At 30.6% G+C, this 57,671-nt stretch carries 51 protein-coding genes, 2 tRNA genes, 1 other RNA gene and 1 riboswitch (1 of these 55 running past the window's edge); of the genes, 8 read left to right on the top strand and 46 right to left on the bottom strand.

Annotation, left to right across the window (positions count from 1 at the left end; translation table 11 throughout):
• From B5D41_RS03415 to B5D41_RS03475, 13 genes are all read right to left on the bottom strand, one after another.
• The coding region (locus tag B5D41_RS03415) for an ATP-binding cassette domain-containing protein (RefSeq protein WP_143555653.1) at positions 1–277 on the bottom strand (277 nt) is incomplete at its 3' end.
• 14 nt (positions 278–291) lie between these two features.
• Complete coding sequence (gene nikC, locus B5D41_RS03420; RefSeq protein WP_200806410.1) at positions 292–1,197, bottom strand: nickel transporter permease; 906 nt, start codon at positions 1,195–1,197, stop codon at positions 292–294.
• Between the two features lie 29 nt (positions 1,198–1,226).
• Positions 1,227–2,156: an ABC transporter permease gene (locus B5D41_RS03425; protein WP_078809209.1), complete on the bottom strand. Its 930-nt coding sequence runs from the start codon at positions 2,154–2,156 to the stop codon at positions 1,227–1,229.
• Positions 2,157–2,465: 309 nt separating this feature from the next.
• Entirely contained in the window at positions 2,466–3,047 is a 582-nt protein-coding gene (locus B5D41_RS03430) for a lytic transglycosylase domain-containing protein (protein WP_234983883.1), read from the bottom strand.
• A gap of 3 nt (positions 3,048–3,050) precedes the next feature.
• Positions 3,051–3,437, bottom strand: a complete 387-nt coding sequence (gene mgsA / locus B5D41_RS03435; protein WP_078809211.1) for a methylglyoxal synthase — start codon at positions 3,435–3,437, stop codon at positions 3,051–3,053.
• Positions 3,406–4,020, bottom strand: coding sequence for a dephospho-CoA kinase (gene coaE / locus B5D41_RS03440; RefSeq protein ID WP_078809213.1), 615 nt, complete (start codon positions 4,018–4,020; stop codon positions 3,406–3,408). Before coaE ends, mgsA begins: the two co-directional genes overlap by 32 nt.
• 31 nt (positions 4,021–4,051) lie before the next feature.
• Positions 4,052–4,720 carry a sporulation membrane protein YtaF gene (ytaF, locus tag B5D41_RS03445; RefSeq protein ID WP_078809214.1) on the bottom strand — a complete coding sequence of 223 codons (669 nt, stop codon included), beginning with the start codon at positions 4,718–4,720 and terminating at the stop codon, positions 4,052–4,054.
• 90 nt (positions 4,721–4,810) lie between these two features.
• On the bottom strand, positions 4,811–5,638 hold the full coding sequence (gene mutM, locus B5D41_RS03450) for a bifunctional DNA-formamidopyrimidine glycosylase/DNA-(apurinic or apyrimidinic site) lyase (protein ID WP_078809215.1): 828 nt from the start codon (positions 5,636–5,638) through the stop codon (positions 4,811–4,813).
• Between the two features lie 79 nt (positions 5,639–5,717).
• The gene (locus B5D41_RS03455) at positions 5,718–6,614 is read right to left on the bottom strand and encodes a cation diffusion facilitator family transporter (protein ID WP_078809216.1); all 897 of its coding nucleotides are present in this window, start codon (positions 6,612–6,614) and stop codon (positions 5,718–5,720) included.
• Between the two features lie 217 nt (positions 6,615–6,831).
• Complete coding sequence (locus B5D41_RS03460) at positions 6,832–8,184, bottom strand: TldD/PmbA family protein (RefSeq protein ID WP_078809217.1); 1,353 nt, start codon at positions 8,182–8,184, stop codon at positions 6,832–6,834.
• Positions 8,185–8,186: 2 nt separating this feature from the next.
• A complete protein-coding gene (locus tag B5D41_RS03465; RefSeq protein WP_234983884.1) occupies positions 8,187–9,584 on the bottom strand; it encodes a TldD/PmbA family protein in 1,398 nt (465 codons plus the stop codon).
• A 25-nt stretch (positions 9,585–9,609) separates the two neighbouring features.
• Positions 9,610–12,231, bottom strand: a complete 2,622-nt coding sequence (gene polA / locus B5D41_RS03470; protein ID WP_078809219.1) for a DNA polymerase I — start codon at positions 12,229–12,231, stop codon at positions 9,610–9,612.
• Between the two features lie 47 nt (positions 12,232–12,278).
• Positions 12,279–12,731, bottom strand: coding sequence for a hypothetical protein (locus B5D41_RS03475; protein ID WP_078809220.1), 453 nt, complete (start codon positions 12,729–12,731; stop codon positions 12,279–12,281).
• A gap of 267 nt (positions 12,732–12,998) precedes the next feature.
• Here B5D41_RS03475 and B5D41_RS03480 point away from each other — a divergent pair, with 267 nt between their 5' ends.
• Entirely contained in the window at positions 12,999–14,291 is a 1,293-nt protein-coding gene (locus B5D41_RS03480) for an S-layer homology domain-containing protein (protein WP_078809221.1), read from the top strand.
• 71 nt (positions 14,292–14,362) lie between these two features.
• Here B5D41_RS03480 and B5D41_RS03485 read toward each other — a convergent pair whose 3' ends face one another.
• On the bottom strand, positions 14,363–14,716 hold the full coding sequence (locus B5D41_RS03485; protein ID WP_078809222.1) for a helix-turn-helix domain-containing protein: 354 nt from the start codon (positions 14,714–14,716) through the stop codon (positions 14,363–14,365).
• 261 nt (positions 14,717–14,977) lie between these two features.
• Between B5D41_RS03485 and B5D41_RS03490 the strand changes: the two genes are divergently transcribed.
• Together B5D41_RS03490 and B5D41_RS03495 are read left to right on the top strand one after the other, a co-directional pair.
• Entirely contained in the window at positions 14,978–15,145 is a 168-nt protein-coding gene (locus tag B5D41_RS03490) for a DUF362 domain-containing protein (protein ID WP_078809223.1), read from the top strand.
• Positions 15,146–15,287: 142 nt separating this feature from the next.
• Positions 15,288–15,375: transfer RNA gene (locus tag B5D41_RS03495), tRNA-Leu, on the top strand.
• A 531-nt stretch (positions 15,376–15,906) separates the two neighbouring features.
• On the opposite strand, the gene topA is transcribed toward B5D41_RS03495, so the two are convergent.
• From topA to B5D41_RS03510, 4 genes are all read right to left on the bottom strand, one after another.
• Entirely contained in the window at positions 15,907–17,958 is a 2,052-nt protein-coding gene (gene topA, locus B5D41_RS03500; protein WP_078809224.1) for a type I DNA topoisomerase, read from the bottom strand.
• 175 nt (positions 17,959–18,133) lie between these two features.
• Positions 18,134–18,259: a hypothetical protein gene (locus B5D41_RS14460; RefSeq protein WP_268794129.1), complete on the bottom strand. Its 126-nt coding sequence runs from the start codon at positions 18,257–18,259 to the stop codon at positions 18,134–18,136.
• 129 nt (positions 18,260–18,388) lie between these two features.
• Positions 18,389–19,378 (bottom strand): diaminopimelate dehydrogenase, encoded by a 990-nt coding sequence (locus B5D41_RS03505; protein ID WP_078809225.1) that lies wholly within the window; start codon positions 19,376–19,378, stop codon positions 18,389–18,391.
• Positions 19,379–19,547: 169 nt separating this feature from the next.
• Positions 19,548–20,138, bottom strand: a complete 591-nt coding sequence (locus B5D41_RS03510) for a DUF3793 family protein (RefSeq protein ID WP_078809226.1) — start codon at positions 20,136–20,138, stop codon at positions 19,548–19,550.
• A gap of 468 nt (positions 20,139–20,606) precedes the next feature.
• On the opposite strand from B5D41_RS03510, the gene B5D41_RS14535 reads away from it, so the two are divergent.
• On the top strand, positions 20,607–21,188 hold the full coding sequence (locus tag B5D41_RS14535; RefSeq protein ID WP_078809227.1) for a class I SAM-dependent methyltransferase: 582 nt from the start codon (positions 20,607–20,609) through the stop codon (positions 21,186–21,188).
• 100 nt (positions 21,189–21,288) lie between these two features.
• Here B5D41_RS14535 and B5D41_RS03520 read toward each other — a convergent pair whose 3' ends face one another.
• The 4 genes from B5D41_RS03520 to gnd all read right to left on the bottom strand — a co-directional run bounded on the left by B5D41_RS03520 (position 21,289) and on the right by gnd (position 24,955).
• Positions 21,289–21,765 (bottom strand): hypothetical protein, encoded by a 477-nt coding sequence (locus tag B5D41_RS03520; protein WP_078809228.1) that lies wholly within the window; start codon positions 21,763–21,765, stop codon positions 21,289–21,291.
• A gap of 168 nt (positions 21,766–21,933) precedes the next feature.
• Positions 21,934–22,569: a cyclase family protein gene (locus tag B5D41_RS03525; protein WP_078809229.1), complete on the bottom strand. Its 636-nt coding sequence runs from the start codon at positions 22,567–22,569 to the stop codon at positions 21,934–21,936.
• Positions 22,570–22,581: 12 nt separating this feature from the next.
• Positions 22,582–24,072 carry a glucose-6-phosphate dehydrogenase gene (gene zwf / locus B5D41_RS03530; RefSeq protein ID WP_078809230.1) on the bottom strand — a complete coding sequence of 497 codons (1,491 nt, stop codon included), beginning with the start codon at positions 24,070–24,072 and terminating at the stop codon, positions 22,582–22,584.
• Positions 24,059–24,955 (bottom strand): phosphogluconate dehydrogenase (NAD(+)-dependent, decarboxylating), encoded by an 897-nt coding sequence (gene gnd / locus B5D41_RS03535; RefSeq protein ID WP_078809231.1) that lies wholly within the window; start codon positions 24,953–24,955, stop codon positions 24,059–24,061. The genes zwf and gnd overlap by 14 nt, the downstream gene beginning before the upstream one ends.
• Before the next feature lie 230 nt (positions 24,956–25,185).
• On the opposite strand from gnd, the gene B5D41_RS03540 reads away from it, so the two are divergent.
• Complete coding sequence (locus B5D41_RS03540; RefSeq protein WP_078809232.1) at positions 25,186–25,866, top strand: HD-GYP domain-containing protein; 681 nt, start codon at positions 25,186–25,188, stop codon at positions 25,864–25,866.
• A 128-nt stretch (positions 25,867–25,994) separates the two neighbouring features.
• Here B5D41_RS03540 and uppS read toward each other — a convergent pair whose 3' ends face one another.
• Positions 25,995–26,648: a polyprenyl diphosphate synthase gene (uppS, locus tag B5D41_RS03545; RefSeq protein ID WP_078809233.1), complete on the bottom strand. Its 654-nt coding sequence runs from the start codon at positions 26,646–26,648 to the stop codon at positions 25,995–25,997.
• Between the two features lie 319 nt (positions 26,649–26,967).
• On the opposite strand from uppS, the gene B5D41_RS03550 reads away from it, so the two are divergent.
• Positions 26,968–29,826, top strand: a complete 2,859-nt coding sequence (locus B5D41_RS03550; RefSeq protein WP_078809234.1) for a cation-translocating P-type ATPase — start codon at positions 26,968–26,970, stop codon at positions 29,824–29,826.
• A gap of 50 nt (positions 29,827–29,876) precedes the next feature.
• Here B5D41_RS03550 and B5D41_RS03555 read toward each other — a convergent pair whose 3' ends face one another.
• From B5D41_RS03555 to B5D41_RS03565, 3 genes are all read right to left on the bottom strand, one after another.
• On the bottom strand, positions 29,877–30,680 hold the full coding sequence (locus B5D41_RS03555) for a hypothetical protein (protein WP_078809235.1): 804 nt from the start codon (positions 30,678–30,680) through the stop codon (positions 29,877–29,879).
• 181 nt (positions 30,681–30,861) lie between these two features.
• Positions 30,862–32,445, bottom strand: coding sequence for a DEAD/DEAH box helicase (locus B5D41_RS03560; protein ID WP_078809236.1), 1,584 nt, complete (start codon positions 32,443–32,445; stop codon positions 30,862–30,864).
• Positions 32,446–32,769: 324 nt separating this feature from the next.
• Positions 32,770–34,059: an RNA-guided endonuclease InsQ/TnpB family protein gene (locus B5D41_RS03565; RefSeq protein ID WP_078809237.1), complete on the bottom strand. Its 1,290-nt coding sequence runs from the start codon at positions 34,057–34,059 to the stop codon at positions 32,770–32,772.
• A gap of 80 nt (positions 34,060–34,139) precedes the next feature.
• Between B5D41_RS03565 and tnpA the strand changes: the two genes are divergently transcribed.
• Positions 34,140–34,547, top strand: a complete 408-nt coding sequence (gene tnpA, locus B5D41_RS03570) for an IS200/IS605 family transposase (RefSeq protein WP_078809238.1) — start codon at positions 34,140–34,142, stop codon at positions 34,545–34,547.
• Positions 34,548–34,689: 142 nt separating this feature from the next.
• On the opposite strand, the gene B5D41_RS03575 is transcribed toward tnpA, so the two are convergent.
• The 16 genes from B5D41_RS03575 to B5D41_RS03650 form a co-directional block, all read right to left on the bottom strand.
• Entirely contained in the window at positions 34,690–35,265 is a 576-nt protein-coding gene (locus B5D41_RS03575) for a DUF2680 domain-containing protein (protein WP_078809239.1), read from the bottom strand.
• A 331-nt stretch (positions 35,266–35,596) separates the two neighbouring features.
• Complete coding sequence (locus B5D41_RS03580; RefSeq protein ID WP_078809240.1) at positions 35,597–38,212, bottom strand: SpoIIE family protein phosphatase; 2,616 nt, start codon at positions 38,210–38,212, stop codon at positions 35,597–35,599.
• Positions 38,213–38,268: 56 nt separating this feature from the next.
• Positions 38,269–38,694, bottom strand: a complete 426-nt coding sequence (locus B5D41_RS03585; RefSeq protein WP_078809241.1) for an ATP-binding protein — start codon at positions 38,692–38,694, stop codon at positions 38,269–38,271.
• Positions 38,695–38,735: 41 nt separating this feature from the next.
• Complete coding sequence (locus B5D41_RS03590; protein WP_078809242.1) at positions 38,736–40,526, bottom strand: diguanylate cyclase domain-containing protein; 1,791 nt, start codon at positions 40,524–40,526, stop codon at positions 38,736–38,738.
• Positions 40,527–40,609: 83 nt separating this feature from the next.
• The gene (locus B5D41_RS03595; RefSeq protein WP_078809243.1) at positions 40,610–42,589 is read right to left on the bottom strand and encodes a methyl-accepting chemotaxis protein; all 1,980 of its coding nucleotides are present in this window, start codon (positions 42,587–42,589) and stop codon (positions 40,610–40,612) included.
• Positions 42,590–42,627: 38 nt separating this feature from the next.
• Positions 42,628–43,128, bottom strand: a complete 501-nt coding sequence (locus B5D41_RS03600) for a chemotaxis protein CheD (RefSeq protein ID WP_234983885.1) — start codon at positions 43,126–43,128, stop codon at positions 42,628–42,630.
• Between the two features lie 13 nt (positions 43,129–43,141).
• On the bottom strand, positions 43,142–43,975 hold the full coding sequence (locus B5D41_RS03605; RefSeq protein WP_078809245.1) for a CheR family methyltransferase: 834 nt from the start codon (positions 43,973–43,975) through the stop codon (positions 43,142–43,144).
• A 15-nt stretch (positions 43,976–43,990) separates the two neighbouring features.
• Positions 43,991–44,599, bottom strand: a complete 609-nt coding sequence (locus B5D41_RS03610; protein ID WP_078809246.1) for a chemotaxis protein CheW — start codon at positions 44,597–44,599, stop codon at positions 43,991–43,993.
• Between the two features lie 11 nt (positions 44,600–44,610).
• The gene (locus tag B5D41_RS03615; protein ID WP_078809247.1) at positions 44,611–46,701 is read right to left on the bottom strand and encodes a chemotaxis protein CheA; all 2,091 of its coding nucleotides are present in this window, start codon (positions 46,699–46,701) and stop codon (positions 44,611–44,613) included.
• Positions 46,702–46,728: 27 nt separating this feature from the next.
• Positions 46,729–47,109, bottom strand: coding sequence for a response regulator (locus tag B5D41_RS03620; protein ID WP_078809248.1), 381 nt, complete (start codon positions 47,107–47,109; stop codon positions 46,729–46,731).
• Positions 47,084–47,407 carry an STAS domain-containing protein gene (locus B5D41_RS03625; RefSeq protein ID WP_078809249.1) on the bottom strand — a complete coding sequence of 108 codons (324 nt, stop codon included), beginning with the start codon at positions 47,405–47,407 and terminating at the stop codon, positions 47,084–47,086. The genes B5D41_RS03620 and B5D41_RS03625 overlap by 26 nt, the downstream gene beginning before the upstream one ends.
• 1 nt (position 47,408) lies before the next feature.
• Positions 47,409–47,717 carry an STAS domain-containing protein gene (locus tag B5D41_RS03630; protein WP_078809250.1) on the bottom strand — a complete coding sequence of 103 codons (309 nt, stop codon included), beginning with the start codon at positions 47,715–47,717 and terminating at the stop codon, positions 47,409–47,411.
• A 17-nt stretch (positions 47,718–47,734) separates the two neighbouring features.
• Positions 47,735–49,597, bottom strand: coding sequence for a methyl-accepting chemotaxis protein (locus tag B5D41_RS03635; RefSeq protein WP_078809251.1), 1,863 nt, complete (start codon positions 49,595–49,597; stop codon positions 47,735–47,737).
• Between the two features lie 106 nt (positions 49,598–49,703).
• Positions 49,704–49,797, bottom strand: a riboswitch (cyclic di-GMP riboswitch).
• Positions 49,798–49,982: 185 nt separating this feature from the next.
• Positions 49,983–50,162, bottom strand: a complete 180-nt coding sequence (locus B5D41_RS03640; RefSeq protein ID WP_078809252.1) for a hypothetical protein — start codon at positions 50,160–50,162, stop codon at positions 49,983–49,985.
• Between the two features lie 226 nt (positions 50,163–50,388).
• Positions 50,389–53,580: an AfsR/SARP family transcriptional regulator gene (locus B5D41_RS03645; protein WP_078809253.1), complete on the bottom strand. Its 3,192-nt coding sequence runs from the start codon at positions 53,578–53,580 to the stop codon at positions 50,389–50,391.
• Positions 53,581–53,944: 364 nt separating this feature from the next.
• Positions 53,945–54,124, bottom strand: coding sequence for a hypothetical protein (locus B5D41_RS03650; RefSeq protein ID WP_078809254.1), 180 nt, complete (start codon positions 54,122–54,124; stop codon positions 53,945–53,947).
• A 618-nt stretch (positions 54,125–54,742) separates the two neighbouring features.
• Between B5D41_RS03650 and B5D41_RS03655 the strand changes: the two genes are divergently transcribed.
• Positions 54,743–56,302: a bacteriohemerythrin gene (locus tag B5D41_RS03655; protein WP_078809255.1), complete on the top strand. Its 1,560-nt coding sequence runs from the start codon at positions 54,743–54,745 to the stop codon at positions 56,300–56,302.
• Between the two features lie 52 nt (positions 56,303–56,354).
• Here B5D41_RS03655 and B5D41_RS03660 read toward each other — a convergent pair whose 3' ends face one another.
• The 4 genes from B5D41_RS03660 to smpB form a co-directional block, all read right to left on the bottom strand.
• Entirely contained in the window at positions 56,355–56,642 is a 288-nt protein-coding gene (locus B5D41_RS03660) for an MTH865 family protein (protein WP_078809256.1), read from the bottom strand.
• 274 nt (positions 56,643–56,916) lie between these two features.
• Positions 56,917–56,992, bottom strand: a tRNA-Trp gene (locus B5D41_RS03665).
• A 100-nt stretch (positions 56,993–57,092) separates the two neighbouring features.
• Positions 57,093–57,449, bottom strand: a transfer-messenger RNA (tmRNA) gene (gene ssrA / locus B5D41_RS03670).
• A 30-nt stretch (positions 57,450–57,479) separates the two neighbouring features.
• A protein-coding gene (gene smpB / locus B5D41_RS03675; protein ID WP_078809257.1) for an SsrA-binding protein SmpB crosses the window boundary here: on the bottom strand, positions 57,480–57,671 show its final stretch. 279 nt of this gene lie beyond the right edge of the window; only the last 192 of its 471 coding nucleotides appear in the window; its start codon lies off the right edge, out of view; its stop codon occupies positions 57,480–57,482.

Below are 57,671 nucleotides of genomic sequence, written 5' to 3' on the forward strand. Positions count from 1 at the left end.
TTCCTCTAATATTTCTCATTTCCGATTTGCTTTTATTTAATAGATTCTCACCTTTAAATTTGATTTCACCACCAACAATCTTTCCTGGTGGCTGAGGAATTAAGCGCATAATTGAAGTAGAAGTTACACTCTTCCCAGAACCAGACTCACCAACGATTCCTAAAGTTTCACCTTTCTCTATTTGAAAACTAACACCATCTACGGCTTTAACTACTCCTTTTTCTACAAAGAAATGAGTCTGTAAATCATTAACATCTAGAATTACATCCTTACTCATTTTTTCACCTCGCTTTAATTATCCTTCATTTTTGGATCTAAGGCATCACGTAAACCATCACCAAATAGATTCAATCCTAAAATAGTAACCATAATTGCTAAACCAGGATATACCATCATCCCAGGATTTGTTCTAATAAATGAACGTCCACTACTTAACATTAATCCCCAACTTGGTGTCGGCGGTTGAGCTCCTAATCCTAAAAAACTTAAACCTGCTTCAGCCAAAATAGAACTGGCCACTCCTAAAGTAACAGTTACAATAATCGGTGCCATACAATTAGGAATTAAATGTTTAAGGATAATTTTAAAATCATTTGCCCCTAGAGCCTTAGCAGCTTCTACATATTCTTCTGATTTAAGACTCATCACCTGTCCTCTAACAATTCGTGCTAAACCAGGCCAACTTACTATCGCCAATGCTAAGAAAACATTATTAATTCCTGGACCTAAAGTAGCCATAATTGCTATAGCAAATAATAAGAATGGAAACGCTAAGAAAACATTGATTAAATATGAAATAACTTCATCAACCCAACCACCATAATAACCGGCTAAAGCTCCTAAAGTTACTCCGATAATTAAAGCAATACTTTGAGTGATCAATCCTACTCGTAATGAAATCCTAGCTCCATGAACAATTCGACTAAATATTCCTCTTCCTAGTCTATCAGTACCTAATGGATACTCTGAACTAGGAGGTTGCAAAGACTTCATTAAGTCGACTTTCAATGGATCATGCAGTGCAATATACGGTGCAAGAATAGCAACTATCACCAATAATACAGTAATACCCAAACCTACCATTGCCATTTTATTCTTTTTTAACTTTCGCCAAGCTTCTCGCCAGGGACTATATATCTCTACTTCTTCTTTCTGTTGCATAGACTCTTTTTGTACCGATTTATTCTGTAAGGCCATATCATTACCTCCTTGTCCAATTTAATGATTTAATCATATCTAATACGTGGGTCTAAAAATCCATACCCTAAATCTACTAATAAGTTTACTACAATAAAGATAACAGCTAAGAAAAGTACAGTCCCTTGAATTAGAGGGAAATCTCTAGCTTGAACAGCATCAACAGCTAGCCTTCCAATTCCTGGCCAGGAAAACGTAGTTTCAGTTAACACAGTTCCACCTAGTAAATATCCTAACTGAGTTCCTATTACCGTAATTACTGGAACCAATGCATTTCTTAAAGCATGTTTAATTACTACTATTTTTTCACTTAACCCTTTAGCACGAGCAGTTCTAATATAATCCTTACCAATTACCTCTAACATACTGGATCTAGTCATTCTAGCAATCCGACCAGCTTGCATAGTACCTAAAGTAATTGCTGGTAAAATCAAATACTGAATTTGACCATCTCCATAACCACCAACAGGCAAGAGATTTAGTTTAATAGCAAATACTACAATTAACATTAATCCTAACCAAAAGACCGGCATAGAAACTCCTAATAAAGCGCCTCCCATAAAGAAATAATCCCAAAACGAATATGGTTTAATAGCAGAAATCACTCCGGCGGTTATTCCCATAATTATAGCTACTAACATAGCACTAAATGCTAATTTAGCTGTAGCCGGTAATCTGCTCAAAATCATCTCACTTACGAGTCGATTAGTTTTATAGGAACGACCAAAATCTCCTTTTGCTAATCTCCCTAACATTTTAAAATACTGAACATACAAAGGTTGATCTAACCCTAATTCTTTCCTAATCATTTGAATTGTCTCTTCATCTGCTGACTGTCCCATCATAATCCGAACTGGGTCACCAGGTACAAAAACAAAATTCAATAAAAAAGTAATTGTTATAATTCCTATTAAAATAGGAACAGCCATTAACAACTTTCTCATTGCATATGTGAACATAGATTACCACCTTCCTATATAATGTCCTTACATATATTCTCAATGTTTAACTATCTACTCCCTAATTTTAAATCTACTAATAAAATACTATTAAATAACTGACTGAATCTTTTAATAATTAAAACCACAGGAGTAGGCATACTGACATAAGTCATTCAATTGCCTAACAGTTATTAATCTCACCTCCTCAAGTAATCGGGAAAACTGCTAGTATTATAACAAATTATTAAATACCTATATAATTAGATTAACATATATATTATATAATTCATGTCGATAATTGTCAAATGAAAAAGATTTACCAATCACTTATTCTGATTGATAAATCTTCCTATATCGCTGATATGTTTTTGTCACTTTCTTAACATAAGCCCTTGTTTCTGGAAAAGGAATTTGATCTGAATCACGATGTCTACCGCTCCACTGTTTTAACTCTAACCAGCGGTTTACATTCCCCTGCCCTCCATTATAAGCAGCAATTACTAAAGTTAAATCATTAGAAAATATTTTTTTTAAATGGGCCAAATACCAACTACCAAGGTTAATATTTAATTTAGGACCATATAATAAATCAGGATTAAAATCTTCAATACCTAACTCCCCTGCTATCCACTCACCTGTTGAGGGCATTATTTGCATTAAACCTCTGGCTCCACGTTCCGAAATAGCATCCTCATTAAATTTACTCTCAACCTTGATTATAGCTGCTACTAAATATGGGTCTAAGTTATACTCATCAGCATATGTAAAGATAGCTTTTTTATAATGAAGCGGATAAAATATTTTAAGAATACTATTATAATTAATAATTAACATAGCAATAACAATTATACAACAGATAATCATCATTACCAACTTTAATTTCTGTAATCTGATAACCAAACTTAACACTCCTTAATCAATATCAACCTTTACATTTATACATTTTAATACCATCGTAGCCGTTGCTTGATTAGTAGCTAAAGGAACATTATGTACATCACAAACCCTAAGTAAAGCACTTACGTCAGGTTCATGTGGTTGAGCAGTTAAAGGATCTCTAAAGAAAAGAACCGCATCTAATTCATCTCTCGCTACTTCTGCTCCAATCTGTTGATCTCCACCCAATGGACCTGAAGCCATTCTCATTACTTTTAAACCAGTATCTCTATTTAATAACTTACCAGTCGTTCCAGTGGCAATTAAATCAAAATCTTTTAAAATGTCGTGATTAAGCTTAGCAAATCTAATTAAATCATCTTTTTTCTCATCATGAGCAATTAGAGCTATTTTTTTCTGCATTGATCTCCCTCCATATAGATAATATTTTATCTTTTAATTCATCTTTAGTACCTTCATTAATTATCAAGCGATCTGCATATCCCTTTTTTTTGTCTAAAGACATCTGAGATTCAATCTTAGCTATAGCTGTTTCACGGTCTATTTGATCTCTAGTCATTAATCTTTTTATTTGTGTTTCTCGTCTCACATAGACAACCCAAACTTCATCAAATATCTCCATCATATTAATCTCAATTAATAAAGGGACATCTGCTACAACAGTACCTTCCCCTGCTTCCTTCAATTTTTCTGCTCTTTTCTTTATTTCAGAAATGATCTTAGGATGAGTAATTTGATTTAATTTTTCCCTAGCCGTCTCATCATTAAATATAATCTCTCCTAATTTATCACGATTTAAATTTTGATTAGATAACAGTATATCTCTTCCAAAGTAATCAACAATCTTTTGCCATGCTGGTTTATTAGGTTTTACTATTTCTCTAGAAATCTGATCTGCATCAATAACTGGAATACCTAAATCTTTAAGCAATTTACTAACAGTACTTTTTCCACTAGCTATTCCACCAGTTAATCCAATAAACAATTTGGTATGCTCCTTTGTTAATTTAATATTCTTAGAAAAATTTAAGGACACCTAATATAATTAATAAAATCCCTGGTAAAAGAGTAGTCTTATAATTAATCTTATTTACATCAAACTTGGCCCCTATATAAAGACCTAAAGATAGACAAATAAACTTAGATATTCCTACAGAAATAGTAGTTAAAAGTGGTGCATAACCTGTCATAGCTGCGCCAAAACCAACTCCAAAAGCATCTAAGGCTAATGCAAAACCTAAAAAAACAGCTTCTACTTTACTAATTACACCTGAATAATCTAAATCTGCTTTCACTGGTTCACTTAATATTTTAATTACAATACCTAAAGATTTAATTTTAAATTTAAATAGTGGTCTATCATCATTAATTGAATTATCTTTAATAAGAACATCAGAATCTAAAGTCTGGTCAATTAAGATAGTTCTGACAGATTGATATAAAATCCAAAGACCAATTATAACTAATAATAATCCACCTAAGTTTTCTGCTAGTTTAACAGATAAAAAAGTAGATATTACCTTCCCTAAAACCATTGAAACTAAGACAGAAATAGCTGAAGTTAAACTAATAATACATAATGATAATATAGGTATCTCTATTTTCCTTAGACCGTAAGTAACTCCTACTACCATTCCATCTAAACTAATAGCTAATGCTAAAATTAAGATCGATATAAATTCCAAAGGAATTCTCCTCCCTCCATATATCAATACACTAACTAATATATGAAGGGGATAGATATACTGTGCCTGTCCGAACTTAATTGTAGTTAATTATTTATCAGGAGATTGGCATTGCGGGCAGAAATAGGAGCTCCTACCTCCTACCTTAATCCTATTCAATGGCGTATCACAAGTATAACACACTTCTCCTTCTCTGTCATACGCCTTTAAATGATTTTGGTATTCACCTGCATTACCGCTACTATCCACATAATCCCATTTAGTAGTTCCTCTATATTTAATTCCTTCTCTTAATATCTTTCTAATATTCTTATATAAATTCTTTAATTCTTTTTCAGTTAATCTGTTAGCTTTACGTTCAGGATGAACATGAGATAAATGAAGAGATTCATCTACATAAATATTACCTAAACCGGCTAAAAATTTTTGATTAAGTAATAACGGCTTAATCATACCAGTTCTATTATCAAACAATGCTTTAAATTTATCAAATGTAAAATCATCCTCTAACGGTTCTGGACCTAATTTAGTTAGACTACCAGCATCGGCTAAGTCAGAAACTAAGTACATCCTACCAAATTTACGTTTATTTATAAATCGCAATTGATGTTGATTATCAAATTGGATAATTATATATGTATATTTAGCCTCTTCAGAATTATCAGAAGAATATATCAATTGTCCAGTCATCCGTAAATGAGTTACCAAATAATGCCCATCAGCCAATTCTATAATAATGTATTTACCTCTCCGCCTTACAGTTTTAACCTGATTATTAATTAATACTTCTTTAAAACCAGATATATCTGGAAAAGCAATCATCTTTTTTTCTTTAATTTCTACATCTATTACTCTTAAATCCTTTATCTTTGGACGCAAAGAGTCTACCACTGTCTGTACTTCTGGTAATTCTGGCATATTTAGTACCTCCACTTTATTTTACAGTTATTATATCACATGTAAAATATAATTATCAAAATTTCCAATATATCCAGAATTAATATCCTAGCTCACTATGTTGGACCCCTTTAGGGTCTACATGAACTAATACTTCCTGGGCATGATTACTTTGATCTTTAATTCTTTGCTTAACTTTTACGGCTACTTCATGTCCTTCTACTACACTTAAGTGATTATCTACTACTACTCTAACATCTATACAGTAATTAGGACCATGAGGTCTAATCTTTAAGTTGCTTACCTCAAGTACTTCATCTATAGTACCTAAAATTTTTAAAACCTCATTAAACTTTTCTGGAGCAGGTGCTGCATCCATTAATTCATTTGCTGCATCCTTAAAGACTTCGATTCCCATCTTTAAAATTAATAACGCTACTATTAAGCCGGCTATAGGGTCTAAAATCGGATAACCTAATCTAGCTCCAGCAGCTCCTATTAAAGCTGCAATTGAAGAAAAGGCATCTGTCCGATGATGAATAGCATCAGCAATCAATGCTTTATTATTAACCTTCTTTCCTACTTGATATGTATATCGATACATTATTTCTTTGAATAATACCGAAACTATTGCAGCCCATAAAACAATCCTACCGGGGATTGTAATATGTTTATATAATATAGTATATATAGTCTCTTTTAGAATAATAAGACCACCTATAATTAATATAATTCCTAATACCTTAGTAGCAATAGATTCAGCTTTTCCATGACCATAAGGATGCTCCTCATCCGGGGGAGCTTTAGAAATTTTATTCCCAACCATCACGGTTATTGTAGAGACTGCATCAGAAGCTGAATGGATACCATCAGCTACTAAAGCTTGACTATGAAAGACAGTTCCGATAAATATTTTAGCTCCAGCAAAAATCACATTAGCTATTAAAGTAATAATACTTATCTTTTGACTAACTTTATATCTATATTCTGCCTCCATAACCTCCCTCCTTTCATATTAAATTTTAAAATAATATAACCTGTGGAACCAAATGGTTAATTGGTGGTCCCACAGGTTATTAAAACCCGCTGCTAAAAAGCCCAGCACCATCAACCTCCCTAGAAAATCTAAGTTCGCTGATCGCCTGACCGAATTATTTATTCACATTAGTAGTATATTAAATTTATCATAAATCGTGAAAAATAATTTCTAATAATTATGAACCACTAATGGCTAGCTTCTTTACTCTAAAGGTCGGTGTTGCATAAGCTCCAATCATTGGATTAAACTTTAAATCATCTCCAATTAAATCAATATCTTTTAAGAAATCAATTAAGTTACCAGCTATAGTAACTTCTCGAACTGGCTTTGATAATTCGCCATTTTCGATCCACCTTCCAGTAGCTCCAACAGAGAAGTCACCGGAAATAGGATTAGCACCTCCAGTTACTAATCCTGATACCTTCATTACATAAAACCCATCTTCTACTGATTCTAATACTTCATCAGCAGTCTTATCTCCTGCAACCAAATAAAAATTACTAGGAGAAACACTTGGAACCCCTTGATAGGAACCTCGACTAGCATTACCAGTCGATTCTTTTCCTGCTTTATTAGCAGTATAAGTATCATATAAAAAAGTTTGCAACTTACCATTTTTGATTATTTCAGTTTCACTACACTTTACTCCTTCAGCATCAAAAGGAGCAGTAGCTAACCCCTCAGATAGGAGACCATTATCTACAATATTCACTTCTTTAGCAGCAACTTCTTCTCCTAATCGTTGGGCAAAGACTGACCTACCTTTTTGGACTGCTTCAGCTGTCAAGGCCTGTGCTAAAACATACATAAACATAGTTCCTACTTCAGGTGGAAATACTACAGGCGCTTCTTGTGATTTAACCGGTTTTCCTCCTAGAAGATCAACTGCATTCTTAGCTGCTTCTACTCCTGTCTTTTGTGGAGTTAACTCTGATAATGAGTCACCATAGGTAATGGCCATTCCAGTTTCAGCTTCATCATTTTCCCGGGCAATAACGTATAAATAAGCATAACATTGATTCTGTCGATAACTTTCATCAAACCCTTTAGAATTAATAATTCTGATATCTACTTCACTATCTCCATAACCTACAGTATCTACAGTGTCAATCCGCTCATCATATTCTAATGCTGCAGTTTCTAAATCTAAAGACACTTGAATCTTATCTTCTATATCACTATCAGCTAATTCTGGATTATAAAGATTTAAATCTTTAATTTCATCAGTAACCTCTGGTAAAGTACGATATTCATCTGGACTAACGACTTTAGCATTAGCAATTGCTTCTTTTAGAGTCTTCTTTATTTCTTCAGATTCAAAGTTAGAAGTATAAGCAAATCCCATCTGTTGATTAATAAAAACTCTAATACCTAATCCCTTAGCGTGAGCTGATTTTAAAGATTCTACTTCTCCTTCATAGACCTTTAAATTATTCTCAGTCGATTCTTCATAAAATAATTCTATATCATCTACACCTAATTCTTGACCTTGAGAGATTATTGCTTCTAAATTAAGCTTTTCAGTCATCTCTATTCTCCCTCCATTTCTGTACCGCCTACAGTCACTTCTTCAATTAATAATGTAGGTTGCCCTACTGCTGTTGGTACACTCTGGCCTTCTTTACCACACATTCCTGGAGCTTGTTTTAAGTCATTGCCTACCATAGTGATTCGATGTAAACTATCTGGACCATTCCCTACTAAAGTAGCACCCCGGACCGGTTCTGTTATTTTACCATTTTCAATCAAATAACCTTCAGCAACTGTAAAGGTGTAATCTCCGGTTGCTGGTTCTACTTGCCCACCGCTTAAACTTTTAGCATATAATCCTTTATCTACACTCCCAATTATCTCTTCTGGCGTTGAATCACCAGGAGCAATAAAAGTATTAGTCATTCTTGGAATTGGTTGATGACGATAAGATTGACGACGACCATTTCCAGTAGATTTTCTATCAGCTTTCTTAGCTGCTTTGAAATCATACATGTAATCGGTTAACTTACCATCTTTAATTAGAACTGTCTCTTCAGCAGGATTTCCTTCATCATCTACTACAAAAGAACCCCATTCATTAGTAATTGTAGCATCATCAATAGCTGTTACTTTTTCATTTGCTACTTTTTCTCCAACTCTTCCGGCATAGACAGACGAACCTTTCTGAATAGCATCTGCTTCTAAACCATGACCACAGGCTTCATGAAAAAGAACTCCACCGAAACCATGATTAACTACTACTGGCATCCGAGCAGAAGGTGCTGGTCTAGCTTCTAGCATAGTAATTGCTTTGTTAGCTGCACTTTTCCCCATCTCTTCTGGAGGATATTCATCGAATAATTCAAAACCTGCATGCTTTCCTGGAGTTTCTCTTCCAGTCTGAATTCCTTTCCCATCGGAGGCTACAGCATTAACCATTAAACGGGTTCTAACTCTTTCATCTTCGACAAATAACCCTTGAGAGTTAGCAATTTGAACCTGTTGTGCATAATCTACATAACTGGCCATAATCTGTTGAATCCGTTCATCAACACCTCTAGCTGCTTTATCTACAGTTTCTAAAATAGCTTTCTTCTTTAATTTATCGACTTCTTCGGGTCTAATCTTAATCTGGTGTGGAGAATCATACTTATTTAATTTTAGATTATTAATAGTTACATTCTCATGATATTTACTAGCAGCGCCAGCTACTTTAGCAGTCTCTAATAAAGCATTTAATGCAACATCATCAGTATAGGCATAAGAGACTTGGTCACCATTAATAACTCGAATCCCAACTCCTAAGTCATAACCAGTCTTAACTCTCTCTAATTTACTGCTTTCCATACTAAATTGATTAATAATCTTCTTCTCAAAGAATAATTCTGCAAATTCACCGCCTTTATTTAAAGCAGCCTTTAACACTTTATTAATAGTCTCTGTATTTAACACCATCAATTTCCCCCTTCATTTATGAAGTCTACTCTACCTCTTCCATATCACGCCAATTCTTACCTACATTTAAATCTACTATCAATGGCACGTCTAATTCAATTACACTTTCCATTTTTTCTTTCATAATCTGTTGGACTTCTTCTAATTCTTCAGTTGGTACTTCAAAAACTAATTCATCATGAACCTGCAGCAGGATCTCACTTTCTAATCCTCTTTCTTTTAAAGTAGTTGAAGCAGCTAGCATAGCTAATTTCATAATATCTGCAGCACTACCTTGAATCGGAGTATTAATTGCCATTCTTTCTGCAAAACTACGACGATGATAATTACTACTATTAATTTCTGGTAAGTAACGTCGACGATTTAGAATTGTCTTAACATATCCTTGATCCTTCGCATCCTGAATCTTTTCATCCATATACTCTTTTACCTTTGGATAGCGATTAAAATACTGGTCAATATAATCTTCGGCTTCTTTATTACTTACATCAATATCTTTTGCTAATCCCCATGGACTTATACCATAAGCTATTCCAAAGTTAATAGCTTTAGCTCTTCTTCTTTGTTCATAAGTCACATTCTCAGCCTCAACACCAAAGACTTCTGCTGCTGTCTTAGTATGAATATCTTCATTATTAATATAAGCTTCGATTAAGTTCTCATCTTGAGAAATATGTGCTAAAACTCTTAATTCTACTTGAGAATAGTCAACGGCTAATAATTTTTTTCCTTCTTCAGCTACAAATACTTTTCTAATTTCTCTTCCTTCTTCAGTTCTAATTGGTATATTCTGTAGATTAGGTTCAGTACTACTTAATCTACCGGTGGCAGTTACCATTTGATTAAAGGAAGTATGTATCCTATCGGTTTGATGATTAATTAAGTCCGCTAATGGGTCAACATATGTTGACTTTAACTTTTGGTACTGTCTATATTCTAATACTAAAGGAATAATTTCATGTTTACCTTCTAATTCTTCTAAAACAGAAGCACTAGTAGAATAACCTGTCTTAGTACGCTTAATAACTGGTAAACCTAGCTTTTCAAAAAGAATTTCTCCTAGCTGCTTTGGAGAATTCAGATTAAATTCTTCTCCGGATAATTCATAGACTTTAGTACAAATAGAATCTAATTTCTCTTGTAGTTTACTAGATAATCGTTCTAATTCATCTTCATCAACTGCAATTCCATTTAATTCTAATTCAACTAAAACTGGGATTAATGGCAACTCTACATCAACAAAAAGTTCTAGTAAACCTTTATCTTTTAAATCTTTGATTAATTTCTCTTTTAATTTAAATAGACTTCTTACTAATTGTGTTTCTTGCTCAACTTCATCATCAACCTCTGATAATTCCACTTTTAAATACTCTGTTAATAAATCTTCTAAATCTTGCTTTTTATTTGACGGACGCAAGAGATATCCTGCTAATAGAGGATCAAAATCTAATCCTTCTACTTCTACTCCTAGCTCTTTAAGATAAAGTAAATTCTGTTTACTATCTAAACTTAACTTCTTAACCTCTTCATCTTCAAAGTAATCTTTTAATGCTTTAACTACTTCTTTAGCCTCTAATTCTTTCATATCTATGTAATATGCTTCTTGATCATTATAGACTATAGTTAATCCATTTGCTTTTTGCTGATATAACTTAGTTTCTGCAAAATTAAACTTAAAACCAATCTGCTTTTCTTCTTTTAAGTTATTAATTAACTTATCTAATTGGGAATAATCAGTAATTAGTTCAAAATCCTCACTAAAAGAAAGAGTATCATAACCACCAAATTCCTTTAAAAGAGTATTAAATTCTAATTTACTAAAAACTTCAACCAATTTATCTTGATCTGGTTCAACTAAAGTAAATTCTTCTAAATCATAATCTATAGGAACATCTAATTTAATAGTAGCTAACTTCTTACTCATTCTAGCTCTATCACCTTGTTCTCTTAATCTTTCCTTCCTCTTCTTTCCAGAAACTTGGTCAATATTATCTAATACTTCTTCTAAACTATCGAATTGATGCAACAACTTAGTAGATGTCTTCTCACCAATTCCGTCAACTCCTGGAATATTATCTGATTTATCGCCCATTAAACCTTTCATATCTATTAATTTCTTTGGTTCTAACTCATAATCTTCCCTTACTTTATCTAAATCATATTTTACAATATTAGTGATACCACGTTTAGTATACATAATCTCTATATCCTCAGTTACTAACTGTAATGCATCTCTATCTCCAGTAGTAATGGTGACTTGATATCCTTCCTGGGCACCAGCTTGGGCTAAAGTCCCAATAATATCATCTCCTTCATAACCCTCTAATTGTAAAACTGGAATCTTAAAAGCAGTTAATACTTCTTTGATCAAATCAAATTGAGGGCTTAATTCATCTGGAGTCTTTTTTCGTTGGGCTTTGTATTCTTCATATTCCTTATGTCGAAAAGTAGGAGCTGCTAAATCAAATGCAACTGCTAAAGCATCTGGATCTTCTTCTTCTATCAATCTTAATAACATCTTAGTGAATCCAAAGACTGCATTAGTATATTCACCTTCTGATGTCTGTAAAGTTTTAGGCAATGCATAAAATGCCCTATGTAATAAACTATTTCCATCTAATAAAAATAAACGATCATTCTTTTCCATAATTATCCTCCTTATGTATTACCTCTTATTTATCATCTGTTCTTTTGTTATCTATTATATACTGTTATTGCTCTAGCTTTACCTTTGGTATTAACAATAATACCGACTATATCACCAATTTTTAGACTTCGAAAAGTAACCTCTTCCTCTTTAATTTTAAAGATAGCATTAGGTGCAATCTTGATCGGATTTTCAATTTGTGAATGATTATCATCCATATGTAATCTAAGCTTTACTGCCCTAGGGGTGCTATAAATCTTTTTTATCTCTCCTTCTAGATGAGTTTCCCCTACATCTGATCGTGCCATATTTTCATCGAATGCTTCTATACCTACCATTCTCTTAACCTTTAATATTAACTGGTTAATATCAGACTTAATAGCTACTTGATTTAAACCATTATTTTCACTTACTAACTCTAAATTTGGCAACAACCCAAAAAATTTAACTGTGAACAATAATAAACCTATTAAAAGAATAATACCTATTAACTTTTTCATAATTTAATCACCTACCACTTAATTTATTAAACTCTTATTTATATTTCATTAAAAGATACTAAATACCTGTTAAATTCTAAGATTTAAGCCAGCTGATCAATCATTTTTTCTTATTTTAATATTTAATAATGATAAGTATTCATTACTTAATCGAAACATAATTTATATTTTTTGACATCTTACACATAAATTACATCTGTCATAATCTAGATATTTTTTATATATTATGGTACCATTGAGTTAGAATAATGAAAGGAGCAATTTTAGATGCAGAAAAAGATTATTAGTACAATATTAGTTATGATACTTATTACAGTATTAAGTCTACCAGTATTAGCCGCTGGTCAAGTAAATGATATTAAAGGACATTGGGCTGAAACAGAGATTAATGAATTATTATCAAAGAATATCTTATCTACCTATAATAATGGGAATTTCAAACCAAATCAACCAATCACTAGAGCAGAATTTGCTTCTGGATTGGCTAGAGCTTTAAATCTACCACCAATAGGTGTAACTACTCTTACAGATATTCAATCTCATAAGTCTAAAGGCTATATTGCGGCTTTAGTTCGAGATGAGATTATTACTGGATATCCTGATAATACTTTCAAACCAGAAAAGGAGATTACTAGAGCTGAATTAGTAACTATGTTGATGAGAGCTTTAGAATTAAATAAGATGGAGACTGAAATTAAACTAAATAAAAGTTATTATCCAGATATGACAGTAAAACATTGGGCTAACAATGCCGTTAATCTGTCGTCTTATTTAGATATAATTTCTGGTTATCCAGATGGAACATTTAAACCAAATGACTTTGTGACTCGAGCAGAAACTGCTAAAATGTTAGATAGTTTCCTTAACTTAAAAGTAATTAAAGGGCGATTAGTAGAAAAGTATCCTTTATCTAAGAAGATTCAAGTAACAAAGCTTGATGATTCAAAGGTTACCCTTAGCTTAGCTAATCAACCATTAATGGGTAGAAATAAACGTTTAATTAATTTAGAAGGCTTAAGAAGACATGATAATCTACATGTAATTGTAAACAAAGCTAACGAAATTAAGTATTTAAAAGCCTATGGTATAGTTACTGAAGACGACTTAGCTCTAGAAGTGAGTGAAATGACTAATGGTACCTTTGACCCTAATGAGATTAAAAAATTATCCAAAGGTGACACAAAAGTTATTGAGTCTAAAATCCAGACTGAAGTAAGTGATATGACTCAAGGTGTTTTAAGTCCTAGTGAAGTACAAGCTGTAGCTGAAGGAGATTTAGATACTGTTAAACCTAAAGTTCGTCAGGGAATTAAAAATGAATTAGTAAAACAAGGTATAACACCTATCGAAGCACAAGGTCTTTTAGATACAGATTGGAATTTACTACAGACTGCTGGAAAATTAAGATTAACTGAAGCTGTTTCTATGGAAACAGGATTACCAGTAAATATGACTAGAGCACTCTTTGACCAGAATTGGACAGAAGTTAAGAAATTAGCAGAGTTAGAATTAATGCAGAGAATGGCAGCTGAAATTATGAATAGTGAATTAACGTCTTAAATATATAAAAACCCTGTTGAAAATTTTCTCAACAGGGTTTTTTACTACATAATTATTAAATTTAATATAAACTATAAGGCCTGAAATCCTAAATCAGCTACTTCTTGACAATCTGATGAGCAGAAAGGGTGAGATTCTTTATTAATTATGCCTAGTTCCCCACAATTACCACATTCATCTAAGGTCCAGTCTATAGCAACCTCTTGTGGTTGGTGTTGCTTAAATTCTTTCTCCTTTTCTTGATCAGCCATTAATCCAGTTATAAACTCTTTTAAATCCTCGACTTCTATTCTCCACTCTTCACCTGTTTTAATTCCAGGCAATTCTCCTGCATATAAATAACCTTCAATAACCTCTGACTTAACAACTAATAATTCTGCTACCTTTTCAACTGTTAAGTAATCTAAGCCTACTCCATAGCTCATTTTGCCACCTCCTATTTCTTCTCTACTTCTATCTACTCTTAGGAGCAAGTAACTTTACACTAATTAATATTAGTATATCTATTATATTATATGATAATAGATTGTATATATTGTACCATTCACTTGATTTTATGTCAAATATTTTACATTTAAATCCAGTAAATGACTGACTCACATAATTGACTTATTTAGAGTAAAATGTTATTATAATTAAGTAAATTACTATAAACTAATTAATGTAGAAAGGAGATGAGACATATAATGGCTTATACTATTACTGATGAATGTATATCTTGTGGGGTATGTGAAGATGAATGTCCAGTTGAAGCAATTAGCGAAGGTGATGATAAGTTCGATATTGACGCTGATGAATGTATTGACTGTGGGGTTTGTGCTGACGCTTGTCCTGTAGAAGCAATCGAAGAATAATCAACAATCACCCCGGTTAAAAGTATTAGCCGGGGTTTCTTTAGATTCCAGATATTTATATATTTTTTCACTTGCAAAATTATAATTAGTATGTTATTATATTAGTTGTCGATAGGAAATTAAATATTTGATAAAAACATGTGCCGAAGTGGCGGAATTGGCAGACGCGTTGGATTCAAAATCCAATGGGCCTTGTGCTCGTGTGGGTTCGAGTCCCACCTTCGGCACCATTTTTATATTTAGTGTACATAGTAAACCCTGTAACCCTCTGATATCATTGGGATTACAGGATTTTTATATTTGTATTAACTTTTATCAGCCTGTTTTAGAGTTTTGAGCACTTGGTGCCAAGTTGAACTTTTAAAGTAAATTTCAAGATAATTAAATTTTATTCTTATACTATAAACCATATCCCAGTTACATTATATTTGAAAGTCTTATTAGGGTTGATTTTTGCCTTGTTTTTGGCTGAAATCAACCCTAATATCCTAGTATTATAATACTTAAACTCAATTAAATTATAGTAGAAAAAATATATGACGTAAAGATTGACGACATTCTGGTTACATGATGTAGTCATTTTTATTGCATTGAAAACAACTAAATAAATATCTAATTTAATAACCCCCCCAATAATTATCTTGACTTAGCATTTGACAAATAGAGAAATAAACATTAATCCCGCTATGTTTAAAATTTGCATTAAAATAACCGACAAGAAAACTGCAAAAACACTACGAGTATAAAATGTCATATATTAATCAACTCGCATTATAGCTTTTAGTATTTTTGCAATCTGGGTAGCCTGTACAGCCTAAAAACTTGCCGTTCTTACCATTAATCAATCTAAACGGCTTACCGCACTTTGAGCAAACACCATATTTTTTCTTTAATTTTTCTTCCTTAGATGCAAAGAATTCTTCTAGCTTATCCTTTAGCTTAATTTTATCCTTTTCTAAATAATCTTTAGGTATTTTTATTTCATCTGGAATATTAACTGTGGTTTTACAATCGGGATAATTAGAACATCCCAAATAAAAGCCGTACTTGCCTTTTTTCAAATTCATTACCTCATTACACTTCTTACAACTCTTATCAGTTTTAACTCCTACGTATTTCTTTCTGTTTTTGCTATATGTAGATCCTGCCTTCTTATTTAATGCTCCTATCTTAGGTTTTAAATCACTATAATATTCACTTAAATAATCTTTCCAATGAATCTTTCCTTCTTGAATCTGATCTAAAGCTTTTTCCATCCTAGCCGTAAACTTAACATCCATTAAATTAGAGAAATGTTCTTCTAAAAATACAACAACCTTTTTACCCAATTTAGTTGTATAGAACTTTTTATTCTTTACCTTAATGTATTTCTTGCTTTTTAATTTACTGATTATTGCAGCATATGTAGATGGTCGTCCAATTCCTTTCTTCTCTAATTTATCTACCAATGATGATTCTTTAAACCTTTTAGGTGGTTTAGTCTTCTTCTTTTTGATTTTTAATTTATTTAGCTCTAAGGTACTGCCTTTTTTAATATTTGGAAGAGACTTAAACATTTTTTTCTTGCGTCTTACCTTTTCTAAGCTCTTTTCAAACCCGTCAAAAGTCTGCTTATTAATTAATCCTTTAAAAATATATCTATCATGTTCAAGCAATAATCTCAACTGTTCATATCTCATGGGAGCAAATTGAGAGCTAAGAAAGGTATTCCAAATTAATTTATATAGCTTATATTGCTTTGAATTAAGATTGCTTTTAATCTTGTTAGGAACTAAAAGAACATTAGTCGGTCGAATAGCTTCGTGAGCGTCCTGAGCGCCTGCCTTTCTAGTTTGATAGTCACCTACATATTCTGGTCCATACTCCTCTTTGATATATTCTTGGGCCATCTCTTTAGCTTCTGGGGCTACCCTTGTAGAGTCAGTTCTCATGTATGTTATCAGCCCTTGTTGTTCTCCATCTACCTTTATTCCTTCATACAGTCTTTGAGCTATTTTCATTGTCTTTGATGAATTAAATCCTAACTTTTTAGCAGCCAACTTTTGCATTGTACTAGTCTTTAAGGGAGGGTATGGATTCTTTTTCTTTTTACTTACTTTAGATTTAACTACTTTAAAATCTTGGCCTGCCTTACAAATATTTTTAATTCTCTTTAACTCTTTTTTATCAGTAACTTTTTTAACCTTCTTGCCATTAATTTTATTCAACTTTAACTTTAGATTGCTTTCAAAGAGTGCAGCTACACTCCAATAATCAACCGGTACAAATTTTTCTATTTTATCATCTAGATCTTTAACTAATTTTAAAGCAACAGATTGAACTCTCCCAGCCGAAGTCCCTTTAGCAACTAAATTCTGCATAGGTGGAGAAATCTTATAACCTATGATCCTATCTAATAAACGTCTGGCTTGCTGAGCATTAACTTTATCCATATCCATTTCACCTGGATTCTTTAAGGCTTTTCTTACAGCTGATTTAGTAATTGCATTAAAAGTTATCCTTTTAACCTTATCATTGCTAACTTTTAAGCTATTTTTAACATGCCAGCCAATAGCTTCACCTTCCCGGTCCGGGTCAGAAGCTATAAAGATAAAATCTGATTTTTTAGCTAGCTTACTTAAACTCTTTAATACCTTCCCTTTACCTCGAATAGTCACATACTTTGGTATAAAACCTTTCTTTATATCAATACCCAAATCACTTTTAGGTAAGTCTTTAACATGACCTTTGGAAGCTTTAATTACATAATCATTACCTAACATATTTCCAATTGTTTCCGCTTTATGCGGAGATTCAACAACTATTAAGTTCATCTTCTATTCCTCCTTGATTCTTAAAATTATATTATTTACTTATTATTAATTAACTGCCAACTCCATTTCTACCTCTACATTCTTTTCAATAATAAAATTATTCTCTTTAGAATCTAAATAAAGTGCTGTTTGATCTCCTTTGATACAGTTTCCGTTTTCCTCCTGGATATGAACATCACTTTCTAATTCTAAAGTCTATTTTTTTATCTTTATATTTAGCTTTCTTAGCTTTAATCTCTTTTTGATCATAATCTATTACTACTCCTTGATCAGTCTGAAAATATTTTTCATCTCCATACATCTCTAAATATTTAGTAGATTAACCCCTGACCATTCAATGTTGATAATCCAACTTACAACTACTATCAACATAAACTACAGAGCATACAAAAAAAGGCCAACTCTTTTTAGAGTTGGCCTTTTATCTACTTTATAGTAATTCTTTTCTTAATTCAGCTGAAGATTTATGAGTTAAATAAGATAACGGCACATCAAATACTGTCTTAGCTCCAGTTTGGCCTTCTTGATTTAATTGATGAATTGCTCGAGCATAAGCTACTAAGACACTGGCTGTAAATTCAGGATTGCTATCTAGATTTAAAGAAAATTCAATAATTTGATTACTATCTTTATTTTCTCCTGTTTGACCACTTCTCATTACAAATCCACCATGAGGCATAGCGGAATGTTCAGTATCTAACTCTTCTTGGGTTACAAAGTTAACTGTCGTTTCATAATCAGCAAAGTAACTAGGCATTGTCTTAATTTCTTCTTTAATCTGTTCTTTATCTGCTCCCTCTTCAGCAACTACATAACATTCTCTAGTATGCTTTTTCTTTGTTGCTAATTCAGGATTTTCTCCTTGCCTAACTCTTTCAATTGCATCTTCTTTAGGTACAGTATATTGTACTGCATCCTTCACACCATCTATTCGTCTTATTGCATCAGAATGTCCTTGGCTAACTCCATGACCCCAGAAAGTATAAGCGTTTCCTTCTGGTAGAACAGCTTCAGCTAGCATTCGATTCATAGAAAATAGACCTGGATCCCACCCAATACTAATTGCACTAGTATTTCCATTTTCTTCAGCAACTTCATTCATTTCACTATAATACTCTGGAATCTCATCATGATTATCATAGCTATCTACAGTATTAAACATTGCTGCAAACTTTGGTCCCTGTACAGGGAGATCAGTAGCCGAACCACCACATAATAACATAACATCTATCTTATCAATATAATCCTCAGTATCATCTACATTTACAACTTCAACACCTTCTTCGTTAACATTTACAGTATCCACAGGTCGTCTAGTAAAGACACCTACTAATTCAATATCAGGATTCTGTTTAACTGCGGCTTGTACTCCCTTACCTAAATTACCATAACCAACAATTCCTACTTTAGTTTTTTTCATAATATGTATTTCAAGCCCCTTCCCTAGAGAATGATAATCTCTCTAATATTTTTACAATTTAGTAATCTTTATATAAAGATTACTATTGTTAATAATAATATATTAGTCTAATTTTGTCAAAGGGTAAATTTATTCTAATATTTGGAGCTGAAAATGTTTCAAATTTAAGCTATATCACTTTATAAAATTGATCAATGTTTTTAACCTGCTCCAACTTTCTATTAAATTGCCTTCGAGCCAAATTGAATTTCTTCTTTTGTAATAAAGAGCTATTTTTTTCACCATATACCTTCCATTCCTGTCTATAAGTACATTCTAAATCACTATACCCCATAAAACCCAATACATCTTTAAGTGGATAACCGAAAAAAATACCAATTTCATGAGGGAAATCTCTTTTTCCTAAATCATGCTTTCTTAATCTGGTAACTAAAAAATCAAGATACGATTTTAAGTCATATTCTTTAGGATAACCTAACTTCATTAAAAAATTACGTATTTTTGAATTACTTAATTGTCTATCTAAAGCAGATTTATGATAGAAGAAAACTTTTTTACGATTAGCTCTTTTATTTAATTCTATAACCTCTACCTCTTCATTAAGTAAAATTACATTTTTACATCTATTCCAGACATTATAACTACCATCATATACTTTTATAGTTCTTAATTCAGCAGGCTTGACTCCAATTAATGTCGCTCCAATATTTTTTAAAACACAGATAATGCATTCTTCTAGATTCTTACTTAAATTATCCATACTCTTCTCCTCCAATTATAGAAAATTAACCTGATAGATTGTTGACCCAAGTTTCAATTTCATCTTCAGCTTCAATGGTTTCCTTAATCATATATAATGATAATGATTTTCATTATCTATAAATAGTATAACATCTTTCATCTACTACTGTCAATAATTTCTGCTAATTTACTAAAATAAAATGGACTAATACTGCCTACAGTAAAGATTCCTCCGATAACTGGTCCATTTAATTGGCCATCAATTAAATTAAAATGATATATAATATTATAAAGCCATCTAATAACCTACCTGAGTGTTTTAATAGATTAGCATAACCATTAAAATTTTGGTTATTATAAAGATAACCTATTATAAGCATAGAAATAAAGATAAGTGATAAGTAAAATAAATCCTGCTACTACTCTTAGGATATTACCTAAAACAATTGCAATTATAGTTAAGAAAGGATGGTGAAATAATAGATTCATGAAATTATCTCCTAAATTATATCACTGGTTTGTTCGACCAACTTGGTTATCCAATTTATACATTAATAATGTTATTAAACGTAATTTTAATATTCAAAATAAATCAGTATTAGACTTTGGCTGCGGAATTGGCTCTAGTTGTTCAATGTTCTCACCTAATAATTACCTAGGAGTAGACCTCGATCAAAATAGAATAAAGTATGCTAGGCATTTATACCCTCAATATAATTTTCATGTTTTAAAGGAAAAAGATTTAAATATTCTAAGTGATGTATTTGACTATATTCTCATAGTAGCAGTCCTACATCATATCCCATCAAAAAAGTTATCAGATGTTTTACAAGAATTCAGTCGAATATTGAAATCAAACGGAAGTATTATTGTGATTGAACCATGTTTCTTTATAAACTCGCATTTTAACAACTACTTCATGAATTTTTTTGATAATGGTAAGCATATTAAAACTATGGAAGGATACTTTGAAATATTCAGGCATCATAATTACCAAATCAATAAAATAAAAAAATATAAAAAATTATTATTTTATAATGAGATCTTATTTTCAGCAACTCTACATTAAGAACTATTTTTTAAATTTATGATATTTATAAAATAAATAATATAATTATATAATAAATTGCTAATGTATTAGTTAAAAATAAATTATCCCCGTAATAAATTTAAAATCTATCAATTACCTTATTAAAATTATCACTACAACATTCTCCTGTAGGATTTAATTTACTACATTTGCAGATTATCTTCTCATTATAATGCAAAACAATTTCTTTCCAGCTTCTCAAATCATACTGATTAACTGCCTTCTTGACTTGTTCATAAGTAATATCATTACAATAGCATGCAATCTTAGGTTTTGAACCTTCTTTAAACCATATAGGCTTTTGAATACCATTTATTGAAAACAGATAATCTCCATTTTTATTATAATAAGCTGTCTTACATTTAGAATTTAAACAAATATAAAATTCTCCATTTGTTATATCTCTCCGCAAATCTTTGTTGATGAAGGTTTTAATTACATCAAAAGGAACCCCTTTGCCTTCTTCTCCACACGTAGGACATTCTAACAAGTTAGACTCTTGCTCTTTACTTTGGACATCATTACAACCACAGTCACATCCACAATCACTCATCATATTATTACCTCCCTGTAAATAATACATAATAAGTTTTATTTGTCTTAAAATCACCATTCACTTAATACTATTACTATATAAAGTTAATAGAATCCTATGTAAAGTATAAAACAAATATGAATTTTCTTCAATAAAAAAATCTAGTCCCCTATAAAATTTTACAATAGACTAGAAATAATCGGTAATTAAGACAGCTCGAGCCGGAGCAGACTCAGCCTCACTAATCTTTAATGGTGCCAATAATAAAGTATAATTTCCTTCTTTAATCCCTTTTAAATTTAATCCTTCTACAATAGTAACCCCATGTGATAACAACACTTTATGAGTTGGATGTCCAAGTTGATTACGCTCTATTCCTAAAGAGTCAATTCCTACTCCTTTAATCCCTTTATCTGCTAAAAATTCAGCTCCATCTTCAGCTAAATAAATAAACTCTTCAGGAAAATCTTTTAAATAAGATTCATTAGAATTTTTAGTCTTTAAAAGCAAAAATTGCTCTGATTTTATATCATAATCATTAAAATCAGCAGCAGATACTTGGTCTGTAACATAGGTTAAATCTAATACTCGACATGGACGTAAAATATCTTTTATATCAAAATTATCTGTTGTTTCCCCATCTTTAAAAACATGTAAAGGAGCATCAATATGAGTCCCTGTATGTAAGTTCATCTTAATTTCTGTTTCATAAACAGAACCCGTATCAAAATCACTTATTACTGACAACTCAGGTCTTTTTTCGTCTCTTTCTTTATAGACATTCATTTTAGAATGAACAGACATAGAAATATCGTATATCTTCATCTTCTACCTCCTCTAAACACCCCACCATTTTAGTTCATCCTTGGCTAGTAAATCATGTGCTGCTTGTGGTCCATCACTCCCTGCTTGATAGTTTGGAAAATTGACATCTTTTTTAGTCCAGGCCTCAGATATTTGATCAACGAACTTCCAAGAATATTCAACCTCATCCCAGCGAGTAAATAAAGTCTGATCACCAATCATTACACTATGCATTAATCGTTCATAAGCTTCTGGGGAATTAATCTCTATTCCACAGTTTTGACAAAAATTCATCTTTACAGGCACAATATTCTCTTTACTATCTAACTCTTTAGCATTAAATTGAAAATAAACTCCTTCATCAGGTTGAATCTTAATCGCTAACAGATTAGGTTTCAAATCAATAAACCGCTTTGAATAAGATGGATGGAAAGAGGATTTAAATTCAATAATTACTTCTGTAAATTTTTCATTCAACCTCTTACCTGTCTTAATATAGAAAGGCACACCAGACCAACGCATATTATTAATGAGTAACTTTAAAGCAACAAAGGTCTCAGTCTTTGAATCAGCAGCAACGTCATCTTCATCACGATAAGCAATTACCTCTTCATTATCTACCGTTCCTGTATCATACTGCCCTCTTACTACATAATCTGCTATCATCTTTGAATCAAAATTAGCTAATGACTTAAAGACCTTTATCTTTTCATCGCGAACCGACTCTGTTTTCATATCGGTTGGTGGTTCCATAGCCGTCAAAGCTAAAATTTGTAACATATGATTCTGTACCATATCTCGTAAAGCACCTGACTTTTCATAATACCTACCACGTTTGCCAACTCCAACAGTTTCATTTGAGATGATTTGAATATTATCTATATATTTATTATTCCAGACAGGTTCAAAGACTAAGTTAGCAAACCGAATCATCATCATACTTTGTAACATTTCTTTACCTAAATAATGATCAATACGATAAATATTCTCTTCTGGAAATACTTTAGTTATCTGTTTATTTAATCTCTTAGCAGATTCAAGATCATACCCAAATGGTTTTTCTATAACTACTCTAGGCCAAGAAGGCTCCAAAGGGTTAAGCAAGCTAGCTTCTTCTAAATTATCTACAATAATTCCAAAGTAACGAGGAGGTACGGCTAAGTAAAATATCCTCTTATTATGAGTTTGGTATTCATTATCCAATCTTTCTAATTCCTCTTTTAAATTTTGATATCTTTTCTTATCTTCAAAGTCAAAATTCTCATAATAAATCTTTTCTTTTAAAGAATTCCAGAATTCATCCTGCAATTTATCATTAACAAACTTTTGGAGTGATTGATATATATCATCTAAGTAATCCTGTCTATCCTTATTACCTTTTCCAATGCTAATAATTGAAAAATTATTAGGTAATGAACCTTTAGCTAACAGATTATAAAATGCTGGCATCAATTTACGGTGAGTTAGATCTCCTGTCCCACCAAAGATTACTATTTGACAGGATTCTAAATTATTTCTTTTCAACCTTATGACCTCCAAACTCATTTCTTAGTGCTGCTATTACTTTACCAGTAAAATTTTCTTCCTTTTGGGAACGATATCTAACAAATAGTGAATTAGCAATTACAGGTACTGGTACTTTAAGTTTGAGGGCCTCTTCTACCGTCCATAACCCTTCACCTGAAGAATTTACAACTCCTTTTATATCATCTAAATATGGGTCCCTGCTAAAGGCATTCTTCGTTAATTCCATTAACCAACTCCTAATCACCGAACCATGATTCCAAACTCTAGCTATTTCTTTATAATCAAGATCAAAGTCACTAGCATGAAGAATTTCAAATCCTTCTCCAATTGCTTGTAAAATGCCATATTCAACTCCATTATGAACCATCTTAACAAAATGTCCAGTACCTGTCGGCCCTGTATGTAAGTATCCATTTTCCACATTTACATCTCTAAAGACTTCTTCTAAATAATCAAATACATCATCTTCTGCTCCTATCATCATACAAGCACCATTTCTAGCGCCTTCAACCCCACCACTTGTACCAGCATCTACCAAATGAAGTCCTAATTCTTTAAGAAATTCATTCCGTCGTAGAGTATTATTAAAATTAGAGTTTCCTCCATCTATAATGATATCATCCTTATCTAATATTGAAGATAACCTTTCAAGTGTATCATCTACTGGAGCACCAGCAGGAATCATCATCCAAATTACCCTTCTAGGAGATAACTTATTAACTAATTCTTCTAAACTATATGCACCTTTAACCCCTTCTTTCTCTGCTCCTTTAACTGTATCCGAGTTTCTATCATATCCAACTACTTGATGCCCATTATCTATTAAATTTAATGCTAAATTCTTTCCCATCTTACCTAATCCAAGTATTCCTATTTCCATTATTATCCCCCCCATTATTTAATTCTTTTCTATATTTATTTTGGCTAATTAAAGAAATTTTATAAGCTATTTAGAATCTTTATCGCAGGGTGATTTCCATAAATTCCTTGACAGACTAAAATAATCATGTTATTATATTGTAAATGATTTTCATTATCATTTAGATTGGTGCTAATCTTTATATTCATTCTTACTTTAATTTATTTATAATAAAAAGGGGATTACATATAATGTGGAATAAGATAGATATTCATGAATTAATTGATATCCTAATAACTACTTTAAATGTTCGAAATCAGAATACATTTGGACATTCCTGGAGAGTAGCAAAGATATCTACAATGATTGCGGAAAGCCTAGAATTAAATAGCGAAGAGATTGAAGAGATCCATATTGCTGCTCATTTGCATGATATTGGTAAAATTGGTATTCCAGATAATATATTAAATAAACCAGGAAAATTAACGGCTAAAGAGGTAGAACAAATTCAGGACCATCCTAAAATTGGCTATGATATTCTTACTAAAGTATCAATACTTGAAAATATATCTTCACTAGTACTATATCATCATGAACGCTTTGATGGTTTAGGATATCCTGAAGGATTGAAAGGAAAAGATATACCTCTAGCATCTCGAATTATTACAGTGGCAGATGCTTTTGATGCCATGACATCTGATAGACCTTATCGACAGGCTTTAGATTATGAATATGCTTTTGAAGAAATAAATAATCATATTTCCGAGCAATTTTGCCCTACAGTCGTACAAGCTTTTAATCAAATTAAAAATGATATTTGTGTTATGCTAGAAAACATGAAAGATGATCAAGAATTTATCTTTAAAGAATTTAATCCAATTGAGCATGAAAGGTTAATTCATTCAAAAAAGATTGTTCACTTAAATGAGTAATCTTAATAAAATTAAATATATTCTAAAAAATTATAGTATCACAGGTTAAGCAACTAACCTTCCATATTTCTAGTCTTATACTGCTTTCATATTCTCTTTAGCTCTCTTATAGATATAATCTTATAAACCTACCCTCCATAAGTTATATCTTGTTTATCATACCATTGTAAAGCTGCATAAAAATCTTCAGATTTAAAATCAGGCCAATAACTATCTACTACATAAATATCAGAATAAATCGACTGCACTGGTAAAAAACCACTTAACCTTCTTCTTTCTCCCCAGCGAATTATTAAATCAATTTGAGATATATCATTTGAATTTAAAGAATCAATAATATTACTTTTTCTCTTACCTTCTCTTTGACTTTTAATTAAATTATATAAGTCCCAATGCCAACCATAGTTAACCAGAAAGTTAACCTTTATTCCCTCATCTCCAAGATCTTGCCTCTTTTCAGTGTAAGGTAGTAGTTCTTCTGGAAACATGGGAGTGTCAGTATTCCCTACTACAAGTAATGAAACATCTTCTTTAGCGATCATTTTTACCGCATCAATACATGCCTGAGTAAAAGCTTCAGTCTGGATTGAAGGTCTTTTAGTATTATCCATTGTAAAACCATAGTAAGTTAACTCTTTGACTCCTACTTCTTTACATAATCTCAAAAGTTTTAATCCTGGTTCTAATCCTTTTTGATAACCATCTTTTTTAGAAAAACCATTATTTACAGCCCATCTTCTATTCCCATCTGGAATAATACCTATATGATCTGGAATCCTCATTACCTTCCCCACCTTCCATAATATAAAATCGTATCAAAAGACCATTCTTATAAAAAGTATAACCATCTTTTATTATAACTAAACCTAATCTATAAAGAATCAGAATAAAAATTAACTTTAAGTTTTAAATATTTAACGATTTTACCAGTAATCATACAAATCTAATAATAATTATCATAAATTTTCAATTTTAACAGTATAACGTTAGTAAAAAAAAGTATAAATAATGATAAAACAGAAAAAATAAAATTAATAATTATTATTGCCAATTAATTATTAATTAAAAATATTTAAGCTTTGTACAAAGGAGGTATAAAAAATTAACTTTTACCAACAAAAAGTTGAAGATGTCTTTAAAGAACTCAGTACTAGTCAGAAAGGTATTTCTAAAAATGAAGCACAAAAAAGACTAAAAGAACATGGAACAAATGAATTACAAACTTCACAAGGTACACCACGGTGGCTTTTATTCTTATTACAATTTAAGGATGTATTGACGATAATGTTAGTAGTAGCTTCTGGTATGTCCTTACTAATCCAAAATTATCGTGATGCTATTGTAATGTTAGCCATTGTTATAATTAATGTAGTAATAGGTTTCTTTCAAGAATTTAAAGCAGAAAAAATAATGTCTTCTTTAAAAAAATTAATCCAGTCCCCTGCTAAAGTTTATAGAGATGAAGGAATTAAAGAGCTGGCACAGAAGAATTTAGTTCCTGGTGATATAATTAGCTTAGAGGAAGGAGACAAGATTCCTGCAGATATAAGAATAATAGAATCGAATAATCTTAGAGTAAATGAAGTATCCTTAACAGGAGAATCTGTACCTCAGGAGAAACAGGTTAATCAAATTAATGAAGAAACTGCTCTTGCAGACCGAATCAATATGGCATACATGGGCACTAATGTTGCCGCTGGATCAGCTAAAGGGGTAGTAGTTTCTACAGGAACAGATACTGAAATGGGTAAGATTGCCTCTCTAACTCAAGAAGAAGAAAAATCAGAATCACCTCTGCAACAAGAGTTACGAATAATCGCTAATCAATTAGCAATCTTTGCTATCGTAATCGGTATTCTGTTATTGGGTGTGAGTATATATCGCGGACTTAATCTATATTATGCCTTAGTTTATGGTTTAGGCATTACTATTGCCATTGTTCCTCAAGCATTACCTATGCAGGTTACTGTCTCGCTCTCTCAAGGAGTAGCCAGAATGTCTGAACAGAATGCAGTAGTTAAAAAACTCTCTTCTGTTGAAACTCTTGGTTCTACAAATGTAATCGCCACAGATAAAACCGGTACTCTTACTAAAAATGAAATGACTGTTAAGACCGTCTGGTTTGATGGGCAAGAATACAAAATAACTGGTCTTGGTTATGAGCCGGAAGGAGATATCTTAAATCAAGATGATAAACCTTTAAGTCAGGAAAAGAAAGATGAGTTAGAAATAATATTTGATGCTGCAACAATGTCTTCAAATGCCGAAATTCACCCTCCTGATGATGATCATTCTGGATGGTATTCTATAGGAGATCCTACTGAAGCAGCTTTAATTACTTTATCGACTAAACTAGATATGCGTTCTTCTAAAGAAGATGAAGAGAATCCTGAAATTCATGAATTTAGCTTTGATTCAGAACGTAAACGAATGAGCTCAATAAGGGAGTTTGAAGATGGTAAGCTTTTAACTCTAAAGGGAGCATTAAATAGCGTTCTTTCAATATCAAATTATATTTATAAAAATGGTGAGAAAGTAAAAATTACTGAAGAAGATAAGAAAATGCTAAATGAATTAAATGAAAATTATTCGAATCAAGCCCTACGAGTTTTAGCTGTTGCTCATCGTAAACTTGATTCTAATGAAACTGAATATGAAATAGATAAGATTGAAAGAGATGTAGTCTTTTTAGGATTAGTAGCAATGATTGACCCACCTAAGGAAGGGGTCAAAGAAGCAATTGCAGATGCCCATCAAGCTCATATCAACACCTATATAATGACTGGTGATCATGCCATAACAGCTAAAGCAATCGCAGATGAAATTAATCTAGGTGGTGATAAAGAAGCACCAGCAATTACTAACCAAGAATTAGAAGAAATCTCTGATGAAAAATTAAAACGTAAAATGGATGAAAATGAATCTCTAATTTTTTCTCGAGTTTCACCAGAAAACAAATTAAGGATCGTGCAAAATCTAAAAGAACAAAATAAAATTGTTGCAGTTACAGGGGATGGTGTCAATGATGCTCCAGCACTTAAAAGTGCACATATCGGTGTCGCTATGGGACAGATGGGAACTGATGTATCAAAAGAAACTGCTGAAATGATACTGTTAGATGATAGTTACCCAACACTAGTCTATGCTATTAAAGAAGGCCGAACAATCTATAATAACCTTAAGAAAACAGTGCTTGGTACCTTAACCAGTAATGCAGCTGAATTATTAATTGTTTTATTAGGTTTAATTGGAGCTGTCTTCTTCGGATGGCCAATACCAATATTAGCTATTCAGATTCTTGCTATTGATCTACTTGCAGAAATTGTCCCTCTAACTGCATTAACATTTGATCCTGGTTCTGAAGAATTAATGACTACCCCTCCACGTGATCGAGATGAGCATATTATTAATAAAAGAAGTACTATTGAAGTAGTATTCTTAGGTATTATGATGGGAGGATTAGCCTTTATTAACTACGGTCTCTTTGTTAATAATATCAAAGGAGGATTCACAAATAATCATGCCCTATATCCTCGGGCTACCACTATAACCTATTTAACTATTGTTATTTGTCAGTTATTGAATATACTTTCACGACGTTATAAATTTACCAGCCTCTTTAATGAAAACTTCTTTAGCAATAAAAAGATGCTTTATTCAATCATTATTTCTTTTGTTTTAGTATTATCCGTTGTTTACGTACCAGGTCTTAATTCCTATCTTGATTTTGCGCCGTTACCAGTAGTAGACTGGTTAAGAATACTAACAGCAGGTGGAATCTTCTTACTATCCTTTGAGGTAATAAAGTGGTATAAACGAAAGAACGCTTTTAGTGAAGAAAGATCAACTAATAGAAATGAATTGAAAGATTTAAAACCACAATTTGATTTAGAAACAAGTGAAGAATTAGCCCCAAAGAAGGACGATATAAAAGAAGAAGCTCCTAAAGATGAATCTTAATTTAAGAATAAGATCTCCTTCAATCTTTAGCTAAATAAATAATAAAAGTTCTATTTTAATCCTTCTAGCCCTTTCAATCTAGCCTCTGAAATTAAACTACAAAAGATAATCAATGGTACTAAAATATTTTCTTTACTAAAACTCTTTTGTAACTGTTTAAATTCGTTTTCAGAATAATTATGAACATCCACTAAAAGATGTCTAATCAAACCATTCTCTTTTAAGTTACCCTTTGTCAATTGAGTTAATTCTTCTCTTTGAGAGTCAAATAATTTTTGACTTCTTACCTTTTCAACCTTCACTAATGAGGCCTGTCTTTTAAAGACTGGCTCTTCTTGATGTTTATTTATCATTTTAGTTAATTCTTGATGTCCTCCTGTAATATAATCATAAAGAAGCAATCCTAAATATCTATACATAGCTTCATAAAAAGGATTCAATGATGATTCAGACTCCTTTGTGCCCAACTTAGCAGCTACATCTCCTAAAGAATATAATACTAATATATCAGGTGTTGAACTCTCTTTTACATGTGCTCCAGCCCAGCTTACCATTTTATCATATTCTTCTTTATTAAAATCATCACTATCATCGTTCTCACTTCCTTTAGAAGCTATTTCATAATAATACATAGCTAAACAAGCATAACTATAAGGATCTGAGTTATCTTGCTTATCAATTCCTGCCTTAAAAAATTCTAAAGCTTCATCAAAGTTACCAGCTAACCAATTACTTTTCCCCTTAAAATATAATTCTTCTATAGTTAATCCATCATATTTTGAATTATTCTTATTTGCGTTATTCTGACTACCCTTTTTCTTCTTTAAACCTTTTAAAAAGCTTAGAATCCCCATAAAAATCCCCCTCCTAAATTCAAGCTTAATAATTATTAAGCTTTACAAATTTATCTCTATTTTTTATACCACTCATAATAATAATTACATATTAATAATAAAACCCCTTCACTATATACCTTAAAACAAAAAATATCTACTAAAAAAGGTAGTCCAATATTGGACTACCTTAAAAAATCTATTATTTAGGGTTCGCTGGTTCAATAGTAATATTCCTACCTTTTACTCTATTATCTTTCATAACCATTAATACTTCTTTGGCATTTTCTCTAGGAACTTCTACAAATGTATATCTATCATAAATATCGATTAAACCAACTAAGTTACCAGAAATACTAGTTTCCCCAGCTATAGCTCCCACAACATCTCCTGGAGTTACATTCTGTTTCCTTCCTATGTTCATAAAAAGTCTAACCATTCCAGCTTCTGCTCCTGTATTCCCAAAATCTTCTGTAGAATCTTTCTCTTCTTTGTTATCTTCTTCAACTACTAATTTTAATAAAGCTGCTGCTATATCAATAGAAGTATAATCTTCTTCAACTAATCCTTCAATTACTTTAACCTCTTTTGATAAGTTATCCCCTTCTAACATTTCAATTACATCTTCTAAAAGAAGACTCATCTTAATCTCTTCTATATCACTAGCAGAAGGTACTTGCTTCCTTTTAATTTTAGTCTTTGTATACTTCTGAATTCCTTTTAATTTATAAATTTCCTTGCCAGATACAAAAGTAAAAGCCCGACCTTTTCTACCAGCTCGTCCAGTTCTACCAATTCTATGTACATAATACTCTTCATCTTGAGGAACATCATAATTAAATACAATCTCTATATCCTCAATATCGATTCCTCTTGCAGCTACATCAGTTGCCACTAAGACTTCCACAGTACCATTCTTAAACTTATTCATAACTCTATCTCTTTGCGATTGCTTCATGCCACCATGTAAACTATCCGCAAAATAACCTCGAGCTTGAAGTTGAATGGAAAGTTCATCTACTTGCTTTCTAGTATTACAGAATACTAATGCCAACTTGGGATTATACATATCAATTAATCTAGATAAACTCTCTAATTTATTTCTCCTATTAACTTCAAAATAAGCTTGTTCAATATTAGGTACTGTTAATTCCTTGCGAACCACCTTGATTATTTCAGGATTCTTCTGATACTTCTTCCTTAAAGCTAAGATAGACTTAGGCATAGTAGCAGAGAAGAAAATAGTCTGCCTTTTTCCTTTTATCCCTTTTAGAATAGTTTCTATGTCATCTCTAAAACCCATATTTAACATTTCATCTGCTTCGTCTAGAATCATCATATCTAAATTATTTAACTTTAAAGTACCCCTTCTCATATGATCCATTGTACGACCTGGTGTTCCAATTACAATCTGCACTCCCTTTTTAAGTGCTCTAATTTGACGCTTAATAGATTGACCACCGTAGACTGGTAAAGTTTTAATATTCTTTTTATATTTTGCCAATCTTCTAATTTCTTCTGACACCTGAATAGCTAATTCTCTCGTTGGACATAAAATTAATACCTGAACATTTTTATTGTCTTTATCTATTTTTTCTAAAATTGGAATTCCAAAAGCTGCTGTCTTCCCTGTCCCAGTCTGTGCTTGTCCTATTACATCTCTTCCCTCTAATATGTACGGAATTGCCTGTGTCTGGATTGGAGTTGCCTCCTCAAAACCCATATCTCCAACTGCTTTATTAATTTCTGTAGATAAGCCTAAATTTTCAAATTTCTTTTTTTCCATATATAATTTCACTTCCTTTTTAATTAATAACCTTCTTTACTATAACATAGTTTACATTAAATTACCAATAATTAATAGTAATATAGATAATAAATTTCAGATTTAACTTATTATCTTAACTACATGACTTAGTATAATTCGCTTATATTTATAATATGTATAATTGCTTCTAAATCTAATCAAATTTAATTCCGTGAACCTCTCCACCTAAATCAAAAACAAGATTTAAATGGAGCTTCTCAATACTTCACACATACTAAGTAAGCCATGTGCTAATAGTTGAGTTTAAACGAAGTTTGATATTTAAGTTTCCACCTAATTTAATTAGGCAATCCTTATTCGTTCTGGATTGTCCACAAATCCATTATCTCTCGCCTGTTTAATAGGTCTGAGAATACATTTATCTTTTAAGTATCTACGAAGAATATTAAGACTTCCATTTTGGTCTGAATTAATTAATATATCTTCATTAGTTTTAAATAGTCCTCTTTTAATTCTTCTAGACTTATCATAGTTAGACTTATTTAGTTTTTCTAAATCAATTGCACTACAACCAGAAGTATACGATTCATTGATTTTAACAACTTTAATATCTTCTAGTTTAGCTTTATATTCAATCAACTCTACCAGTCTTTGAATAGGTATTTGAACAAAAGATTTAAGATTGTTGCCTTGCTTAATATTTTTTATATCTCCAATCACAATAGTAGATGCTTTATGTTGAATGGCTAATTCAATTATCTTTCTACTAGCTTTATGAAGATAGTCCTTAACATAGTTTCTTCTTTTGAGTCTAAGGTTTCTAATTTGATTAGTATCTTTAATCTTGCTAATGCCTAACTGCTTCATTCTAATACTAACCAATCTAGCAATCTCTTTATTAAAATAAGCATTTTTAGATTTAATAGTTTTACCATTGATAATATAACTTTCAGTATTACTTTTAAATGTCAAGGTAGCTAGATTGTCTAGCCCTAAATCTATTGCCATTATATTAGGATTAGTATTTTCTTTGACTTTCTCAACTTTGTAGATAATTAATAGATACCACTCTTTAGAGAGTTTATCTTGCTTAATCCTTATCTGTTGGAGGATGTTTCCCACGGAATGTCCATTGGAAATGGAGGAAGTTTCTAAATCTACGATGCTTTGAACTGCTAAAGGCAATTCAAAATTAAGACTTTTCACATCATATTTAGATTTTATCGCTTTGGATAAGGATAATAGCAATTTATTATCTCTAACTCTAGTGGCTAAGTTAGTAAAAATTATTTGACAAGGGTCTTTGTCCATATTTTTAAATTTAGGTGGTCCTGGTTTACCTTTATATTTGCTAGGGTTCTTTTTATAGTCTTTGATAGAATTAAAGAAACTTTTCCAATCTTGAGCCAACTGCTTTAATGCCTGTTGTCTATTATGACTGTGTAAATAATCGTTATGCCAATTAGATTTAAACTGTTTTTCCAACTGAGTATATACAGGTTTTACATCTTCATTATTTTTGATTTGATAGTTAACTGTATTATATAATTTTGAACAATGCCAACTTAACTCTTTAATTATCTCTAATTGATTATGACTTAACTTAGGTTTGAATTTAAATGATAGTCTCATTGATTTTTCACCTCCATTATATTATAATTATATCATTAATAGATTTAGTTGTAAATTAAAAATATGGAGGTTTAATCTTTATGAGTAGAGAACTTAATAGTAATCGTCACTCTGTTTATAGTCTAAAATATCATTTAGTTGTAATTACAAAATATAGACACAAATGTATCACTCCTGAAATGCTTGAAGAACTAGAAAAGATATTTACTAGACTACTTAATGACAAAGATTGTAATGTTTTAGAATTTGGAGGAGAGGAAGACCATGTACATATTCTCTTTGAAACTCCACCACAAATACAATTATCTAAGTTAGTTAATACGTTAAAAACTGTATCTTCAAGACTTATTAAAAAGCGATATGAGCAACATTTGAAAAAATATTATTGGAAGTCTGCTTTTTGGTCTAGAAGTTACTGTATTATATCTACTGGTGGTGCTACTATCGAGACAATTAAAGAGTATATTGAAAATCAAGGTAAAGATTAATTTAAAATTAAATATTTAATTAAATTTTAAATAGCCAATTCACCTCCACCCAATGCATAGCTTGGATGGAGTTTTCTTGGCTGTTTTAGATAAAAAAAGCCTCCTATATTTCTATAGAAGGCTCTTAGAATTTATATTAAATTTACCATCTACCTCTTGAACCAAAACCTCTACCTCTCATCATTCCTGGTCCCATCATTCCTGGACCATAACCTCTCATCATACCCGGTCCCATCATTCCTGGACCGTGCATCATTGGACCAAAACCATATCCACCCATCATACCTGGTCCCATCATCCCTGGACCAAAACCTGATCTTCCACAAGGCATTCTATATCCATATCCACCATTACCATTCTGCTTATAATACTCTTGTCTTGCTTCTAGTCTCTCTAGCATATAATCTGCTTGTTTTTCAGTAATTAATCCTTGTTTTAATTGTTGATTAATGTAATTTTTCTGGAATTCATATCTTTTATCAGAATCATAATTAGACCCATACTCTTCATAATAATTCTTCATCGAATCTAACCTATCTAACATATAATCTGCTTGCTCTTCAGTAATTAATCCTTGTTTTAATTGTTGATTAATGTAATCCTTTCTTAATTCATAATTCTTTTTAAATGAATCATCATTATTCTCAGCTGCCATAACCACCATACCTAAAGATAATACTAACGCCAAAACTGTCACACCTATTACTACTTTCTTCATTCAAAACCACTCCTTTTGTAAGTTTTTAATTATGTTTCTGAACTTCTCTTTCTTCGTTAAGTTCATTATATAAGCAAAATATGAAAATATCATGAAGAAAGTATGAAAAGAATATGAAATTGAAATATAATATTTTTTTCACTTCGTCATACTTTTATAATATATTCATCATAATTTCGTAACAAAGATAATATATACTTATAAATGTAAGGTAAATAAAGATAACTAAGAACTTACCCCTCTTAGTAATTAGGATTTACCCCTTATTTTTCCCTTTTTTAATATCCCTTTTAAAAAAATGCCATCTGTTATTAATAACAGATGGCATTTTTTATTTGAATTTTAATAATATACAAGTTATATCATCATTATAAATCTTTTCATTAACATAGAAATTAAAATTTTCTTTAACTCTCTCCATTAACTTATCTTCTTGTAAATCATGATGATTACATAAATTATTTATTAATCGTTCTTTGCCATATATCTGTTGAGTACCATTAGTCTCTTCTATAACCCCATCTGTATACATAAACAGATTATCACCAGATTTTAAATTAACCTCTTTTTCAACTAAGTCTAATTCCTTAATATATGTATTAATAACCTTTCCTGGACAGACTAATTCTTCCCAACCATTCTTATTAAATCTAATTGGAAAATTAACAAATCCAGTCGCTGAATAAACTAATCTACCTATCTTATAATTTAATACTCCATAAAAAATAGTAATAAAATTATCCGCAGGAAAATTTTCATTTTGATATTTGTAATTCAAATCTGCAATAACCTCTTTAGGTGATTTAATCTTCTTTTCACCATTAACTATGATATAAGGTTCAATATTACTCTTAATAAACATAGTCATCAAGGCAGCATCAATTCCATGTCCTGAAACATCAGCTAAATAAAATCCTAGATATTCATCATCAATCCTAAAAATATCATAAAAGTCACCACCCATATGTTTTGCAAAAGTATGCCAGGTTGCTAACCCTATTCCAGGCACTTCCGGTAAAACATTTGGGAAAAGTGATTCTTGAATCTTGCGAGCCTTAGTTATATTCTCTAATAAATTCTGATGCTTATCTTGTAATTGTAATTGTAATTTCTTCGTATTAAAAAAGTTTGCAACTTCCTCACTAAATCCAGATAACAATTCTAAATTAGATTTAATTAAAAAATTGTTATTAGAAGTAATTAATTGCAAAACTCCTATCAATTCCTTATTATATATTAAAGGTAGAGCAATAATTCTATAACTCTTATCTCCATCAATGTTCTCATAACCACAATTATTACATCCTTTACACTCTTTACATGTAACATACATATTTAATGAATTTACTTCACATTCTACGCCCATCCTTTTTAAACATTGACACGAAATATTAATCTCCCTAAATATAAATTCTCGTTTCATTGCAGCTTCTTTAGTTATCGTATATAGGCAATTATTCACATTTTTTAACTTAATCTTAGAAATAATATTATTTTGAATTCCTGAATGACTACTCAAATCTAACATATCATTATAATCTTTAAAATAAATCGCAACTCCAATAATATCTAATACTTTTTTAAGCTCTACAGTAAATGCCTCACTTATTTGTTTAATATCATTATCTGAATCACCCATTTTAAATAATGTATATTCAACTTCCTTTAATTTTGTCTTCAATATTTGATCAGTTATGTCACGAATAATAAATATATACTCTTTTGAATTAATATTTCTTTTGAAATCACTAAACTTTTCTAAAGATGTTACTGTCCCTTTCAAAAATTTATCTTGTTGACCATCCATTTCTAACTTACATCTAAAATTAATAGGATCTGTTCTTTGAGAATTTGAACTTTCTAATATATCAATTAATTTTTTTAGCTTATTTCCTTTAGGAATCTCTACTTCATCATTATCTAAGTCAATATATCTCCCTCTTAAATAATCCGTACCAATTAACTGATCTCTAGATTCATTCAAAACTTGACTAACCTGTTGATTTACAAAGGTAATTTTCCCTTCTGAATCTGTAATTAGTATTCCATCATAAATTTTCTCAAATAAAGTCCTATATCTACTCTCAGAAAGTTTAATTCTCTCTTCATAAATCTTATTTTTAATTAATTTAGAAACATTACTTAAATATAATTGCAGCAAATCAAATTCTTCATTAGTTAATGACATGGATGCTTCATAGCTCAATACCCCATGATATTCATCATCAATTTTAATAGAGAATAAAGAAATCTTTCGTTCTGAAAAATATTTTTTAATAGTCTCTAAACTATTTTGATTCGAATCTAACAGCGTAATATAATCTGCAAAATTTTCAATATGGTTTAGACCATCTTTTAAATCAATATTAAAATAAATACTTTCTTTTAAGGAATCAGGATATCCATAACTAGCTTTTAAGTAATAACCGTCTTCCCTCTTACACCAAAATATTAATTTTTTAAGTTTAGGAATAGTCTGTTTTAAATAAAATAATATATTATTCAATAACATATCAAGATTATTATGTGACATCATCTGTTGCAACCTACTTGAACTATTAATGATTTCCTTTGTGATCCCTTGCATCTTACTCATTGCTAACCTTGTCTTAATTCGTGCAAGCAATTCTTCCTTTGAAAATGGTTTTTGTAGATAATCATCAATTCCTAATTTAAAAGCCTTTTTTAAATCATTTCTAGTAGTTAGAATAATAATTGGAATTTCTTGTAACTCATTCCTTTTCTTCATTCTACGGCATAATTCTAAACCATCAATATCAGGTAAAGTTAAATCTAATAATATTAAATCAGGACCATCAATTAATGCAGCTTCCATACCTTCTTTCCCATTTTGTTTGACTATTACTTGATAATCGGTTAAACATTTTTCTAAATATTTAATTTGAGTCTTACTATCTTCTATAATTAAAATCTTATCCTTATACATGCTAATCCTCCATTTATTATCATCTAACTATGTGATCACATTTTACTTTAATTTTATTATCTAAATTTAATTAAAGAAGCTTGATTTCCTTGGTTATTATATTCAATCAAATCATATACTCTCTTAGCTATAATAATACCACGTCCTCTTTCATTAAAATTATCCTTATCTAAGCTTTTGGATAAGTGTCTTTCCCAATTAAATCCTTTCCCTTGATCACTAATTAATATTCTAATGTGTTTTTCTGTTATAATTACTTCTATTTCTATTTCTTTTTGGCCATTTAAGTTATTACCATGTTCTATAGCATTGACTAAAATTTCATGAAACCCTAACCTTAAATTAATTATATCATCAGTATAAATAGCTAAAAAATCTTCAACCTCTTCTTCTAGATTATATACTTCATCAAACTTACTAACTATCGTTCTTTCTAAGGATTGAATCTCTTTACTTACTGTTGTTATCCTATCACTTCCCACTTTATCCCCTTCCCTTTTGCTAAGTACTTATATTTTTAAAATCATAATGCTTTTAACTTACTTTGATTATCAAATAATTCTATGAATACTTTTACTAATTCAGGATCAAATTGAGACTCTGCACATTCTTTTAATTCTGTTATTGCTGTTTGATGAGACATAGCTGTCTTATATGGCCGCTCATTAGTCATAACATCATAAGCATCACAAATAGCAATTATTCTTGCTAATAATGGAATATTTTCTCCTTTAAGCCTTTGAGGATAACCGGTCCCATCCCAGCGCTCATGATGAGATAAAATAATATTTGCAATCGGAGTTAATTCTGCTAATGAATTTGCAATCCTACATCCAATCTCTGGATGCATTTTAATCCGTTCCCATTCTTCCTCAGTCAATTTTGCTGGTTTCATGAGAATTTCATCAGAAATTGCTACCTTCCCAATATCATGTAATCTAGCTAACAAATCTAAATTATCTAGTTGATTATTTGATAATCCAAGATATTTTCCCATTTTCATAGAAATCTTTTCCAAACGATCTGCATGTTCTTTAGTCTCATAATTTTTTTCTAATAAAGTGGTTTCTAAGGATGAAATAATGGAACTCTTAGTACTCTTAGAGCCTCTTAATTTATTTCTATACATCCTATCTTCAGCTTTAGCCATAATCTTATCTATATTCCTAATAGGGCTTTCTTTAGTGACATATCCTAGCGCAATACTAATCTCTGTAAAAGGCCCTTCAACCTCTTCATACTTAGGAATATTCTCTTTAATCCTTTTGACTACTAATTCCACTTGATTTTTGGTGGTATTTGGTAATAAGATAATAAATTCATCCCCGCCCCACCTAACGACTATATCATTCTCTCGACATGATTCTTTTAATATCTTGGCTACTATCTTTAATAATTCATCACCTTTTCCATGACCAAAAACATCATTAACTAATTTAAGATTATTAACATCTGCAACAATTAAGCTTAATGGAATATGCTGCTGGCTATTTGCTAACTCTAATTCTCTCTCAAAATATACTCTATTATAAAGACCTGTCAATTCATCATGAAAGCTTAAATACTTAATCTGCCTTTCATCTTTTTTACGTTCAGTAATATCTTTATAAATTATACATATTCTTGACTTTCGATCATTAAATTCAATAGGTGTTCCAATAATAGAAACCTCTATCTCACTACCATCTTTTCGTTTTCGAACAGTTTCTTCATTAACCATTTTATTTTTTAAAATTTTATTAAATAATTGTTGACTTTTCTCTACTTCATCTTTTGGAACTATTAGCTCTCTAAGAAAATTATCCTTAGCTTCTGATTCTTTATATTTAAATGTATTTTGGAAGTTTTTATTTACTTTGATAATTTTTCCTTCTTCGTTTAAAATGGCCATTACCAGGGGTGATTCATCAAAAAGAGTTTCAAAATAAGATCTTTGTAACTGAAGTTCTTCTTCTGCTTGCTTCCATCTAGTAATATCACGCACTACTCCTTCAACTGCAATCAAATTATCTTCTTCATCATAAATAGGTGTAACTTTTTGTTCCACCCATACAAGACTACCATTCTTATGTACCCAAGGCAAGACAAGTGAGTTATTCTTAGTTGCAGGTGCTTCCACTAAATCTTCTAATAAGAATCTAACTTTAGAATGAACTAGTCTATACTCTATACATGGATCTGCATAAAACTCTTCAGGAGTATAACCAGTAATTGCTTTTGCTGCTGAATTAACATATTCAAATCCCTGCTTAGGTTGAAAACTATAACGAAACATTAAATCTTGTGCATTTTCAACTAAAGATTTAAAATCCATTTTAAAATCCCTTCCTTAATCTTTAAAATGATAATCAGGCTGTCGACGTTAGTCAACAGCCTATTAAATGAGGAACATTTTAATTAAAACTTCTCAAAATCATCTTCATTAAAATCTATATCTTCTTCATCATTGCCAAATAAAGCATCTCTTTCTTCTTTAAGTTCGGTATTTCCCTGATGCTGTTTTTGCATATTCTTTATATCATCTTTCTTATTTCCTAAATTAAACTGCTTAACCTCTGCTAACATATCTCTAGCTTCATCTTTCAATGCTTCACTTGAACTAGCTATCTCTTCTACCATTGCTGCATTCTGTTGAGTTACTTGATCTAACTCTTCTACAGCTCCTTGAATCTGATCCGCTGAAGTTGCTTGCTCCTGCATAGCAGCAGAAATCTCATTAACAGCTGTAGAAGACTGTTCACTATTCTCTACAATTTCTGTTAAAGAGTCTCCTGTCTGTTCAACTAATTCATTACCATTTTCAATCTGTTTAATAACTTTAGTAATTAAATCTTCTATATCTTCTGCTGATTCTGCCGTTCTACTTGCTAGATTTCTTACCTCAGCTGCTACTACAGCAAAACCTTTACCATGTTCTCCAGCTCTAGCTGCCTCTACTGCTGCATTAAGTGCTAATAGATTAGTTTGGAAAGCAATATCATTGACAACAGTAATGATATCAGCTATTTCTTTACTACTAGATGTAATCTCTGCCATTGAACGCATTGTATCCTGTACCACATTTGAACCTTTTCTTACAACTTCCATATTCTGATCGGCCAATTCGTCAGTACTTTCAGCATTAGCAGCTACTTCTTCTACAGCCGCTGTCATCTGCTGTATAGTTGCTGAAACCTCTTCTAAAGATGAAGCCTGCTCTTGAGTTCGTTGTGATAAATCTTGATTACCTTCTGCAATTTCATTAGAAGCATTCCCAACAGTCATTGAAGAATCCTGTACTGAATGCAAAGTTTCTCGTAATTCCCCAATAGTCCTATTAAGATAATTTGCCATCTTTCCTAACTCATCATTACTATCTACTCTAGCCTTTTTAGTAAAGTCACCTTTAGCTACTTTTCCTAAGACTTCTTGGATACTTTCGATAGTACTAGTAATTGAACTAGAAACAAAGAATACAATTAAAGCAATAATTACAAATAAGATTATATAACCAATTACAGATTGTTTTGTAATTTTATTAGCTGCTACTGTTAATTCACTTACAGGAACATTTAACGCTAAAGACCAATTAACTCCTTGAATTGGGTAATAAAAAGCATATTTATCTTCACCATCAAAACTATATTTATTAACTCCTTTCTCTCCAGCTACCATTTTCTTAGTAATATTTGCAAGTTGTTGATTAACCCCTTCATTATTTGGATTCAACACATTAAGCTTCATAGCTTTAGAAGGATGTGCAATCAGCATTCCATCTTCTTTAACTACATAACCATAACCCGTCCTACCCATTTTAAAATCATTTACAATTTCTTGGAATGGCTCTAATAAAACACTTCCAGCTATAATAGCAACTGTCTTTCCATTTTCATCTTTCACTGAATTTGCTATTACAAAAACGTCTTCACCACTTAATTTCGATTTGATAGGTTTACCAATTACTAATTCATTATTTTGTTTAACTTTTTTAAAGTATTCTCTGTCTTCTAAATTATATAAAGACTTATTTTTAGTAGTCCAAGCTTGTCCTTTTAAATCAATCAACATCAAATTAGCAAAAGTACCTTTAATAGCCTCTTCTTCTAATTTATTAATTATAGTCCAAACATCTTCTTGTTGATTCCAATTTTCTTTTAATTCTAAAGTCCGACTTAATACTTTTACTTCGTTTCCCTTAGCTTCTAACCAATTATTAATTACCTTAGCATTTCCTCTGACTTGCTGAAGGCCATTAGTTCTTACAGTATCAGTAACTTCATCTACTGCTAAATTATAATTTTGGTAAGCTAATCCACCTAAGACTAAGATTAAAGGAATCAAAATTAATACTAATAATTTATTACGCACTGTAATTCTTCTTTTAATAAAATCTAACACAGTAATTCCCCCTTTATAATTATCCTAATTAATATAGTTTAAGCTAACTCTTGATGAGTAGATTTTATCTTTCGAGAATAAATTCCTTCTTTAGGGTAAAAGTAAATCTGACGCCCATAAGTACCCCCAACATCTTGAGCAATTATCGGAATCTGTTGCTGTTCTAAATACATTTTAGCAAAGTCAACATTAGCCTTTGCAACATTACTATAACTTGATTTAACAACTCTTCCTCCACCAAAAAGTTTAGCTTCTAAATACTTTAAATTAGCACCTTGTTTAAGCATTGCTGAAATCAAAATCTCCATAGCATCTAACCCATACTTGCCAAGTTTATCCTTATCTTTTCTTTTTAGCTCCATTGGTAACATAAAATGATTCATCCCATAAACTGAATTGACATTATCTATTAAACAAGTGGCAACACAAGAACCTAATAAAGTAGAGATAATCTCTTCCCTATCTCTAGTGGTATAAAAATCTCCAGCAAAAATCTTCTTGACCTTTGTCCTCATTTTGAATTTTAACCTGCTTTTCACTATTAAACATCCTTCACTTCATTTTTTGATAAGTCGTCTGCTGAATTAATTTCCACTTCTCAGCTAAACCACTTGAACCATTAATAGACTCTGAATGTCCTAAAAATAAATACCCATTATCCTTGATATAATTATAGAACCTATGTAAAACTTGCTCTCTAGTCTTTTTTTTAAAGTAAATAAATACATTTCTGCAAAAAACAAAATCTAATTCTGATTTAATAGGATACTCTGTACTTTGATTTAAATTTAACCTTTTAAATACAACCAATTCATTTAAATGTTGCTTTACCTTAAATAAACCTTTATTCTTACCTTCTCCTAACTTAAAATACTTTGTTAATAATTTATAAGGAATCGGTTTTATTTGTCTTTGATGATAAATCCCTTTTTTAGCTAATCTCAAAACTTCAGTATTAATATCTGTAGCTAAAATCTTAATATCCCAATCATCATCAAAAAATTCTCTTAGAATAATAGCTAAACTATAAACCTCTTCTCCACTAGAACAACCTGCACTCCAAATTCTAATCTTCTTATTACATTTATCTGCTTTAATTTGAGGCAATACTCGATCTTGTAAAAATTGAAAATGATACTTTTCTCTAAAAAACTTAGTTACATTAGTAGTTAATAAATTGCAAAGGTGAACTAATTCACTTTCACTCTCATTTAGTAATTGATAATATTCATCAAAACTATCTAAATTTAATTCTCTTAAGCGTTTAGATAAACGTGAATGAACCATAGCTTTCTTCTTAGTTGATAGATTTAAACCAATTGTTCGCTGCATTAATTCACTGATTTGATTAAATGCCTTATCACTAATCTTTACTTTAAAATCCATAATAAATCAACTCTCTTATCCATCGTCCTCTATTAATTCATCATCAGATTCGTCTTTTACTATATCCTCCTTTTTATCTGTTACTTGTCCTTCTTCACTCATTTCTCCCTCATCTAGTCGATTAAGTGCTCTAAATTCTTTAAAAGATAAAAGCTTTTCTAATTCCAACAATATTATCAATCGCTCATCAAGCTTAGCCATACCTTTGATAAATTCTGTTTTAATATCCGAACTAAATTCTAAAGCTGTTTGGATATCTTCTTTAGAAAAACTCAAAATATCCGACACATGATCGACTATTATTCCTACAATCTTATCCTTAACCTCCAAAATAATAATTACAGTAAAGCTGTCATATTCTCTTAATTCAAGATTAAACTTTTTCCTTAAATCAACAATTGGAATGACTTCCCCTCTAAAGTTAATAACACCTTTAATTACTTCCGGAGCATTTGGTACTTTAGTCGGTTGATGATATCTAATAATCTCCTGTACTTTTAATACATCTACTCCATACTCCTCATCGTCAACTCTAAAGGTTACAAACTGATTTTCAGCAGAAATATTCGTCAACTGTTGATTTAAAATATTCATGGTATTATCATTGTGCTCTTCTGTTTGCATGAATTCCCCTCCTATCTGACTGCCATTCTTAGTATTGTAGCTACATCTAAAATCATAGCTACATTTCCATCTCCTAAAATAGTAGCTCCAGCCATACCCTCTACATAAGTATAATTATCCTCTAAACTCTTGACTACTGCCTGCTGTTGTCCCAATATTTCATCCACTAATAAACATGTCTTTTTTCCATTCTCTTGAACAATAACTAAGATTCCTTTTGTTGGATTAATCTCTTTAGCCTCTATGTCAAGTACTTTATGTAGTCTAGTAAGAGTAACATATTCATTTCTAATTTTGATTACTTCACCTTTTCCTTTGACAGTCTTTACATGCTGCTCTAAAGGCTGAGTAAATTCCACAATCGAATTTAACGGAATAATAAAATGATCCAAACCTATTTTAACTACCATGCCATCAATAATAGCCAAAGTTAACGGAATTTTTAATTTAAAAGTAGTTCCTTGACCTAGCTCACTAGAAATATTAATAGTACCTCGCAGGTTTTCAATATTACTCTTAACTACGTCCATGCCAACCCCACGCCCAGAAGTCTCCGTTACTTTTTGAGCCGTCGAAAAACCTGGCTCACAGATTAATTGATAAACCTCATCGTCTGTCAAATTCTGTTCTGCTTCAATTACACCTTGATTAACAGCCTTATTTAAGATTTTATCTCTATCTAGTCCTTGACCATCATCTGAAACATCTATTATTATATTCCCTTCTTGGTGATAAGCATTTAACGTAATAGTCCCTTTTCTAGGTTTTCCATTCTCTTCTCTTACCTCAGGTAACTCAATCCCATGATCAATGGAATTTCTAATCATATGCTTTAATGGATCCCCAATCTTCTCAATAACAGTTTTATCCAACTCGGTTTCTTTACCTTTAATCTCTAAATCAACTTCTTTTCCTTGCTCTTTAGATAAGTCTCTTACCAATCTTCTAAAACGCAAAAATGTATTTCCGATTGGAACCATCCTTGCTTTCATAATCTCTTCTTGTAAATTATGAATTCGTTTATCCATCTCATCTAAAGAGGTTACTAATTTCATATTAGAATTTACATTATTCTTTAATGCTAACTCTCTTACTTTAGCTTGAGAAATGATCAATTCTGCCATAGAATTCATTAATGCTTCTAATTTATCAGTATCAACCTTAACTGTACTCTTAGCTTTAATTTCTCGACTTTTTTGTTGCTCTTTAACTATACTCTCTACTTGTTTTTTATTGACTTTACCGTCCTCTGCTAAAACATCTCCAATTTTTTTCTGTTTAGCTAATGCCTCTTGAATATCTTCTTCCTCTAAAATCCCTTTCTCTACTAATATTTCTCCAGTCTTTTTATCAGCTAAAGTTAAATCTAAACCTTGAGTGAAATTTTCAGTAATATCTTCTATCTCTATCTTATTATCAAACTCAATAAAGATAAATACATCATTAATTTTTTCAATAGGCTCTTTAGTCTTAATTAGTAACGTTAGTTTTATATAACACTCTTCTGGATCAAGATTATAAATATCAGGAATCTTAGTTAGATTAATATTTCTATCAAGAACTTCTCCTAAATCACTTAATTCCCTAATTAATAATAAATTATCAGTCCCTGTTACGAATAAGTTAGAATTAAAATCAAGACTTATTTTATAAACTCTTTCTTCATCTATGCTGCTACCTTTTACTTTGGCATGAGATACTACTTCATCCTCATCATCAATACCTAAAAAATATTGTAATGATTTACTTACCTCTTGTACGTTTGCTACATCAAATTCGTATTTCGGTTCAATAATAGACTTTACCATATCTTCAACTAAATCTCGACTTTCTAAAAGCAAATTAATTATCTCTGAATTAATATTTAAAGAACCATTCCTGAGTCTGTCTAATAAGTCTTCAGCATGATGAACAAAATCTGCTATTTGATCTAATCCAGTCAAGCTAGCACTCCCCTTAAGAGTATGCATTGCTCTAAATATTCTATTGATTAAATCATGATTATTTGGCTCAGATTCCAATTGTAATAAATCAATCTCTAAATTAGCTAGAAGCTCTTCTGCCTCTTCAATAAAAATATTAATTAAATTCTCATCGCTCATCTTGCCCCTCCTTTCTATCTAGCTTTCTTATCTAATAAATTTCTTGGCTACACTAATTAACTGCTCCGGCTCAAACGGTTTCACTAACCATCCAGCTGCTCCTGCTTTTTTACCTTTCTTCTTCATTTCTGCCTGTGACTCTGTAGTTAAAATTAAAGTAGGAATAAATTTAAACTTGCTATCCTTTTTAACTTCCTGTACAAAAGTAATACCATCCATTTTTGGCATATTAACATCCGTAATAATCATTTTTGGCCTTTCAGTAGGTGAATCATTCTCTTTTAACTTTTGTAAACCATCTTCTCCATTTTTAGCTACGATAACTTCATACCCTTCTTTTTTTAAAGTATACTTAACTGAAGAACGAACAGTTCTTGAATCATCAACAATTAATATCTTCTTGCCCATCATTCACTTCCTCCTCAATTACATTGAATAGTTCACTAACTCCTGCTAACTTTAAGCTCTCTTTAAAACTGTCTGTAGGACTCTTAAAGAATATATTAAATTCTTCATTTAAAGCTGTCTTTTCTAAAGATAATAATAATTGAATACCTGCTCCATCAATAATATTCATATCTTGACAATTTAAAATTAAATCTTCTTTAATATCTAATCTGCCTAGAATCTTATCTTTAAAAGATTGTACAGTATAGATAGTTAACTCTTCCGGAATCTGTAGTTCTATTGCTGAATCAGCAACCATATTATCCCTCCTTCACCTCAATAACTTCATCTAGATGAATTAACTTAATAATTTTTTCTATATAATCACTTTTAATATTAACTAAAGATAATTTACTATTAACCTCACTCAATCTTTTTTGGCTTAATAATAATTTCCCTATACCAGAACTATCAATCATCTGCACTTCAGAAAAATCTAGAATGATTTCTTTAATCCCTTGGTCAATAAATGAAAATATCTTCTCTTTTAATTGTTTAGAATTAGTAATATCTATATTCTTACTTTCTATGTAAATCATTACCTCATCCTGTGATTCCTTAACTCTCATTAATCCTACCTCCTCTCTTAAAATAATGTTAGTTCTCCTCCTTCACTACCTACATCTATCTCTAAATCAGTAATTTCCTCCTGAGCTGTCTTTCGTTCTAAATAACTAGTAAATTCATTCATTAACTCCTGTAGTCTTTCATTATGTCCTACCCAATCATCTTGACCTATTTTTGTTAAATAATCTTCTTTTAATTGTAAAGCTTTACACTCAAACTCTTCTAAAGAATCAATAATTTCTTCTCCTTGATCTTGTAAAGTGTAGCATTCATCTATCTGCTGATTAACTGTCTCTATTTCACAGACTAAACCATCAATAGATTGCTGTAAAGCTTGAATAGCTTCCTTAATTAACTGCTTAGTTAATAATAATTTTTCTTCTGAATCTGCAATAGTTTGGGTAGATTGATTAATCTTATTTTTAACTTCTACCGATATATCTATAAACTGACTGTAATTAGTCTCTAAATTTTCTTTTAAGTCATTATATGCCTGTTGATTATATTTACTAGAGTCAATGAAATCTTTAATTGCTGATTCAATATCTTTGGCAAAATCTTTCTTAGTACCTAACATCCGGGTAAATTCAATCTTAGCCAAAAGTTTAATCTTATTAAATTGACCTGCAACCCCACTAATATCTGAGAATTGATCTTGAATCTTATTCATATTTTCATAAAACACTGCTTTATCACTGATTAAATGGGAATATCTATCTTCTATTCCCTCTAATTCACTTGTTAATTTAGGAATAAAATCAATTAATCTTTGATAAATCAATTCTAAACTAACCTTATCTGTCGATCCAGATCCATTAGAACCTCCAGCAAAAAAGAGACTTAACTGCTCCCCATCCTCTCTAATCTCATTCAAATCAGAACTCATCTGAGTAAACTCTTCTTGAATCGTGAATAATGAATCGTGTAATTGCTTCAAAATGTTATTCATTAATTTTTTAGATAAATTTAACACTTCAGTAATAAAGACTAACTTGTTTAAAATAACTTCCTCTTCACTATTAGCTACCTCAAAATCCTTAATCTCTTGTTGAGTACTTAACATAATTTCAATTAAGTTCTCTAAATTCTGTCTAATTATATCTTGATTTTGAGCTAGAATAATAATATCGTAGATAGGTTCTACAGATTGTTGAATATGTCCCATAAAGTCCTTTAACATATCTGCAATAGTCTGTAATGAATCTAATATATCTTCAAATATCTCTTTAATTTCCATTCGGTAATTAGATGAAATATTTTCTTCAATTGTTCCTAACTCATTTAAATCACCTGTAAACCCTTGATACCACTTCTGTAAAGTTAATATACTCTCTTCAATAAATTCATACTTATCTTTAATATTAGCAGCTAAACGATTAATCTCATTAGAGATCACTCTAAAGCCTGCCCCATCTTTGCCAGCCTTAGCTGAAACTATAATAGCATTAATTGAAAGGTCTTCTAGCTCACTTAATACTTCTTCTAACTCTTCAATTAAATTTAATACTTCCATGAATTGAGCTTCTTCTTCATCATTATCCATTATAAAATCATCTAATATCTCAGATACTTTATCTCTAGCTGATAATGAATCATAGACCTGATGAATCTTCTCTTCTAAGTTTTCTAACACCTCATTCATTTGAAAGTTAGTATCGATTTCAGATTCAGGTTCATCAGTTTCTATAAAATAATTAATTAATAATTTAGTTTCCTCAATAGTTTCATCTATATTCTCTTCAATCTCAGGTAATCGGTTTGAAATCAATCCATAGAAGTCTTCAGTCTTATCAATGATATCTTCTAAAGATTCTATGTTGTGCTTCAAACTATAATTTAAGTCATCTATTATGTTTTGAAATACCTGACTAGATTTAGCCAAGCTATCACCTCCCTAACTAATTTAAATCTCTAAATATATATGATAAAAGCCAAAAACAACAAACCTTATCCCTAATTAGGGATAAGGTTTGTTGTTACACCTATCCCATGGAAGCCAGACAGTCTTAGTATAAAATCAACTATACCTTAGACTCATAGCTTTGCGTCCCTTTCTTTACAAAAGGTATGCCTTTCTCACGGAAAATTTTAATTATTAATCTTGTGAGTTGTCGCACATGCAATATCATATAAAAAACATCCTATAAAATATTATGTAGTTATAAATTATATAAGTTTATACAAAAAATTTGTCGCTAATAAGCTTATTATGTATGCATTTATATATAAAGTATATTTCTTGTATATTATATTAGTTATTTCGACTATTATCTCTTTTTTCCTTCTTTATTAAGTATCTTTAATACTATTTTATCTATTTCTTTGCTCAAATTTATGATTTCTTTATTTACTAAATCATTCTTTACTTCAACTAACTTAGATAATTTTACTAATTTTTTATTTAGTGTCATATTCAGTTCATTAAGTTCACTACTATTTGGTTTCAAACCATTTCTCCTTTCAAAATCTTTTTAGCCTATATATATAAATGACAAATAGTTTTTTATTCTTCATTTATTATTCCAATTCCTTTAATATAATTCTTATTCTACTATATTTTAACATATTAACCTTTCTAACTGATTACATCTCACTTACAATGTACTTACATACCTAAATAAATAATTAAAGGAGTCATCTTATTAATAAGATGACTCCTTTAATATATTCAAACTATAAAGTTATTGACCTATAATACTCTTCTATCCTAGAATTAGGATTAATCTTTAATTCCTCATTTAAAACTTTTTTACAACTCTGATAAGCTTTAATTGCAAAAGACCGTTGCCCCATTTGATTATAGCTTTTCATTTTATAAAAATATGCCTGTTCAAAGTGTTTATTAATCTCTAACATTCTATCTGTTAATTTAATACATTTTTCATATTCCCTATTCTGATAATAATATATTAATAATTCATCAGCCATATCTAAAAATAAACTCATGAATCTTTCTCTTTCTTTAGTAATCCAATCTTGATATAAATCACCTGGTAATAAGTCACCTTTATATAGATTAATAGCTTGGCGGTAATAGTTTATCCTAATTATATATTCATCTGCTTTCTTGCCTTTGTTAAACAACTTTTCAAATAGAGCTACATCATAATCATAAGCAATACTTATATTTAAGCCATAAGAAGATCCTTGTCTAATGATGAAATATGGTTCTTCTTGTGCTGACCTTGTTGGCTCTAAAATTTTATTCAATGCATTTAATGTTACATTAAAACTTCTTTTAGCTGCCTCAATCGCTTTATCTGCCCATAATAAATTACAAATCTTTCCTCTAGAAATTAATTTTTTATGATTAACTAAGAATAATTTAAAAAGCTCTTTAGCTTTCTTTCTTTTCCAATCCTCTTCTACAACTTCTTCTCTTCCACGAAATAATTTAAAATCACCTAAAGCTTGGACCCTTAAAGGGTACCCCGGATGCCTATTTAATTTTGATAAACCAAGTTCATTTAATAATTTATTAACATAGTCAGATTTAACCTTCAACTTACGAGCTTCTATCAAAATAGGAATAAAATAATTAGGGTCACTAGTACCAATTAATGATGACTTTAAAATAAGATATTCATATGAATTCTCCTGGATTATTTGTAAAAATTTACTCATAATAATTTCAAACTCAACTTCTTTATTAAGTTTAAATAATGTTAATGCTAGCCACATTAATGAAGAAGCTAATTGTAATTTATTATTTATATTTATAAAAATATATCTAGATTTTTTAAAATGATTTTCTGCCTTCATTAATTCTTCATTAAAGTAATAGTTAAAACCAAGTCCTCGTAACAGAATACCTTTAGCAAATTTATCTCTTTGTTCATCAGCATACGTTAAACCTTTTTTGCCATATTTTATTCCTTCTTCTATATTCCCATAGAATGCTTGGAAAGAAACTAATTGTGCTAATACTTCGAACTTATGCCAAGTTAAATCTAAAGGAGAAGATAGCTTATTTATAGCATCTAATATATGAATATATTCTTTATTATAATACTCTATCAGATGAGCACTAGATAAACGATAACTAAATACTAGATATGATTCTAGTAATGATTTATTAATTCCATTACATGATTTTAATTTTTCCCATATATACGTCTGGGCTTCATCAACTTCACCTCTAAATAAATGATATAATATAGGATAAAAAAGCGGATTATTATGAAAAGAAATCGAATTCCAAAAATATTTATTAAAATCTCCTACTTTTCTTATTAACTTTAAAGCTTCCTTTAAATTACCTTTTCTAAAAGCAAGACTAGATTTTAAACTATTATAATACTTATCACTAATTTGAACATCTTTTACTAAATTATCTGCTTCTTTAACCTCACCTTGTATAAGTTTACTCTTAATCTTTAAATATGTATACATATCCTTTTGGTCTGTTGATAATTCTCTTTTATATCCCTTTAATTTTTGAAAATAATCTAAACCTTTAGTGGATTTTATATAAAAATATGATCTAGTAAGTCTTATTAAAGCTATAACTATACCTTCATTATTATTCTGTCGCTGAAAGATATATTTTGCTTGTTGATAATTCTCAATCATCAATTCAAATTCTTCTAAGCAACAATTTAAATTTCCTCTATAGATTAATAATAATGGATAAGCATGGAATGCTTCCTCAGATAAAGCTGTTAAATATTTTCGTAATAAACCAAATTCATTATCTTTTAACCATTCTTTACTATGTGCAACTGCTAATTGAGCTATTTCATCATTTTCTTCTAGTTCTTGACTATGATATAAAACTTCGTCAAAATAATTATTCTTTAAATAAATTTTTTTAGCCTTATCATGTAATTCATCTTGATCATATACTTTATCCGTTCTCGTTTTTAAAGCTTCATGAAAATGTTTTCCATAACGATATTGACCTTGATCTATTCTTTCAATAAAACTTGATTTAGTAACTAATTTCTCTAATATCATTTGGCTATTATCAATATCTAATAATTGATCACAAATCCTAACATCTAACTTCTTTAATATAGCAGTCTTCAATAAAAACTCTTTCAACCTATGATTTAAATCATCTAAGATTTCATACTTTAAATAATCAAAAATCATCTCAAAAGTATTATCTTCCTTAGACAAGATTTCTTCTAATTTCATTCCTTCTTTCAATTTTCTAGCCATTAAATCAATAGCTAGCAACCATCCATCCGTCGTCTTAATTATCTTTTCTATCTCAGAAGTATTAAGTTGAAGGTCATATTGTACTGAAATCAATTCTTCTACTTGTTGCTGATCTAATATAAAATCTCTCTCTTTAACTATTGCTACTTCCCCCTTTACCTGCCAAGTAGATAATTTAGGAAATTGGACCTTTTGCCTACTTAAAATTACTAAATGCAGTGAAGAAAAAAGTGATTCTATAAAATAACTAAGAGATTCTAAAATCGATTCATTATTTAAAACAAGATGAAAATTATCAAGTATTAAATAGGTGTCAGTAGTTAAATTATCTATTAAAATATTAATTAATTTTTTTATGAATGTATTTATACTTAAATCTTTTTGTTTTAATTCTTGTAATAAAGAAGAAGTAGCATTTTCAATTTTTTTATTCCCAACTCCAAAAGCATTAACTAAGTTAATCCAAAAAGTAGTAGTATCAATCTTCTTTTCTTCAATACTATACCAATAATGAGCATCTGGAGAATTAGTAGTAAGAAAATTAACTAACGTAGTAGTCTTACCGTAACCTGGACCACCTTCTAAAATCATTAAGGGATACTCTTTGATTTTTTTATATTTTCTCCACAAAAATTTATTATGCCAAAACCTATTTTGACATCTAGGAGGAATAAATTTAGACTTAACAACTATATCACCCATAAATTACAGCTCCCTATAACAAAATTATTGAATTTCAAAATATAAGCTCCCTCAACAAATTATTGACTTTTCAGTTAATATTTTAACATATCATTCTTACTAATTGCTAACAAAAGACTATCAATATAGTTACAATAATCCACATGAATTCATAAATGCCTTTAGAAGAATGATATATATATCCATTATCTATATATATGTATCATTCTGTAATTTTTCTGTTAATCCTTTTATTTTTCGACATTTATTATAACCTTAGTGCTCTTTAGCAATGATTCTTTATTATGAATAATAAAGAAAGCCTGTTCTCGTTAACGAGAACAGGCTTTCTTTAGTTAATATATAGTTTATTTAAATATTTTAATTAACAACTGCCTTGTGGCTGATTGCCGCCAGTGATAGCAAATCCACTACCAAAGAATGACTTTTTATAATCAATTTGTGCTCCGTTCAATTGATCAACAATTTTTGAGCTTAAAATAAATTTAAGCCCTTTAGCTTCGACTAATTCATCATCATCATTTTTTGACTCTACAAGAGTCAATCCATAGTCTGGGCCACCTCAGCCAATTGACTGTAGAAAAATTCTAATTAAAGCTTTTGGTTTATTCTCATCCTCTAACAGTTCTTGAAACTTTTCAACTGCCTTATCAGTAACTGTAAGCATCCATAATCACTCCTTAATTTTTTATCCTATTGCCCCCCTAACATAGGGGCAACTAAATTATATAATAATTTATTATAATTGTCAAGTATTGCTAGTCCAAACTATGTACTAATATGCATATTTTTTTAAATATAAAAAAATGGCACGGGTGGCAGGACTTGAACCCGCAGCACCTGGATTTGGAGTCCAGTGCTCTGTCATTTTGGATAAACTTCGGTTTCAGAATTGATTTGAATTACCTAGTATAATTTTATTATAGCGAAAATCTTTCTGATATTGTATTATCCTAGTAATCATCCATAATTTCTTCAAAGGAGAATATTATTTTTTGTCGAATAAACATAATAATGGCATTTTACTTTGTAATATTTTTAGTTTAGTTACTATAAATATTTGCAATGATAAAGCTAATTTTCATGAAATTTACTTATACTTATGACAGCAAAAACCTATAATATGTTAGTGCTAGAGAGAATACTAAGAGGAGGAAAATTTATGAATTCTAAAGTACGAAAGAAAAATATTGGTTTACATTTGAAATTTGGAATTGGAGTAATTTTAATTCTTTTATTGAGTATTATAGTAGGAAACTTTTTTACGGGAGTAACAGAAATTTTTATTACTATTTTACTTGGCTTAATTTTATTTGAATTTTTATTAAATAAATTAGTGACAAATAGACTAAATGAAGCAATCAAGTGGTTACAAGAAATTAAAACAGGAGATATTGAATCTAATTTGAAAGTAACAAGTGGTGATGAAATAGGTTTATTAAAAGATGAATTAATAGATTCCTTTGGCGGATCAGGGAGCAACCAGGGAGAAATTATTAAAAAAATCAAAAGTGAAATTGGTAATCTATCTATCTATAGTCATGAGTTATCAGCTTCTTCTCGAGAAGGTAATTCAGAGGTAGAAGATACAAATGATCTTATAGAAGATATGATTTCTAGTATTCAAGATATATCAGCTAGTGCTGAAGAAGTAACAAGTTTTGCTGAAGAAGCAACTTCTCATACTCATTTAGGAAAGAATAATATTCAAGAAACAATTAACAGTATACAGGATATTAATCATGCAGTTGATGAAACTATAGAAGTTATGCAAGAGTTAAATGATTATTCTCAGGAAATAGGAGAGATTATAGAATTAATTACTAATATAGCAGACCAAACTAATCTATTGGCTTTAAATGCTGCCATTGAAGCTGCTCGTGCAGGAGAACATGGTCAGGGCTTTGCGGTAGTAGCGGAAGAAATTAGAGAATTAGCCGAAGAAACTGCTGATGCTACTAGTAATATTGTAGAAATAGTTGAAGCAACTCAAACTAAATCAAGTGAAGGATTAAATTCTATTAAAGAAGTAAATGTACAAGCTAAGGAAGGAAAAAAGGTAGCAAAAGAAACTAACCAAGTCTTTACTGAAATCGAGACAGTTAGTCAGCAGACAGCAGAAATGATTGAACAAACGGCTGTTTCTGCTCAAAATTTAGCTGAAAATAGTGATATGTTAATGAAAAAATCGGAGAACATTTCAGAAATTTTTGATGTGGTAATGAGTTCTTCTAATGACCTTGCAGAGATAAGTAAGGATGTAAATGATTCAATGAATAATTCTAACATAGATGTAGAAAAAAGCACAGAAGAGGAAATGGAGATTATTAAATGGGATGATAGTTATTCTGTTGGAGTAGAAAAGATTGATGAGCAACATAAGGAACTTTTTAAAAGAATTAATGATTTAATTATTGCTAGCAGTTCAAATAAGGGAAAAAGCGAGTTTAAAAAGACTTTAGAATTTTTAGCTGATTATACTGTAAAACACTTTAATGATGAAGAAGAACTTCAACAAAAGTATGATTATCCTGATTGTGATATCCATAAAGATATTCATGATAATTTTGTAAATGAAGTATTGGAGTTTCAAAAAGAGATTGAAGAAAAAGAAGTAGGTGCAGTAACCTTAATGAAATTTAATAGAAAAGCGGCAGATTGGTTAGTTAATCATGTTAAGGGAATAGACCAGGAAGTAGGAAAACATATAAATAAAAAATAAAATTTTAATTAGTAAACCTCCTGGATATCCAGGAGGTTTATTCTTTCATAATTTAAATTTCTAAGCGTTCTAAAATAACATTAGCAATTTCTTCAGGATTTTTAAATGGAAAGTCATCATTTTCTAATAACTTTTCAGCCTCACCAACTGTAAATTCGAAACTACTAATTTTATAGACAGTATCTCTTCCTTCTGGAAATAAATTAAATAAAACTTCTAAATCTTCAACTGGAAATTCAGCTTCTTTTACAACATTAATAATCTCTTTTTTAATTTTAGTTCTTATTTGTCCTTTAATCTTCTTTTTCACCTGGTCTTTAAGCTTTTTTTCTAATGACATATACAGCCTCCTTCTAATTCATATACTATTCATTCTTTTTAAAATTGTTCTTCCTAACAGGGTTTTGCTTGTCTATGAATAAAGAAGGATAAACAATGAATTGAAGTTTTATCTAAAATAAAAAAACTGAGCACTGGATCATCATCAAAATACAATGAAATCCAATGCTCATAAATTAATTATTTTAAACATATTATTAACATAACAATATCGTCGCTTAAGCCTATCATAATAGGTACAAGCAAGGTAAAATAGCAAAATAAATATAAAAAAATGGCACGGGTGGCAGGACTTGAACCCGCAGCACCTGGATTTGGAGTCCAGTGCTCTGCCAATTGAGCTACACCCGTACGCAAATATTTATCATTTATTTAACAACATTAATATATTATCATAATACTAATTAAATTGCAAGGTAATTCTCATACAATTTAAAGTTTATTATTAATTTGGTGGAGGTGGGCGGATTCGAACCGCCGTCCTTAAAAGTCTCCACTCAGGGTTCTACGAGCGTAGCTTATGCTTTAGAATCGTAACCTTAGCTCCCATAAGCAGGATCTAAAGTTAGTAGCTTGTAATTTCCCCATCCCCCTACAAGCATCAGAAGATGAGTAGCCTGCTAGTTATGACACTTATAAGCATCCACAGACAAGATACTTATTAAGTGTAGCGGTGCTTTACGCAGCCGCTAAAGCGTAATTATTATCGTTTGCAGATAATTTTAAGTTTCCAGTATTTTACGAGTGAAAGGAGTCCTCGGCTCGCTTTCCTGGTGTCAACACTCAAGTCGATTCCCAAAACACCCCCATAATTGGAAAGCAATTTTACATTCTATACTTAATATCTATTCAGTTGTTTATCTTTAAATGCTCTCTCAATATCTCTTTGAGCAGTACGTTTCTTAATATCTTCCCGCTTATCATGAATATTTTTCCCTTTACCTAGTGCTAACTTAACTTTAACTATATTTCTTTTAAAGTAAAGGTTAAGCGGAACTAAAGTATAACCTTTCTCCCGAGTCTTACCAAT

Origin of the sequence: Selenihalanaerobacter shriftii (assembly GCF_900167185.1) — a bacterium.
Lineage (GTDB): Bacteria > Bacillota > Halanaerobiia > Halobacteroidales > Acetohalobiaceae > Selenihalanaerobacter > Selenihalanaerobacter shriftii.

What these genes read in the sequence shown, in the direction of transcription:
- nikC (WP_200806410.1), bottom strand. Translation starts at nt 1,197, where the DNA reads ATGGCCTTACAGAATAAATCGGTACAAAAAGAGTCTATGCAACAGAAA.
- B5D41_RS03425 (WP_078809209.1), bottom strand. Translation starts at nt 2,156, where the DNA reads ATGTTCACATATGCAATGAGAAAGTTGTTAATGGCTGTTCCTATTTTA.
- mgsA (WP_078809211.1), bottom strand. Translation starts at nt 3,437, where the DNA reads ATGCAGAAAAAAATAGCTCTAATTGCTCATGATGAGAAAAAAGATGAT.
- mutM (WP_078809215.1), bottom strand. Translation starts at nt 5,638, where the DNA reads ATGCCAGAATTACCAGAAGTACAGACAGTGGTAGACTCTTTGCGTCCA.
- B5D41_RS03455 (WP_078809216.1), bottom strand. Translation starts at nt 6,614, where the DNA reads ATGGAGGCAGAATATAGATATAAAGTTAGTCAAAAGATAAGTATTATT.
- B5D41_RS03460 (WP_078809217.1), bottom strand. Translation starts at nt 8,184, where the DNA reads ATGACTGAAAAGCTTAATTTAGAAGCAATAATCTCTCAAGGTCAAGAA.
- B5D41_RS03465 (WP_234983884.1), bottom strand. Translation starts at nt 9,584, where the DNA reads ATGGTGTTAAATACAGAGACTATTAATAAAGTGTTAAAGGCTGCTTTA.
- polA (WP_078809219.1), bottom strand. Translation starts at nt 12,231, where the DNA reads ATGGAAAAGAATGATCGTTTATTTTTATTAGATGGAAATAGTTTATTA.
- B5D41_RS03475 (WP_078809220.1), bottom strand. Translation starts at nt 12,731, where the DNA reads ATGAAAAAGTTAATAGGTATTATTCTTTTAATAGGTTTATTATTGTTC.
- B5D41_RS03480 (WP_078809221.1), top strand. Translation starts at nt 12,999, where the DNA reads ATGCAGAAAAAGATTATTAGTACAATATTAGTTATGATACTTATTACA.
- B5D41_RS03485 (WP_078809222.1), bottom strand. Translation starts at nt 14,716, where the DNA reads ATGAGCTATGGAGTAGGCTTAGATTACTTAACAGTTGAAAAGGTAGCA.
- B5D41_RS03490 (WP_078809223.1), top strand. Translation starts at nt 14,978, where the DNA reads ATGGCTTATACTATTACTGATGAATGTATATCTTGTGGGGTATGTGAA.
- topA (WP_078809224.1), bottom strand. Translation starts at nt 17,958, where the DNA reads ATGAACTTAATAGTTGTTGAATCTCCGCATAAAGCGGAAACAATTGGA.
- B5D41_RS14460 (WP_268794129.1), bottom strand. Translation starts at nt 18,259, where the DNA reads ATGTATGGAGATGAAAAATATTTTCAGACTGATCAAGGAGTAGTAATA.
- B5D41_RS03505 (WP_078809225.1), bottom strand. Translation starts at nt 19,378, where the DNA reads ATGAAAAAAACTAAAGTAGGAATTGTTGGTTATGGTAATTTAGGTAAG.
- B5D41_RS03510 (WP_078809226.1), bottom strand. Translation starts at nt 20,138, where the DNA reads ATGGATAATTTAAGTAAGAATCTAGAAGAATGCATTATCTGTGTTTTA.
- B5D41_RS14535 (WP_078809227.1), top strand. Translation starts at nt 20,607, where the DNA reads ATGAAATTATCTCCTAAATTATATCACTGGTTTGTTCGACCAACTTGG.
- B5D41_RS03520 (WP_078809228.1), bottom strand. Translation starts at nt 21,765, where the DNA reads ATGATGAGTGATTGTGGATGTGACTGTGGTTGTAATGATGTCCAAAGT.
- B5D41_RS03525 (WP_078809229.1), bottom strand. Translation starts at nt 22,569, where the DNA reads ATGAAGATATACGATATTTCTATGTCTGTTCATTCTAAAATGAATGTC.
- gnd (WP_078809231.1), bottom strand. Translation starts at nt 24,955, where the DNA reads ATGGAAATAGGAATACTTGGATTAGGTAAGATGGGAAAGAATTTAGCA.
- B5D41_RS03540 (WP_078809232.1), top strand. Translation starts at nt 25,186, where the DNA reads ATGTGGAATAAGATAGATATTCATGAATTAATTGATATCCTAATAACT.
- uppS (WP_078809233.1), bottom strand. Translation starts at nt 26,648, where the DNA reads ATGAGGATTCCAGATCATATAGGTATTATTCCAGATGGGAATAGAAGA.
- B5D41_RS03555 (WP_078809235.1), bottom strand. Translation starts at nt 30,680, where the DNA reads ATGGGGATTCTAAGCTTTTTAAAAGGTTTAAAGAAGAAAAAGGGTAGT.
- B5D41_RS03560 (WP_078809236.1), bottom strand. Translation starts at nt 32,445, where the DNA reads ATGGAAAAAAAGAAATTTGAAAATTTAGGCTTATCTACAGAAATTAAT.
- B5D41_RS03565 (WP_078809237.1), bottom strand. Translation starts at nt 34,059, where the DNA reads ATGAGACTATCATTTAAATTCAAACCTAAGTTAAGTCATAATCAATTA.
- tnpA (WP_078809238.1), top strand. Translation starts at nt 34,140, where the DNA reads ATGAGTAGAGAACTTAATAGTAATCGTCACTCTGTTTATAGTCTAAAA.
- B5D41_RS03575 (WP_078809239.1), bottom strand. Translation starts at nt 35,265, where the DNA reads ATGAAGAAAGTAGTAATAGGTGTGACAGTTTTGGCGTTAGTATTATCT.
- B5D41_RS03580 (WP_078809240.1), bottom strand. Translation starts at nt 38,212, where the DNA reads ATGTATAAGGATAAGATTTTAATTATAGAAGATAGTAAGACTCAAATT.
- B5D41_RS03590 (WP_078809242.1), bottom strand. Translation starts at nt 40,526, where the DNA reads ATGGATTTTAAATCTTTAGTTGAAAATGCACAAGATTTAATGTTTCGT.
- B5D41_RS03605 (WP_078809245.1), bottom strand. Translation starts at nt 43,975, where the DNA reads ATGGATTTTAAAGTAAAGATTAGTGATAAGGCATTTAATCAAATCAGT.
- B5D41_RS03610 (WP_078809246.1), bottom strand. Translation starts at nt 44,599, where the DNA reads ATGCAAACAGAAGAGCACAATGATAATACCATGAATATTTTAAATCAA.
- B5D41_RS03615 (WP_078809247.1), bottom strand. Translation starts at nt 46,701, where the DNA reads ATGAGCGATGAGAATTTAATTAATATTTTTATTGAAGAGGCAGAAGAG.
- B5D41_RS03620 (WP_078809248.1), bottom strand. Translation starts at nt 47,109, where the DNA reads ATGGGCAAGAAGATATTAATTGTTGATGATTCAAGAACTGTTCGTTCT.
- B5D41_RS03625 (WP_078809249.1), bottom strand. Translation starts at nt 47,407, where the DNA reads ATGGTTGCTGATTCAGCAATAGAACTACAGATTCCGGAAGAGTTAACT.
- B5D41_RS03630 (WP_078809250.1), bottom strand. Translation starts at nt 47,717, where the DNA reads ATGAGAGTTAAGGAATCACAGGATGAGGTAATGATTTACATAGAAAGT.
- B5D41_RS03645 (WP_078809253.1), bottom strand. Translation starts at nt 53,580, where the DNA reads ATGGGTGATATAGTTGTTAAGTCTAAATTTATTCCTCCTAGATGTCAA.
- B5D41_RS03655 (WP_078809255.1), top strand. Translation starts at nt 54,743, where the DNA reads ATGAATTCTAAAGTACGAAAGAAAAATATTGGTTTACATTTGAAATTT.
- B5D41_RS03660 (WP_078809256.1), bottom strand. Translation starts at nt 56,642, where the DNA reads ATGTCATTAGAAAAAAAGCTTAAAGACCAGGTGAAAAAGAAGATTAAA.